Origin of the sequence: Rhodococcus sp. NCIMB 12038, from assembly GCF_002165735.1 — a bacterium.
Taxonomy (GTDB): Bacteria; Actinomycetota; Actinomycetes; order Mycobacteriales; family Mycobacteriaceae; genus Rhodococcus_F.
Genome location: NZ_NHML01000013.1, coordinates 1 through 57,671, shown reverse-complemented (window position 1 = coordinate 57,671; position 57,671 = coordinate 1). Strand labels below are relative to the sequence as shown.

Sequence of the window (57,671 nt, the reverse complement as noted above, 5' to 3'; positions counted from 1 at the left end):
CGACCGAGATGGCATCGTCGAGCAGCCCGGCGAACTTTCCCCCCGGATACTTCTTGATGAGGAATTCGATATGGCCGGGTGTCGACTGCGTCGTTGCCATCGAGAAGGACCGATGCTCCTCGGTCCCGGGGATCTTCAGGTCCGCATACTGGCCGGGCCTGAACTCGTAGGCGGCGGGTTCGACGGGCTGCAATCGCAGCGAGACGATGTCCTTGGTCATCGACTCGATCCCGGTCACCTGGGTGCGTACATCCTGGATGGGGACGCCGCCGAGAAGTTCGTCCTCGTCGAAGTTCAGCAGCTCGATCGTGCAATCGCTGTATGCGGTTGAGCGGCAGAGCAATACCATCCCTTCGTCGACCTCGGATTCGTTGCACGCAAACGTCGAGTAGTTCTCCATCTGGATATCGCCGTCCAGGACGAACGACTTGCAGGCCGAGCACCGCCCCTCACGGCAGCCGTGCATCAGGTGGATGCCTTGCCGGAATGCGGCGTCGAGGATGTACTCGTCTTCGCCGACTTCCATCTCGATGTCGACGGGCTCGAAGTTGATACGGTGCTTGTCGGCCACGGGGGATTCTCCTGGGCTTGTGAAGTGAATGGTGTAGCGGTGGGTGGCGCCGGAAGTGGCCGCGGCGCCACCCACCGAGCCTGGATCAGGCAGGAACGGTGCCGCCGGCACGGTATGCGGCGATGTGGGCGTCGCGTTCGGCGTCGGACATCTGGTTCAAGAGCACGTTCGGGCTCTGGAAGGTGTTGCCCCGCACGTCGTCGAGGGTCCACATCTTCTTCGGGTCGTCCAGATCGAGGTGCGGCTGACCGACCAGGGTCTTGCCGTCGTCGCGGACGTAACCGAGATCGGAGACGATGTCGGCGAGGTCCTTACCGTGGTGCAGGGTCTCCCATTCACGGAACCCGGTGAGCCGTCCCATGTTCGGAGTGGCCTTCCCCTGGTACTCCTCACGGAATGCGACGGCGTCGGTCCAGTAGCAGGTTTCCGAGCAGTAGGTCCGCCACTGGTTGTCCACCTTCTCGACGACCATGTCTTCGCGGATGAGGGCCGGCACCATGCAGGTCCAGCACCGGTGCGGGTACTGGTACCCGACCTCTTCGAACGCGATCGGCTTGTTGCGACCGGGGTAGGCGAGCCGGTTGTACTCCTCCCACCACTTGCCGTACTTCGAGTACCAGCCCGGGTACTTGTGCTCGAACCACTCGAAGTCCTTGTCGGTCATGGCATCGATACGCCAGTAGTTGACCGGCCAACCGGTGGCGAAGAACCGGGCCACCTCGTGGACGTAGCCCTTGTCGGTGATGCGCTTCCACGCCTCTTCGACCAGGTCGTGCGGAATCGTCAGGCCGTACTTCTCGAGCGGGATGAGGTAGCTGCGGTAGTAGTCGTCGTAGATCCAGCGACGCCACATCTCGGCGTAGCTCTCCCGGTCCTTGCGGCGGTCCTTGGTGCCGTATTCGATGAAGGTGCCGATTGCGGCGTCGACGACGCAGTGGTTGTTCCACCACGCGTACCGCAGGTCGCGTTCGAGCAGTGGGCGATTCCGCTCGTCGGCGAGGGCCATCAGCAGGATCGAGTAGCCGTTGGAGATGTGCCGCGACTCGTCGGACTGCACCGAGTGGAAGACGGTCGGCAGCAGGTAGTCGCCGTTGGCGGCGGCTTCGTCGGGCATGGCGACGAACAGGGTGTTCGTGAACGCGGTCTCGGCGACCACGGTCAGGTAGATGTTGGCCGAGGTGATCGCGTCACCGGTGATGAACCCTTCGCCGAACTGCCGGCCGATGGTACCCGCGTAGTTGTTCGCGAACGCCTTCTCCGTCATGTCGAACCCGGCGGGGTCGATGTAGTTGTTCATGTACAGCTTCTTGAGGTTCATCTGGATCGTCGAGTGACGAACCTCGTCGATCATCTGCACCGCGAGACCGTTGTGGATTTCCGGGTTGGGCACGGCGTCGATGGCCATCGGCATCGCCCGGGCGGCCGAGATCTCGGGGAACGGAATGATCGACAGGAACAGCTTCTGCCATTCGAGCCACCGCTGCTGCACCTGGCGGAACATGTTGCCGCGGATGGCACCGTCCATGGCGCCGTACACGCGGTTGTCCTTCTCCTCCTCCATCGGGAAGTAGGACCGCATGATCTGCTTGAGAGGATCCTTCTTCGGAGCCTTCTCGAAGGTGTAGTCGGTGCCGAACCGGGTGGCCGGGGTTGCGAATGTCGGATCCCAGGACAGTTCGGTGATCTTCGCGTGGGCCTTTGTCAGGCTTTGCCTACTCAATGTGCGCCTCCTGGATCAAGAGCCGGCCGGGTGCCGGCTGTGGGGGACGGTGTGCGATTGATTCAACCGTGTGACCCAGCTCTCGACCGTCTCAGTGTGAGACGACTGTCACATCCAGGCAGGCGCTCCGCGCCCGTGAGTACTTATTAACCGCCCGTGGTTGACAAGTACTCACGGGGGGCGGGGCCGGAACACGAGTTTGCGCCACCTGGTCGGACCGTCCGGAGAGATCCGGTGAACGTGACTTCTGACGGCCGCGGGATGTCAAATTGAGACACCATCGCGCGCTGTCCTGAGGGATGCTCTCGCCGAACCGCATTCACCCGACCAGCCCCGGGTGACAGACAGGAGAAATCGATGACCAACCCCAACGGACTCACCACCGTCGCCGGTGCACCGGTACCCGACAACCAGAACAGTCTCACCGCCGGCGCGCGCGGTCCGATGCTCTTGCAGGACGTCTGGTTTCTCGAGAAACTCGCGCACTTCGACCGCGAAGTCATCCCCGAACGTCGGATGCACGCCAAAGGGTCCGCCGCCTTCGGCACCTTCCGCGTCACCCACGACATCACCGCGCACACCAGCGCCGACGTCTTCTCCGCAGTCGGCAAACAGACCGAGATCTTCCTGCGATTCTCCACCGTCGCAGGCGAGCGGGGGGCCGCCGACGCCGAGCGCGACATCCGCGGCTTCGCCGTCCGCTTCTACACCGCACAGGGCAACTGGGACGTCGTGGGCAACAACACCCCCGTCTTCTTCTTCCGCGACCCTCTCAAGTTCCCCGATCTCAACCATGCGGTCAAACGCGACCCGAAGTCCAACCTTCGTTCGGCGCAGAACAACTGGGACTTCTGGACCAATCTCCCCGAGGCCCTGCACCAGATCACCATCGTGATGTCCGACCGCGGCATCCCCGACGGGTACCGCCACATGCACGGATTCGGCTCACACACCTACTCGTTCGTCAACGACGCCGGGGAACGCTCGTGGGTGAAATTTCATTTCCGCACCCAGCAGGGCATCAAGAACCTCACCGACGAGGAAGCCGCCGTCGTCGTCGCCGGCGACCGCGAGTCGGCGCAGCGCGACCTCTTCAACGCGATCGAGGAGGGCAACTACCCGAAGTGGACCCTCTCCGTCCAGATCATGCCCGAAGCCGACGCCCAGACCTACCGCTACCATCCCTTCGACCTCACCAAGGTGTGGTCGAAGAAGGATTACCCCCTCATCGAGGTCGGTGAACTCGAACTCAATCGCAACCCGGAGAACTACCACGCCGACGTCGAACAGGCGGCGTTCTCCCCGGCGAACATCGTTCCCGGCATCGGATTCTCCCCGGACCGCATGCTCCAGGGCAGACTGTTCTCGTACGGCGACGCCGCCCGCTACCGCCTCGGCGTCAACCATCACCAGATCCCGGTCAACTGCCCGAGAGGCGCGGCGCACGTCAATTCCTTCCACCGTGACGGCGCGATGCGAGTGGACGGCAATCAGGGCAGCATCCCGAGCATCGAACCCAACTCCCACGGCCGTTTCGCCGATCAGCCCAGCTACGCCGAACCGCCGCTCGGGGTGGGTGCCGTCGCCGACCGGTTCGACTATCGGGCCGACGACGACAACTACTTCGAACAGCCCGGCAACCTCTTCCGCAGCATGAACGCCGAGCAGCAGACTGTGCTGTTCGAGAACACCGCCCGCGCGATCACCGGGGCGTCGGTCGACGTCATCGAACGCCACATCGCCAACTGCACCCAGGCCGATCCCGCCTACGGCGAAGGTGTGCGGAAGGCCTGTGAGGCGCTCGGCGCCTTGTAGATCGAGTACCCAACAGCCCGGCGGCGCGCCTTGCACGACCCTGGACTGGGAACAGGGTCTGCGCGTCGCCTGCGGGCGTGCCGTTCACCACGCGGCGGAGGTGGTGGGCGGCACGCCGTGCGCTTCGCGCCCGTGAGTACTTATTAACCGCCCGTAGTTAACAAGTACTCACGGGTGCGAAGCACATCGAGGGCGATGTCGGTGATCATGTCTTCCTGTCCGCCGACGAGGCCGCGCCGGCCGACTTCCTGGAGGATGGTGCGGACGTCGATGCCGTAGTTCTTCGAAGCGGTTTCGGCGTGCCGGAGGAAGCTGGAGTAGACGCCGGCGTAGCCGAGGGTGAGGGTTTCCCGGTCGACGCGGACGGGCCGGTCCTGCAGGGGCCGGACGAGGTCGTCGGCGGCGTCCTGCAGTGCGAACAGGTCGGACCCGTGCTCCCAGTCGTGGAGGTTGGCGACGGCGATGAACGCCTCGATCGGGCAGTTGCCGGCGCCGGCGCCGTGCCCGGCGAGGGAGGCGTCGACGCGGGTGACGCCTTCTTCGACGGCGACGACACTGTTCGCGACGGACAGCGACAGGTTTTCGTGCGCGTGGATCCCGATCTGGGTGCCGGGGTCGAGGATGTCGCGGTAGGCGCGGACCCGGTCACGGACACCGTTCATGGTGAGCCGGCCACCGGAGTCGGTGACGTACACACAGTGCGCCCCATACGATTCCATCAACTTCGCCTGCTTCGCGAGGTTGTCGGCGGGGGTCATGTGGCTCATCATCAGGAACCCGGAGACGTCCATGCCGAGTTCGCGGGCCTTGGTGATGTGCTGGGCGGCGACGTCGGCCTCGGTGCAGTGGGTGGCGATCCGGATGGAGCGGACCCCGAGCTTGTGGGCCTGTTCGAGTTCGGCGATGGTGCCGATACCGGGCAGCAGCAGGGTCGTCAGGGTGGCGTGGGTGAGGTTGTCGGCGGCGGCCTCGATCCACTCCCAGTCGGTGTTGGAGCCGGGCCCGTAGTTGAGGGAGCCGCCGGCGAGACCGTCACCGTGCGCGACCTCGATGGCGTCGACACCGGCCGCGTCGAGGGCGGCGACGATCCGGCCGACGTCGGTGGGGGTGATGCGGTGCCGGACGGCGTGCATGCCGTCACGCAGGGTGACGTCCTGGATGTAGAGCTTGGTCATCGTGCGACCTCCGCGGGGATCGTGTTCTGGATGCGTCGGGCGATGGATTCCGCCGTGCGCAGGGCGGCGGAGGTCATGATGTCGAGGTTGCCGGCGTAGGCGGGCAGGTAGTGGGCGGCGCCCTCGACCTCGAGGAACACCGACACCTTGGTGGTGACCGGGCCGGCGCCACCGGGGAGCAGGGTGTGGACGGGTTCGCCGTCGGGGATCGGGGTGAACTGGACGTCCTGCTTGAGCCGGTACCCGGGGACGTACTCGGCGACGCGGGCGGCCATCTCGGTGATCGAGGCGCGGATGGCGTCGTGGTCGGCGTCGCCGATGAGGGCGAGGACGGTGTCGCGCATCAGCAGGGGTGGTTCGGCGGGGTTGAGGACGATGATCGCCTTGCCGCGGGCCGCGCCGCCGACCTGTTCGATGGCGTGCGAGGTGGTTTCCGTGAATTCGTCGATGTTCGCGCGGGTGCCGGGGCCGGCGGACTTCGACGCGATGGACGCGACGATCTCGGCGTAGGCGACCGGGGTGACGGCGGAGATGGCGGCGACCATGGGGATGGTGGCCTGCCCGCCGCACGTGACCATGTTGACGTTGTCGACGTCCCCGTCGAGGTGCTCCTCGAGGTTGACCGGCGGCACCACGTACGGGCCGATCGCGGCCGGGGTCAGGTCCACCAACTTCTTGCCGTACGGGGCGAGGGCGGCGGCGTTGGCCCGGTGGGCCCCGGCGGAGGTGGCGTCGAACACGATGTCGATGTCGGCGAAGTTGTCGAGACCGATCAGGCCCTGGACGCCGTCGGCGGTGGTCGGGACCTTCAGGCGGGCGGCGCGGGCGAGGCCGTCGGAGTTCGGGTCGATGCCGACCATGGCGCCCATCTCGAGGATGTCGGAGTTGCGCAGGACCTTGATCATCAGGTCGGTGCCGATGTTGCCGGAGCCGATGATCGCGACCTTGATCGTCTGGGTGTCGCTCATGAGTGGGTGTCCTTCGAGAAGGTGGCGGTGACGGTGCCGAGGCTGGACAGTTCGGCGCGGACGGTGGTGCCGGGTGGGGTGGGGACCATGGGGCCGAGGGCGCCGGAGAGGATGACCTGCCCGGCGCGGAGCGGTTGCCCGTAGTCGCGGGCGGTGCGGGCGAGCCAGCCCAGGGCTGTGAGCGGGTCGCCCAGGCAGGCGGCGCCGGTGCCCTCGGAGACCAGTTCGTCGCCCGAGTACAGCTGCATCACGACGTCGCGGGGTTCGAATTCGTCCAGGGTGAGCCAGTTCTCACCGAGGACGTACAACCCGGAGGAGCCGTTGTCGGCGACGGTGTCGGTGATGGTGATGTCCCAGTCGGCGATCCGGGAGTCGACGATCTCCAATGCGGCGGCGGCGCGGGCGACGGCGGCACGGATCTGGGCGTCGTCGAGGTCGCCGTCGATGAGGTCGGCGCCGAGCACGAACGCGATCTCGGCCTCGGCCTTCGGCTGCAGCAACCGGCCGCTGGGCACCTCGGGCAGGGCGGTGACGTCCATGTCGGCGAACAGCACCCCGAAGTCCGGTTGGTCCACCCCCAACTGCTGCTGCACGGCGGGCGAGGTCAACCCGATCTTGCGGCCGGTGACCGTCCCCCCGGCAGCGAGTCGCTGGTCGGTCAGCAGTTGCTGGACGGCATACGCCGCGCCGATGTCGGTGGTCCCGAGCAGGTCCCGCACGGGCGCACACGGTCGTGCGGTTGCGGCGGTGAGCCGCTCCGCGGCGGTCTGGATCGACGAATTCGGTTGGGAATCAACTACGGGGGCGGCCATCAGTTACCTCGCAATGTGGCTCTTCGGCACCGGGTTCGGGCCAGTCGGTCATGGGTTCGGAGTCTGTCGTTCTTGTGACGTGGTGTGCGTCGTTGCTTGTACTGTGCCGGGCGGAATGGGGATACTCAACGAATGAGTCCCGTAGAACGGAACACTTCTTCGGCGGGTGACGAGCCGACGTCGGTGGTCCGGCGGATATCGGATCTGCTCGCGGCGTTCGGACCCACCGACACGACGCTGGGTGTCAACGAGTTGACCCGGCGCACCGGGATCCCGAAGGCGACGGTGTCGCGGTTGGTGAAGGAGATGGAGGGCGTCGGGTTTCTCGAGCGCAGCGGCGCCAAGGTAGGGCTCGGACTGCGGCTGTTCGAACTCGGGGAACGGGCGTCGCGGCGACGTTCGGTCCGTGAGGTGGCGCTGCCGTTCCTCGCCGACCTGCGGGAAGCGACGCGGCAGACGGTGCACCTGGCGATCCTCGACGGCGCAGAGGTGGTGTACGTCGAGATCCTGCCGGGGCGGGATGCGCCGTGGCTGCCGTCCGGCGTGGGTGGGCGTCTCCCCGCACACGCGACGGGGGTGGGCAAGGCTCTGCTCGCGGGATCACCGCCCGCGGCGTTCGAGGCCGTGGTCGCGGCAGGGCTGCCGCGGGTGGGTCCGCGCACCATCACCGCACCCGGAGCGCTGGTGCGTCAGTTCCGGCGAATCGCGTCGACCGGCATCGCGTACGAGCACGAGGAGTCGGCGCCCGGCGTCGCGTGTGTCGCCAGCGCCGTCCGCGTCGACGACGGTCCACCGGTCGCCGCCGTCTCGGCGTCCGGGTGGATCGGCAAGGTCGACATCCGGCGCGTCGGGCCCGCCGTGCACACCACCGCACTGAGCATCACACGAGCACTCACCGAGGCCGGGGATCGAAGTATCGGACGGTGAGGTCCGCGCTGGAATCAGCCGGCCAGCCGCTCGAGGATCGCACCCATGGCCGCGTCGGCGTTTTCGCCGTCGAAGATGTTCTGTCCGTGGTCGGAGCCGGGCAGGAGGATCACGTCGTTGTTCTGGCCTGGTGAGTTGTCGGCGAGTTGCTGCGACACGTCGGCGACGGGTTCGTCCTCGCTCGCGATGAACAGCTTGGGCTCGTCGCCGAGGCCGTCGACGATCTTGTTGGGGGAGAGCAGCACCAACTGGTCGGGGAGTCCGGGCTGCTGCGACGCCAGTTGCAGGATCGCGTCGGCGCCCGCGCTTCCGCCCATCAGCGCGACGTCGGTGTGCCCGTCGTCGTGGAGTTTCGCGACGGCGGCCGCGATCGACTCCGGCGCGATGTTTTCCACCGCGATGACGGTGGCCCCCTGGTCGGCGATGGCCGTGGCCTGATTCTCCCAGCTGGCGGCGTCGAAGACGGCACCGTGCGCCAGCACCACCCCGTACTCGCCGTCGCCCCACTGCAGGGCGTCGCCGCCGCCGACCTCGATCTTGGTGCCGGTGGTGTCACCGTCCGTCGACGGTGAATCTTCACCGCCGGAGCAGCCCGCCACGACGACGGCGAGCAGCACCGAGAGCAGGACGAGTAGGGCCCTCATCTCTCAACCTTATCGAAGTGCGCCGCGTGTCACTTTCGCCAGAACAGGTGGTGGGTGACGCCGCTCGGGCTGGGCACGACGTCGCAGTGGAACCGGTCGAGCAGGTCGTCGGGAGATTCCCACAGTTGCGCCCCGGATCCGAGTTCGATCGGCGAGACCACCACATGCAGGGTATCGACGAGGTCGGCGTCGAGGAACTCCCGGATGGTGGTGGCCCCGCCGCCGAGCCGGACGTCCTTACCCTGCGCCGCCTCCCGCGCCTGCTCGAGGACCGTGGCCGGATCGGTGTCGACGAAGTGGAACGTGGTGTCGGAGAGCGTGAACGACGGATGGACGTGGTGGGTCAGCACGAATACCGGGGTATGGAACGGGGGTTCGTCGCCCCACCAGCCACGCCACTCGTGATCCTCCCAGGGCCCGCGGTGCGGACCGAACTTGTTACGGCCCATGATCTCGGCGCCGATATTGCGGTCGTAGTCGCGGTTGACTTCCTCTCGGCCGTGAACGACCGAGATTCCCCTCGGGTCTCACGTCCCGAGGTTCCTGTTTCACCGACAGTCGCCGCCCCGCACTTCATGTGCGGGGTGGTCTCACACCGTCTCCGCAGGCTGCCACCGCCAGTCCGACGGCCAAAATGTTCCTCGCCGCGTTCACGTCCCGGTCGTGGACGGCGCCGCATCGGCACGTCCACTCCCGCACCTCCAGCGGCATCGCCGAGGCGATCTCCCCGCACACCGAGCAGGTCTTCGACGACGGACAGAACCGATCGACCGCCACCACCCGCCGCCCGTACCAGCCGGCCTTGTACTCGAGCATCGACCGGAACTCGGACCAACCCGCATCCGAGATCGCCCGGGACAACGACCGATTCTTCACCATGTTCCGCACACTCAGATCCTCGATGGCGATCACTTGGTTTTCGCGCACCAGTCGAGTGGAGAGTTTGTGCAGATAATCGCGGCGCCGATCGGCGATCCGGCCATGGATCTTCGCGACCTTCAGTCGGGCCTTGGCTCGGTTACGCGATCCTTTCTGGTTCTTGGCCGCCGCCCGTTGCGCCTTCGCCAGCCGCGCACGGTCCGTGCGCTCGTGTCGGGGGTTGGTGATCTTCTCCCCCGTCGAGAGNGTGTACAGGCTGGTGATCCCGGCGTCGAGCCCGACCACNCGATCGGCCGGNTCGAGTTCGCTGATGGTGTCCTCGACGAGGATCGAGATGTGGTACTGATCGCGAGCATTGCGCGAGACCGTCACCTGCGACGGCACAGCCCCGTCCGGCAGCGGCCTCGACCACCGAATATCCAGGGGTTCGGACTGCTTGGCCAACCGGAGCTGCCCGCCGCGGTAGGTGAAGCAGTTCGAGTAGTAGGTCGCCGAATCCTTCGACCGGCCCTTCTTCTTGAATTGCGGGTAGCGGGACTGCTTGCGCCAGAACGTCTCGAACGCGCCCTGCAACTGTCGCAGCGATTCCTGCAACGGCCCCTTCGACGGCTCCGCCAACCACTCCGTCTCCGCGTCCCGTTTCCATCCGGTGAGCATCGTCGAGGTGTCGCTGTAGGTGATTCGCCGCTGCTCCTGCGACCANGCCCGCGTCCGCTCGGCCAACGCCCGGTTGTAGACATACCGGGTGCACCCGAACGTCCGNGCAAGCTGTTCCGCCTGCACCGCAGTCGGATAGAAACGAAACTTGAACGCCCGCTTCACCACCCTCCCCGCCATGACCCAGACACTAACCCCACGGTTCGACAAAACCAGATCGGCTATCCCGGCCCCGAAGGACCGAGTTTGCGCCGAAAGATTTACGGATCAAGTATTCGTCGAGGCCGCGGCTCCCGCCGGGGCCGGTGCGCATGTGCCAACTCGCCGTGGCACCCGCCCAGGCGAACAGGACACCGGGGTCGGCGTGACCGAACGGCCTCTCGAAGCTCTGGCCGTCACCGGCACCGAACCCGTCACGCGACACGTTGAAGTTCTGGACTCTCAGCAGCTGACTCACTCGGTTCCTCCTGCGCTCTCGACGATGGTAACGAGGAAGAGACTCCGAGGGCAGGACAAACTCATCGGCGCGGGGTCCTGGGCCCTGGTTCAGTGGACGTCGTCGGGGTGGGGCCCCGTTCTCTCGTTCCGGTCCAGCGCGGAAATCTGCGCGATCTCGGCGGCGTCGAGCGCGAAGTCGAACACGTCGATGTTCGCGCGCATCCGTTCCGGTGAAGACGATTTCGGCAGGGGTATGGTGCCGCGCTGCAGATGCCACCGCAGCACGAGCTGAGCGAGGGACACGTCGTGCCTGCGTGCGAGTTCGGTGAGTACCGGATTCTCCTGCAGCCGGCCACGGGCGAGCGGCGCCCACGCCTGGGTGTGGATGCCCAGACTCCGATGCAGTTCCACCATCGACTGCTGGGGAAGCAGTGGATGTATTTCGATCTGGTTCACCATCGGACGCCCGGCGGCGACCTCGAGCAACCGGTCCAGGTGATCGGCCTGGAAGTTCGAGACTCCGATCGCCCGGACCAGGCCGGCGGCGTGGAGTTGTTCGAGTGCCCGCCACGTGTCGAGGTACGCGCCACGAGCGGGGGCCGGCCAGTGGATCAGGCACAGGTCCACATGATCCAGACCGAGGCGGGCGACGCTCTTCTCGACGGCGTCCAGGGTCGACTGGTAACCCTGGTCTTCGTTGGAGACCTTGGTGGTCACGAACAGTTCCTCGCGGGGCACACCGGAATCGGTCAGGGCGCGGCCGAGGGAGCGCTCGTTGCCGTACATCGGAGCGGTGTCGAAGGCCCGGTACCCGGCCTCCAGTGCGTGCCGGACGGTCGCGTCCATGGCGTCGTCGGGAATCTGAAACACCCCGAATCCGATGGCGGGCATCACGACCCCGTTACTCAGGGTGACCGACGGAATCGTCGTTGCCTCGGTCATGTGATCGAGTACCCGCCGTCGACGGGCAGCACGACGCCGGTGACGTAGCGGGCGGCGTCGGAGACGAGGAAGAGTACGACGTCGGCGACGTCGTCGCCGTCGGCGAACCGCTGCAACGGAATCCGGCTCAGCTTCTGGGCACGGAACTCCTTCTGGCCGAGAACCTCCGCGGTCATCGGAGTCTCGATGTAGCCCGGCGCGATCGTGTTCACGCGCACGCCCTGCGGTCCGACTTCGACCGCCAGTCCCTTGCCGAGTTGGGTGAGCGCGGCCTTGGTCGCGCCGTAGGGCACGATGCCGGGCACCGCGCGGTCGGCGGACAGCGAAGCGATGTTGACGACACTGCCGCCCGACGCGATCAGCGATTTCATCGCCTGCCGGGTCAGCCGGTACACGGCCGACAGGTTCACGTCGACCAGCCGCTGCCAGCCGTCCTCCTCCACGTCGATCGCGGGCGTCCGCAGCTGGATGCCTGCCGCGTTGATCAGAATGTCGAGACTCCCGGCCACCTGCTGGGCGAGGTCGACGGCGGATGCACTGAAGGCTGGATCGGTGAGATCCCCACACAGCCCGTGCCCGCCGATCCCGTCCATGACCTCGGTGATCTTCGGGTCGGCGTCGACGCCCACCACCACGACGCCCTGCGCCGCGAGCGCCCTGGCGATTGCGGATCCGATTCCCCCGGCCGCGCCGGTGACGATGGCGGCCTTGCCGCACAGCGTCGTCACCCCGCTGCCCTGTGTTGTTGCGCCCACGTCGTGGCTCCCTTCCGATGCCGCGCGGCGAGGTGGCCATAGGGGCCCTGCAACGCGCTAGAAAATGCTTTCATTCCGAAATCTCATCCATATTCGGTCTGGACCTTGATATTCATCAGCGTATATGGTGAGTTTCACTTCAGCAAGAAAACGATTTCAGGAGTTTGCATGGCCTCGATCGCCCTTCCCACTTCCGACGGCTCCACCCACACACTCGCGTTCGGCGAGCCCGCCCGGCTGGACACCCGGTCCGCGGCGCCGACCAGCAGGGCGGTGTACGCGGCCTCGCACGTGGTCGCCGATCCACTGCGCGCGTCCGCCGAGAACGCCGCGGACCAGATCGACTGGGACGCCACCCTGCAACTGCGCCACGACCTGTGGTCGCTGGGACTCGGGGTGGCCGAGTCGATGGACACCGCGCAGCGCGGCATGGGGCTCGACTGGGCCGGCGCCCGCGAACTCGCGGTCCGCACCCTGACCGCCGCGAAGTCGGTCGGCGGCCGGGTCGTCGTCGGTGTTGCCACCGATCAGTTGAAGACGGATTCGCCCACGCTGGAGGAGATCCGCGACGCCTACCTCGAGCAGGTCGAGGCGATCGAGTCCGCCGGCGGCGAGGTGGTGCTGATGGCCAGCAGGCACCTCGCCCGGGCAGCGAGCGGCCCCGACGACTACCTCTCCGTCTACGACGCGGTGCTGTCGGCGGCCACCCGGCCGGTCGTATTACATTGGCTGGGTTCGGTGTTCGATCCCGCACTCGACGGCTACTGGGGATTCTCCGATCCCACCGCGGCGATGGACACCGTCCTGCAGATCATCGACAACCACCGCGAACGGGTGCGCGGCATCAAGGTGTCGCTGCTCGACCCGGCGCTCGAGATCGCCCTGCGGCGGCGGATGCCCGACGGTGTGCGGGTGTTCACCGGCGACGACTACAACTACGTCGACCTGATCGCCGGCGACGGCACCCACACCAGTGACGCGCTCCTCGGGGCGTTCGCCGCGCTCGGACCGTTCGCCTCCGCCGCGTTCGCCCGCCTCGACGACGGCGACGAGCAGGGCTTCCGGAACATCCTCGGCCCCACCGAAACCCTGAGCCGGCTGCTGTTCGCCGCACCGACGCAGTACTACAAGGTCGGCGTGGCCTGGCTGGCGTACCTGGGCGGCAAGCAGGACCATTTCCGGATGATCGGCGGCTTCGAAACCGGCCGCAGCCTGACGCATCTCGCCGAACTGGTCCGCGCCGCCGACGCGATCGGCCTGTTCACCGATCCCGATTTCACCGCCGCACGCGCCTCGGCGTACTTCGCGGTGCACGGGATCCGCTGACATGGACCTCTCGCGGTGCAGCCTCAACTCCGTCACGATCAAGGGATCGGGATTCACGGAAGTCGCCGACCTCGCCGAGAAGTGGGGGTTCGGCGGCGTCGGCCTGTGGCGGGACGTGCTCGAGAACCTGGACCTGACCGCGGCGGCCACCCGGCTGCGGCAGTCGGGGCTGCGGGTCAGCAGCATCTGCCGCGGCGGGATGTTCCCGCAACCGACCGCTTCGCTGCGGCGAAAAGCCATGGACGACAACCGGCTTGCCGTCGACCAGGCGCACGCCCTGGACGCGGACTGCCTGTACCTGGTGTGCGGCGCCGCGTACGGTGACCTCGCCGGCGCCCGCCTGCAGGTCCGGGACGGCATCGCCGAACTCGAGCCCTACGCGCGAGCGGCAGGCGTGCGGCTCGCTGTCGAACCGATGCACCCGATGATGGCGTCGAGCCGATCCGTCATCACGTCGCTGCAGGAGGCGAACGATCTGGTCGAGTCCATCGACTCCGACCTAGTCGGCATCGGGATCGACTCGTATCACGTGTGGTGGGACGCGGCGCTGGCGGAACAGATCGCCCGGGCCGGCGACAAGCTGTTCTCCGTCCAGCTCGCCGACTGGGTCACCCCCATCCACGGGGAGTTGAGCAGCCGAGGCATGCCCGGCGAGGGCTGCATCGACATGACCGGTTTCGTCGCCCAGTGCGAGCGCGCCGGCTATCGGGGACTCGTAGAGGTCGAAGTCCTCAGCGACCGGTGGTGGGCCGAGACCGCGCTGGTCGCCACCGAGGCCGCCGCCGAGGGCCTGGCCCGCATCTGAGTTCATCCACTCTGCCAAGCGGGTTGCCGTTCAGCCCTCCGCGTCGTCGCCCGGGGTGTTCGGCGTGCTCTCGAGGAGTCGTTCGAGGTAGTTGAGGTCCTGCCGGAGCAGCGCGATGGCCCGTGCGGGTCCTTCGAGCCCGGTCGGGGTGGACTCTTCGTGAACGACGGCGCGCAGAGCCATGTCCGCGAGTTGAGCGGCGACGGCGCGGTCGTCGTCCTCCTTCCCCGGCTGGTGCCACCAGGCGATCCAGTTGAGCATGCCGATGATGCCGAGTGCCGACGTCCGCGGATCGACCGGACGCATCTCGCCGGCTTTGATGCCGTCTTCGATCACGGTGATGAATTCCTTCAGCACGTGCCGTCGGCTCTGCTGGTACCTTCGCGCGATGTCTTCCGGAAGTTCCGCTTCGGACCGGATGATCAGCCTGAACCGGTCGGGGTTCTCCCCTTGGTGCATGGCGATGGCGACCGCCATTTCGCGCAGTTTCTCGGTGGGGCCGAGTTCGGTGCGCTCGTTGATCTCGTGCAGCAGGGCAGCGGGAGTTTCGGTGCTCTCGCTGACGAGCCGGGAGAGCAGTTCATCCTTGTTGGCCACGTAGTGATAGAGGGCGGGCCGGGTCAGACCGGTGGCGTCGGCGATGTCCTGCAGGGTGGTGCTGGCGAATCCCCGCTCGGCGAACAGGCGGGTGGCCTGCTCCATGATCTGCTTCTCGACCAGCTCGCGCCGGGGATTGCGACCGGCGGCGCTGTCCTCGGTGGGCTGCGCTGCCGGGCCGGCCGTTGCCTTGCCGCGGCCTCGCCGACCGGGCGTGGCCTGCTCACGTGTCATGTCCGAAGGATAGTGCGAGCCGGATGCGGTCCGCGCAGTCATGCCGGTGCCCGGGTGCCGGACATGACCGGCTCGGGTTCGGTGGATGCCGGTTCGGTGAAGAACGCGAGGTGCGCTCGTGCGCTCGCCAGGCCGGCCGCCACATCGGCCCGGTAAGTAGTGGGGGCCTCGACGACGATGGTCGCCGGAGTGGCCCGCAGCAGCCGTTCGGCGAGGTCGAGACGGTTCAGCACGGCGGCGCGGGAGTCCGGTCCGGTGAGCCAGAGGGCCTCCGCCTGCGGTGCGTTGTCGACGACGGCGTCGGCCTCCGCGTCCCAGGCGGAGGCGCACGCGACAGCGACAGCCGCCGTCGTGGATGCTCCGCGCAGGGCTGCCGGCGCGATCCGAGTGGCGAAGTTCGCGCCGTGGTGGGCCAGTGGTTGCGCGAGGATCCAGTCCGTGATGTCGGTGGGGGCGACGGTGTCGGCGGGCAGGCTCGCGTAGCTCGCGAGGCCCTGGGACACGACCGCCGGCGCGGATTCGGCGAACCGGTCCAGCCCGACCTTTCCCGCCCGGGTCATGTACGCGATCATCAGCTGGTCGACGGGCAGGTCCATGCGCTGCGGGAACGATTCCCACCAGAGTTCGCTGCGGTGGGCGATCTGCTGGAGGTGTTCGACGGCGGGGCGGCGGACCCGCTCGTATTCGGTCAGGGCATCGTCGAGCTTCGCCGCGCTCGTCAGGGCGCGGTCGAGCGCGATGGCGTCCTCCATCGCGAGTTTGGTGCCGGATCCGATCGAGTAGTGCGCGGTATGGGCGGCGTCGCCGAGGAGCACGACATTGCCGCTGTGCCAGCGCGTGCAGCCGACGGTGCGGAACCGCATCCACTTCGTGCGGTTTCCGATGAGCCGATGATGCTGCAGGGTCTCCGCGAACGCGTCCTGGAGGTACTGCAATGAGACCTCGTCGCTGTCCTGGGGTGCGGTGCGATCGGTGGAGACGTCGAATCCGGCTCGCCGCCAGGTGGCTTCATCGGTTTCGATGAGAAAGGTGCTGCGGTCCGGAGCGTACGGGTAGGCGTGGGCGACGAACGTGCCGTGTTCGGTGGTGACCGGGACGAAGATGGCACTGGGGAGAGCGAAGTCGGTTCCGCACCACAGATACAGTCCGGCGCCGGTGTCGATTCGGGGTTCGAACTCGTCGGTGAGCCGCGCGCGGGTGGCACTGTTGATCCCGTCCGCCGCGATGACGAGGTCCGCGTCGAGGTCCGCGGCTTCGCGCCGTTCGCCGAAGCGCAGGTGCACACCGGCGTCCTGGGCGTGCTGTTGCAGCACCGCGAGCAGCGTCGTGCGCGCGATCGCGAGGAGATCACCGTGGGCGAGCCGGGCGACCTCGCTCCCGACCTGCATCGACATCTCGTGCGGGTGAGCGGCAGCCACGATCGCGTCCAGCGAGTCGGCGTCGGCGTCGCGGAGGTTGCGCTGGGTTCGGGAGGCCAGACCGACACCGAATCCGAATGTCGTGTCCGGGGAACTCTGTTCGTAGACGGTCACTTCGGCGTCCGGGTGGCTGCGCTTGAGCAGTCTCGCGGCGTAGAGACCGCCGGGGCCGCCGCCGATCACTGCGACTCGCTCGAGGTTCATGGGCTGACTCCAGTCTGTGTGACGTTTGTGTTGATTATTCTACGCATATGTCGATTGGTCAATCCGGCAGCGGCGAAAGAGAGTGAACGACTTTCGGGGCACACCTGTGCAGGCATGCCCCGAAAGTGGTGATGCGCAGTCGATTTACGCTGCGCGCCCTACACGACTGCGCGGGGCGCGTCCGCCTCGGCGAGGAGTTTCGCCGCGATATCGGCACGCAACCGCTTCTTGTCGATCTTGTTCACGTTCGTGTGAGGCAGGGAGGGCACCCACTCCAGCCGTTCCGGCCACTTGAACTTGGCCACGCCGAGTTTCGCGAGGTGCTCCTGAATCTCGTTGAGCGGCAAATCTTCCCCGTCCCTCGCGATCAGATACGCACACGTCTTCTCGCCGAGGCGGGGATCGGGCATGGCGACGACCGCGACATCCGCGATGCCGGGGTGCTCGAGGAGGAGTAGTTCGACTTCCTCGGCGTTGACCTTCTCACCGCCCCGGTTGATGAGGTCCTTGATGCGGCCCTCGATCGACACGTACCGCTCGCCGTCGATGACGGTGATCGCAGCGAGATCTCCGGTGCGGTAGAAGCCGTCGGGGGTGAAGGCGGCCGCGTTGTGCTCGGTCGCGTCGAAATAGCCGGGAATGGTGTACGGCCCGCGGCAACACAATTCACCTACCTCACCGTCGGCGAGTTCGCTCTCGCCGCCGGGTTCGAGGATGCGAATTTCGTCGTCGGAGGCGATCGGTGTGCCCACCGTGGCCAGGCGGGCCCGCGCGGGGGAGTCGAGCGGGGTCACCGTGAACAGCCCCTCGGACATCCCGAACAACTGGCCCGCCCAATGCCCGGCCCCGTCGTCGACGCGGTCGAACAATTCGGCGGAGACCTTGGCGCCGGACAGGACGACGCGGCGCAGCGTTTCCCGTGCCTTGTCGAAGTCCGGGCCCAGCACCGCCTGGTAGTGGCCGTGTCCGATGAGGACTTCGGTCGCCTGCGCCTTCGCCATCAACTCGAAGGCCGTCGGCGCATCGGCGGTGGCGAGCACCAGGCAGGCCCCGACCGAGTGCGCCGCGTGCAGCCCGCACGAGATTCCGGCGTTGTGGATGATCGGGATCAGGTGCGCCACCCGGCTGTCCTGGTCCCACCCGAGCCGTTGCGCGTACATCCGGGCGTTGTTCCAGTACTCGGCGTGGATGCGTGGAATGACCTTGGGGACGCCGGTGGTGCCGCCGGACAGCTGGAACGCGGCGACGTCGAGCGGATCGATCTGCGCCTCGATCTCCTCGACGGCGGCCCGGGCGGCACCGGGATCGGTGCCGGCCCCGAGGTCCTCGAGTCGAACCACGTCCGGCTCGCCGGTGCCCGCCCCGCCTCCGACGGTGATGACGTGCCGGATGCTGGGATGGTCGTCGGCGTGCTCGCGGGCGAATTCGACGAGGTCGAACGTGGGCAGTCCGGCCTCGACGAGGTGGGCGACGGCGCCGACCGTGCGGCTGACGTGCCCGATCTCGTGCATGCGGTGCGCGGCCAGCGTCGCGACGGGGACGAGCCCGGCCTTGATGCACCCGTACCACGCGAGGACCGTCTCGAGCCGGTTGGTCAGCTGGAAGATCACCGGATCGAGTCGGCGGAGTCCGAGCCCGATCAGTCCGGCCGCGATCTCGTCGGTGCGCCTGTCCAACTCGGCGTAGCTCATCGAGCCTTCCGCGCTGATCACCGCAGGCCGATCCGGGAACCGGATGGCGACCTGGTGCAGCCGCCGCCCGGTCGGGTGCTCGCTCCACGCCCCGCTGTCGCGATAGCGGGAGGCCCGGTCGTCGGGGAACGTGACGAGGCGTCCGCCCCAATCCGAGAATGTCACCGCTGCCCTCCTTCCCTCCATTGTGCGATTACCCGGAAAAATGCGAGTGCCCGGACAGTCACCGCTCCGCCGCCGCGGGCAGGAGCCGGGCCACATCGAGGGCGTGATCGGGGTGATCGGCGGGCACGATGCCCGAATAGACGGCAGTCCAGCAACCGGGGCAGCACAACTGCCGGAAGACGACGGGGGTGTCCACGTACTCGGCCGGATCGGACGTGACCTGCGGTCCGGCCGTCGACGACGGGCCCTCGAACCGCGCCAGATCGAGGGAGGTGCTGTTCTTCTCGTCGGCGAGGAGGCGTCCGCACTGGGCGCACGCGATCACCCGGGTGTCTCCGACGGTGACCTCGGCGAGGTTGTCGTCGAGCCTGCGCGCCCCGGCGAGGTCGACCACGGGGGCATCCGACGGGGTTCCGCCGGAGCGATCCCGGCGCTCCGTGCGCATCTCGTCCCGCCGATGCGAGGTACGGACCTCATCGGCGTCACCGTCGGCGAGAACGACACCGTAGACGGTCTCGGCACCGTGCTCGGTGACCTTGCCCTCGCGGACGTCGGCGGCCACCGCGGCCGGATCGCGCAGCAGGGGATCACCGTATCCGCCGCCGCCCTGCCAGTGCATGTAGAGCACTTCGCCTGGGGCAACGTAGCTTTCGGCGTAGCAGGCGCCGAATTCGCGACCGCCGCCGAGGTCGTCCAGCGAGCCCGGGATGCGACCGGCGGCGAATTGCTCGACCACGCCGGTGTCACGGGCGAGGACTTCCACCCCGGTGTTGCCGGGGTAACCGCCTGCGAGTCCGTTGTTCTGGGCGACGGCCTTGCCCGCGGACGCCAGGACCAGGCCCATCGGCAGGCTGGTGCCGTACGGGGTGACGGCGATCGAGGCGCTGACACCGCCACGCTGGCGTCCCGGCCCGCCGGAGTCGGGTTCCTCCCGGCGCCACAGCGTCAGCAGCGGGTAGAGGAATTCGGTCATCTCGGTGTCCGGGATCCGGCCCATCGGGATGCAGAACAGGCCACCGGTGTCCATGCCGTCGGCGGTCGGGCGGGCGCCGTATCCACCGGACATGGGTTCCATCATGATGTTCAGGAACGGCACCGACTGCTCGGGCCGCTCGTCGAGACCGGCGATCACCGCGGTGTCCCACGTGCCGCAGCACGCGGCCTGCACGCTCTTGCCGAGATCGACGGAACGGTCGAGCATCTGGGACAGGCATTCGGCGATCAGCGTCCCGGTCAGCCAGGCCGGGCCGATCGGTCCGCGGCTGACCGCGGCGGGGAACGTGGCGTTGTTGATCGTGCCCTCCTCGGAGACCAGATCGAAGCAGCGCATCAGCCCGCCGGCAGACCAGGGGATGTCGCCGGCAAGGATCGGCAGGAGGGCCAGCATCACGCCGCCGCGCATCCCGGCGTACGTGCAGTTGATGACGCCGGTCTGCGGATCGGTGCCGGTGAAGTCGAACGTGAGATGGTCCGCGGTCTTCGTCATCGCCACGGTGATCTTGTGGATTCCGCGGTCACCGGTGTGGGACTGGTCCTGGTAGCCGGTGGCCTTCCAGGTGCCGTCCGGCAGCGACTCGAGTTTGCCGCGCAGGCGCCCCTCGGCGTCCGCCATCATCCGCTTCATCACGGCCTTGACGGTGTCGGCACCGTACTGCTCGATCACCGCGAGCAGACGGTTGCGGCCGACGGTGTTGGCGCCGATCTTCGCGCGCAGGTCGAGCCCGACGAGCATCGGTACCCGCGACCGCCGCACCCAGGCGTCGGCGACGTCGCGCTGCAATTCGTAGTCCCGGACCACCTTGATCGGCGGGGTGGGCAACGACTCGGAGAAGACGTCCTTCGCCGACGGGTCGAACGAGCCGAGCCCGGACCCGCCGAGGTCGGGTTCGTGGCAGATGGCGCTGGTCCACCCGAACAGCTTGCCGTCGTAGAAGACCGGCTGGTAGACGATCACGTCGCTCTGGTGCAGGCCGCCTCCGACCCACGGGTCGTTGCACAGGAACATGTCGCCCTCGGTGATGCCCGGGTTGGTGGCCCGGTGCCGGAGGGTCCAGTAGATCGCGAGATCGACGGCGCCGACGAGCATCGTGTTGTACAGACCGACCTGAACTTCCTGGCCGATCTCGTCGCTGATCGCGAAGTCGAAGTCGTTCGCGTCGGTGACGATCGGGGAGCCGGACATCCGCTTGAGGGCCTCGCCCATCTCGTCGGTGACCGACCACAGCCGGTGCCGGATGACCTCGTAGGTCAGCGGGTCGAGTTCGTCGATCTGCTCCTGGGTGACGCTGTGGACGGGCAGCGACGGCGGCAGCGAGCGCGAGAGTTCGTCGGGGTCGATCGGTCGGCTCGAGAAAATTTCGGCGCCGGGGATTTGCATGGTCATCTTCGGGTGCTCCTACTGGGCGACGATGTTGAGGTTGCCGAGGCGGTCGACGGTGCCGGTGGTCTCGTGCGGGACGACGACCGTCGTGGTGGGGACCTCGACGATCGCGGGGCCCTGGAGGACGTGTCCGGCAAGCAGTTTGCTGTAGTCGTAGACGTCGGTGTCGGTGTAGCCGATCCGCCCGTCCAGGCACACCTTGCGGGTGCCGATCTTCGCGGCGGACGCGTCGGCCGAGTCCGCGGATTTCAGTTCGGGCAGGGTGGGGGAGAACGGCAGGACGCCGGTGACGCGCACACGGTAGGTGATCGCCTGAATCCCGGCCTCCCGGAATCCGCTGTCCTGTCCGTAGAGTTCGGCGTAGCGCTGCTCGAAGAGGTCCGATGCCCGGGCGACGCCCACGGCGTCGAGGCTTCCGGCCGGGACCGGGGTCGCCACCTCCGCCAGCTGCATGGTGTAGCGCATGTCGATCTCCCGCTCGACCTCCACCGCGGTGAACTTCAGCCCCTGCCGGTCGAGTGCTTCCCGCACCTGTCGCTCGAGCTGGTCGAAGTTGCGTTCGGCCCGGACGGGATCGAGCGGCATCGCGGCCGGGTCGGACAGCTCGGCGGCCAGCACGATGTTCGACGACGCCAGACCGTACGCGGAGAACGCGGAGGCCACCTGGCCGAGCGGGACGACGACCTCGCGGACCCCGACCTCGCGGGCGTAGGCGGCGCAGTGCGCGGGGCCGGCACCGCCGAACGCGTAGAGCACGAAGTCGCGCGGGTCGTGTCCGGCCTCGACCACGGTCTTGCGGAGCAGGTCACCGGTCTGCGCGTTCTGCACCGCATAGATCGCGGCGGCGGCGTCCTCGATCGACAGGCCAAGGGGTTCGGCGATCCTGGTGCGGATCGCCTCCCGCGCGAGTTCCTTGTCCAGTGGTTTGCGGCCACCGAGCAGGCCGCGTTCCGGCAGGATCCCGAGCACCAGGTTCGCGTCGGCGTTGGTCGGTTCGGTGCCGCCCTGCCCGTAGCAGGCGGGCCCGGGCACGGCCTGCGCGCTGTGCGGGCCGATCTGCAAATTGCCGCCCTGGTCGACCCAGGCGATCGCGCCGCCGCCGGATCCGATGGCGTGCACCTCGAGGGTGGGGACGTTGATCGGGTGATGGTTGATGATCGTGCTGGACGCGCGCACGGGCTCACCGTCGACGACGAGTCCGACGAGGAAGGTGGTGCCGCCGACGTCGGTGGCGATGATGTTGCGGTGCCCGAGCTGGGTGCCGAGCGACACCGCTCCGACGACGCCGCCGGTGAGCACCGATCCGACGGTGCTGATCGCGTTCTTCGGCGCCTCGGCGGCGGCGACGGCGCCGCCGTTACTCTGCATCACCAGCAGCGGTCCGGCGAGTTTCCGGTCACGCAGCTTCGACTCCAGTTCACCGAGGTAGTCCCGCAACCCGGGACCGATCTGGGTGCTCATGATGGTCGTGGCGTTGCGGGCGAACTCACGGATACGCGGGCTCACCTCACTCGACAGGGATACGAACATCGTCGGGTCGATCTCGTGGACGAGTTCGCGGATCCGCTGCTCGTGCGCCGGGTTGCGGAACGACCAGAGCAGTGAGACGGCGATGCCCGACACCCCGTCGTCGACGAGGGCGTGAATCGCCTCGCGGGCGGAATCCTCGTCCAGCGCCACGACGACGTTGCCGTCGCGGTCCAGCCGCTCGGTCACCTCGAGGGCATGCTTCTTCGGTACCAGTCCGTGAGACTTGCTCTGCCCCATCACGTTCTGCAGCTGCTCCGGTGAGCTACCCAGGTACCGGCCCTCGACGTTCATGATGTAGATCGAGTCGCGATGCCCCTTGGTGGTGAGGAACCCGACCGGCGGCACGTTTCCCATGACCAGAGCGTTCAGCGAGGACGTGGTGCCGTGCGCGATGTGGTGCGTGTTCGCCAGCATCTCCTCGACCGGACACCCCAGTTGCTCGGCGAGCACGTCGAGGACGTCGATCACGCCCTGCGAATAGTCCGGCGGGGTCGAGGGAGCCTTCGCGGCGAGAACAGTGCCGGCATTGTCGTCCAATACCGCATCCGTGAACGTGCCACCGACGTCCACTCCGATCACATATGCCATTACCTCTGCGCTCCTTCGAAATGAGGTGGAAGTTCTCGACCGGTGCGAGGTCGTCCTCCAACACCGTCTTACGTCAATGTCGAGTATTCGACGTGTCTGATGACATGTCAAGAGTGGACTGTGAAGACAGTCACGTACCGGGCGCCGCTTACCGGCCTGGACGTGGGGGCTTGACGAATTGTCGTGAACGTCGAATACTCGGCATGAGCGTAAATTAACGCATGCCGGGGTGCTCACTCCCCCGCTTCGCGACAATTCGACATCAGAAGGGCACACCATGGGCATTCATCGCATCGGACTCGTCGTCCCGAGTTCCAATGTGACCGTCGAGACGGAGATGCCGGCGCTGCTCGGTCAGCACGCCGACGCACAGTTCTCGTTCCACTCCAGCCGGATGCGCATGCAGGCCGTCTCACCCGAACAACTGCGGGCGATGAACGCCCAGCGTGAGCGCTGCATCCTCGAACTCGGCGACGCCGGGGTCGACGCCATCCTCTACGCCTGCCTGGTCGCCCTGATGTCGGTCGGTCCGGGTGAGCATCAACGCGTCGAAGGGCTGGTCGCCGAACAACTGGCCACCGGCGGCTCCGAGGCGGCGGTCCGGTCGAGTGCCGGCGCGCTGATCGAAGCGCTCCGGGCGATCGGGGCGCGGCGCATCGCCCTCGTCACCCCGTACCTGCGCCCCCTCGCGGAGCAGGTCGTCGCGTACATCGAGGCCGAGGGCATCCAGGTCCACGATTGGCGCGCGCTCGAGGTCGCCGACAACGCCGAGGTCGGATGCATCCCTGGGGACCGGGTGATGGACGCCGCCCGATCCCTCGACCTGCAGGGCGTGGACGCACTCGTGATCTCCGCCTGCGTGCAGATGCCGTCGCTTCCCCTGGTGCAGGCCGCCGAGGACGAGTTCGGGTTGCCCGTCCTCTCCGCCGCCACCGCCGGCGCCTACAGCCTGCTGCGCGCCCTCGACCTCCCCGTCGACATCCCCGGGGCCGGCAGCCTGCTCCGCGCCGACGCACCGGCCGCCGCCCGTCAGTAACCCCGAACCCCTTGGAGTTCACCATGTCCGAACTGCAGCACACCGTCAAAGGCGTCGATCACGTCGCCTACCCGACCTTCGATCCGGCCGGCACCGTCAAGTTCTACCGCGACGTGCTCGGGTTCCCGGTCGTGCATTCGATCTGCGCGGCCGGGTGGGGGCCGGAGAAACACCCCGACTTCATCCACTTCTTCTTCGACATCGGCAACGACGACCGGCTGGCCTTCTTCTACTACTTCGGTCTCGAACCCTTCGACGGCGGACCGCAGGGCGACTCGTACTCCCGCTTCGCCGAGGACGTGCCGATCTTCTTCATCCGCTCCCGGCACCTCGCCATCCACGTCGACAACGAGGACGACCTGATGGAATACCGCCGCCGCCTCGACGGCAGCGCGTGGCCGGTGGAGATGCAGATCCAGCACGAGACGATCGAGTCGATCTACACCCACGACCCCAACGGCTACATGATCGAGATCACCCGGGCGCTGCGCCCGGTCACCCCGCAGGAAGACCTCGACGCCAACCTCACCATCGACGCCCTCGTCGACGTGGTGACCGGGCCCGACCCCAGCATGGACGCCCTGCTGACCCGCAAGGCCGAACTGATCACCGAACGTGCCGCCGCCTGGCAGCAGCAACAGGAATCGAAGGAGATGGCGACCCGATGACCACCGTGTTCGTCCTCGACGTCCCCGAGAACACCGCGGTCGCGGAGGTCGCCGGCCGTGATCCGGCGGTCACCGTCGACCACGTCGGACCCTACTTCCGGATCGTGTCCGACTCCGACATCGTCATCGACCGGCGGGCCACCGACTGCCGTCACGCCGTCTGGTACAGCAGCGTCGCCGGACTCGCGCAGTCCCGGATCACCCAGTGGGACAAGGACGCCATGCGGATCGAGCCGCGATGAGCACGGACACCCGGCGGCTCGGCGCCGGCCGGTACATCGACGCCGCGCAGGCACCGGACAGCACCGTCACGTCGGTGCACGAACTCGCGACCGCGGACGGGGCGAAGGTCACCGGTGTGCTGCGGGTCGTCCCCGGCGCCCGCACCGTCGTCGCGCTCATGCACCCCCGCCAGGACCTGACGCACCACGTACTGGTGCCCGAACTGCTCGCCCGCGGCCACGCGGTGTGGACGCAGGGCACCCGCTCGGTCAACAACGACGTCGCCCTGGTGCACGAGCAGGCCCTGCTCGATGCCGCGGCCGGCCAGGTCTTCCTGCGCGAGAGGGGTTTCGAGCACGTCGTCACCCTGGGGCACTCGGGCGGCGGCATCCTGTTCGCGTTCTATCACCAGCAGGCCGGTCTGCCCGCGGCGGAGCGGTTGACCCACACCCCCGCCGGACGACCGATCGATCTGGCCGGGGCGCAGATGCCGCTGCCCGACGGCGCGGTGTTCATGGCCCCGCACCCCGGGCAGGGCGCCCTGCTGCTCCGGTTGATCGACCCGTCCGTCGTCGACGAATCCGATCCGTTGACGGCCGATCCCGAGCTGAATCCGTTCGATCCGGCCAACGGATTCGCCGAACCCCCGCACAGTTCGGCGTATGCACCCGAGTTCGTCACCCGCTACCGGGCAGCGCAACACGACCGCGTCGCCCGCCTCGACGAGATCGCCCGGCAACGCGTCGCAGAGGCCGCCGCCGCGCGTCGCCGGTACAAGCGCACCGGCGAACCCGCCGACCGCCGCGCCGCCCTCGTGCCCCGCGTCCTCACGGTCTACCGCACCGACGCGGACCTGCGGTTCACCGATCTGTCGCTGAGCCCCAACGAGCGCCCGTACGGGTCGCTGTTCGGCAGGCGGCCGGATCTGACCAACTACGGACTCGTCGGCTTCGGCCGCTTCGCCACCCCCGATGCCTGGCTGTCGACGTGGTCCGGGCTGAGCACCAACGCCGACTTCCTGCGCTGCGCGCCCGCCGTGACCGCCCCGGCCCTGTTCGTCGAACTCACCGGCGACCAGGCCTGCTTCCCCGAAGACGCCAAGACCATGTGCGATGCCCTCGGGTCGACGGACAAGACCCACGTCCGCGTCGCCGGCACCCACTTCGGCGGACCCATCGCCGAGGGCGCACCCACCGGGGCCGCCCTCGCCGCGGCCGACATCGGTGCCTGGCTGTCCGACCGATTCTCCTGACCCCCTTTACCTCCGGGCACCCGATACCGCGTCGCGGTCGTCGGGTGTCCGGTCGAGCGGAGTACACATGACTGCCCGCCCCACCACTGCCCCCGTCATCGGTCTCTGCCTGATGGCCCTCGTTCTCGAGGGATACGACCTGCTGATGTACGGCACCGTCGTTCCCTCCCTCCTTTCCTACGCGCCCTGGCAACTCGACGCCACCGACGTCGGCATGCTCGGCTCGCTCACCGGCGTGGGCATGCTGATCGGCGCGCTGGTGGCCGCCGGCGTCGCCGACCGATGGGGCCGCCGCCGCACCCTCGTCGCCGCGGTCCTGGTGTTCTCGGCCGCGATGGGTGTGTGCGCACTCGCGCCCACCCCGGCGGTGTTCGGGGTCGGCCGGATGGCGGTGGGAATCGGCGCCGGCGTCCTCATGCCGACCGCAGCCGCCACCCTGATCGAGTTCTCCCACAGTCGAACCCGGGCACGCTCGGTCGCGATGGGATTCGTCGGCACCAGCATCGGCGGAATTCTGGCGGGTGTGCCGTCGCTGTGGCTCGTGCCCACGTTCGGTTTCCGGGCGATGTTCGTGGCCGGGCTGGTTCCGGCGCTGCTGTTCCTGCCGCTGATGCTCCGGTACCTCCCCGAATCACCCGCATACCTGACCTCCCGTGGCCGCACCACCGAGGCCACGGCGATCGCCGCACGGTACGGGCTCGAAGCCGAGCCCACCACCGCGACCGCCCCGCACCCCGAGCGCGGACTGCGTGCCCTGTTCGGCAGCGGGCGGACGACCGCGACAGTGCTGTTCTGGGGCATGACCCTGGTGTGCCTGCTGGTGCTGTTCGGTGTCGCGACGTGGCTGCCCGCCCTGATGAAGTCGGCCGGATATCCACTCGGGGCCGCGCTGTCCTTCCTGCTGACACTGAACGTCGGCGGCGCAGTCGGAGCCCTCGGCGGCGGCGCACTCGCCGACCGGTACGGGATCAAACCCGTCACCGCACTCGGATTCCTCTGTGCCGCGGTCTCACTGATCCTGATCGCCACCGGCCCGCCCACCGCCGTCGTCTACCTGCTGGTGCTGCTCGCCGGCGTCGGCACCACCGGAACGCAGATCCTGCTCAACACGTTCATCGGCGGTCACTACCCCGCGGCATGCCGGACCACCGGCATCGGAATGGCCCTCGGAGTCGGACGCATCGGGGCCATCATCGGACCGACATACGGCGGCTTCTTCGTCACCATCGGCGCGGGCAGCACCTGGCAGTTGCTGGCCTTCGCCGCCCCGGCCGTGGTCGGCGCGGTACTGACCGCTCTCGTACCGCGGCGAAAGGCTGTAGCCGTCCGTCATTCCACGAGCGCGACCGCTGTCGGGGCAGTATCGAGGCCTGGCGTGTCCTCGGTTCCGGCGGAATCCGAGACCGACGGGAAAGGCGACATGTCGACCGTGTGCTGAATGCGCGGTGTCGGTTGCGGATTGAACAGCAGGCGGAAGACGTCCGGGCGGGAGTAGTGCCCGACCGGGTCGTACGCGGATTTGGCGATGTCGAGTAGGTCGAAATCCAGGTCGGCGAAAACGAGACCCTCGTCGGTCTCCGGGAGGGGCTCGGCCAGGCTGCTTCCCTCGGGTCCGTAGATCTGGGTGAAGCCGCCGCCGACGAGGAGAAGCTGCCTCTTCGCGTCGGAGTCGCAGAAAAGGTCCTGGCCCGCGGTTCCGACTGTGGCACAGGGTGCGACGACGAACGTCTGTCCCTCCACTGCATAGGTGAGGGTCACCGCGTTGTTGACCTCGGCGCTGAGGGCGCGGGCGGCACCGCGGTAGATGGAGAAACTCGGCCAGCTGGCCACGTGGATCTGCTCGCCCATGCTGAACATCGCGTATTTGGTGAGGGGCTGGATGTGCTCGGCGCAGTTGAGCGCACCCAGCCGTCCGAGCGCGGTGTCGTGTACCCGGATGTCGCTGCCGTCGCCTTCACCGAAGACACTGCGCTCGACGTGGGTGGGCTTGAGTTTGCGGCGGACCGAGACGATATGGCCGCCATCGTCGATGATCGCCTGCGCCATGTACAGGCTGCCCCCGGACCGCTCGCTGAAGCCGAACACGACGTGCACCTGGTGTTCCGCCGCTGCCGCGGCGATCGTCGTGATGTGTTCACCGTCGCGCGTCATCGAGTTCTGCGCGTACCGCGGCACGAACTGCATTCCCCATGCGGGGGAGTCGAGCCAGATCCACCACGGATAACCGGGAATGAACACTTCCGGGAAGGCGACCAGCTGGGCGCCTCCTGCCGCGGCCTGACCGATGAAGTCGACCACCTGCGCGACGCCTTCGTCGAGGTTCAGCCACTTCGGTTCGGCTTGTACCGCGGCCACACGCACTACTGAAGCCATGTCTATTCTCCCTGGTCTACGGAGGTACGAGAAAGGTTCTCGGGTGGGGGATGGTGGAAATCCGGGTCAGAATCCGCGACCGGGATTGAGCAGCAGGCCCGGGTCGAGAGCGCGTTTGATGCGGGCCTGCACGTCGAGTGAGATGTCGTCGAGTTGGTGAGTGAGCCATTCACGTTTCAGTTCCCCGACTCCGTGCTCACCGGTGATGGTTCCGCCCAGTGCAATGGCTGCGGCGCAGATGCGGTCAGCGGTCTCCATCGCCCGCCGGCGGGCGTCCTCACCGAGGTCGGGCAACAGCAGCATCGGGTGCACGTTGCCGTCGCCGGCATGGCCGACCGTCGCGATGCGGACTCCGGTGTCGCGGGAGATCTCCGCGATGGTCGTGAGGAGTTCGGCGAGCCGGGTGCGTGGCACACCGACATCCTCGACGACGGTGGGGAACTGCTCCATGGTGGCCCACCCGGCGAGCCGGCGCGCTTGGAGGAACATGTCGGACTCGGTGGGATCGGCGGTGGCGACGGACAGGTCGGCACCCGCTTCGTCGCAACACGCAGCCATCCGTTCGACCTGGGCGAGGGCGTCGGTTCCGTCGGCCTGGCCGATCAGGAGCAGCGCCGCCTCGCGGTCGAGGTCCATCCGCTGGTAGTCCTCGACCGCGTTGATCGTGGCGTTGTCCATCAGTTCGAGCATGCTCGGGGTGACACCACGGGCGAAGATCGCGTTCAACGCCCGACCCCCGCTCTCGAGGGTGGGGAACGTCGCCACGAACGTCGCTGTGGCCGCGGGAGTGGGGCGGAGCCGCAACGTCGCGGACGTGATGATGCCCAGCGCACCTTCGGATCCGATGAACAGTTGAGTCAGGTCGAGGCCCGCGACGTTCTTGACCGTCTGGCCGCCGGTGTGCAGTACGCGGCCGTCGGCGAGGACGACTTCGAGTCCGAGCACGGAGTTGCGGGTGACCCCGTACTTGACGCACCGCATACCCCCGGCGTTGGTGGCGAGGTTGCCGCCGATGGTCGACACCTCGAAGCTGCCCGGGTCGGGTGGGTAGAACAACCCGGCCTCCGCGACTGCCCGGCCGACGTCCGCATTGACGACCCCGGCTTCGACCACCACGGTGTGATTCGCCGTGTCGAAGTCTCGGATGGCGGTCATGTGCTCCATGCTCACCACGACGCAGCCGTCCAGTGCGGTGGCGCCGCCGGACAATCCGGTGCCCGCGCCGCGCGGCACGACGACCGTGCCCGTCCGGGTCGCCCACGACATGATCGCGGAGACGTGTGCGGTGCACCGGGGCCGCAGGACCGCTACCGGCTTGCCTGCGGGCACCAGATCCGCGCTGTCGCGGCGGTAACCCTCCATCAGATCGGGGTCGGTGACGACAATGTCGGCGGGGACGGAATCTGTCAGTTGCTCGAGGTGGTTCATGTTCGCTCCGTGGTCGATCGTCACGACTGACCGAAGGTCGTCCGGACCTCGATCAGGGTGGGCTCTGCCGCCGCGAGGGCGGCTTTGAAGGCGGTGGTGAAGTCTTCGGCCGTGTCGACCGCGCTGCCACGCACCCCGTATCCCTCGGCGATCTGGACGAAGTCGATGCCGGGAACATCCAATCCGGGGGTTTCCCCGGTGTTCAGGATCTTCGAAAAGCCGCGCAGCGCACCATAGGTCCCGTTCTTCAGGATGATGATGATCACCGGAATCTTGTACTGTGCGGCGGTCCACAACGCGGTGATCCCGTAATTCGCGGACCCGTCTCCGATGAGTCCGATCACCTGGCGGTGCGGGTCGGCGAGTTGCGCACCGACCGCGGCGGGAAGCCCGAAACCGAGGCCGCCGGACGCGGGAAAGTAGTAGCTACCCTGCTGAGAGAGGTCCATCTCTGTCCAGAACGCGTCTCCGGTCGAGGTGGACTCGTTGACATAGACGGCGTCGTGCGGAGCGGCGCCCCGCAGCAGGGCGAACAGGTGTGCCGGATCGAGCCCGGACCCCGTCGAGCCCGCCTCGGGGACGTCGGCCCGCGGAGCGAGCGGCGTGCGGTCGCCCGCGGTGACCATCGTGGCGAGGACGTCGAGGGTGCCGGCGATCGGGGCGACGTAGGCGTCCCCGAACGGGGCGCGGGCCGCCTCTCCGGGATCGTCGGTGATGTGGATCAGGCGCGCGCCGTCCGGCAGGTACTGACCCGGAACGTATTGGTGGTAGCGGAATACCGGTGCCCCGACGACGACGATCAGGTCGTGCCCGGCCAACGTCTGCGACAGGTCCGCGACGCCGGCGGGCAGGACGCCCCGGAAGCTCGGGTGGCGGGTCGGGAACGGGCACCGCGACGGTGACGGCGCGATCCACACCGGGGCGCGCAACTTCTCGGCGAGCTGAACGGCGTGCGCGTTGGCGTGATCGGCGTCGACAGCGGGTCCGAGGACCAGTGCCGGGTTCGTCGCACCCTCGAGCAGGTCGATCAGGTCTCCGATCTGCTCGCCCGACAGTGCGGCCGCGCCGTGCACTTCGCGATCGAGGAGGCGAGCGGTTTCCGCGGGCGCCTCCGCTGCCCAGTCGTCGTAGGGCACCGACACGTAGACCGGGCCTCGGCCGGGCTGCAGTGCGGTGTGGATGGCCTGGCTCATCGTGCGCGGCACGTCTTCGGCGCAGGTCGGTTCGCTGCTCCACTTGACCAGTGGCCTCATCAGTGTGCCGGCGTCGACGTTGGACAGCATGACTTCCTGACCGATCGTCGACCGCACCTGCTGTCCGGCGGTGACGATGAGAGGGCTGTGCGAGTACACCGAGTTGGTCAACGCGCCCATGGCATTACCGGATCCGGACGCGGCGTGCAGGTTGACGAATGTCGCCTCACCCGTGACGAGAGAGTAGCCGTCGGCCATCGACAGGACGGCGCCCTCGTGCAGGCCGAGGATGTACCGGAAGTCGTCGGGCATCCCGGACAGGAACGGAAGTTCGTTCGATCCCGGATTGCCGAACACGGTGGTGAGGCCGCGGGCACGCAACAGGTCATACGTCACTTCACTCACCGTTGCCATGCTTCTCCTTGTGATCGGCGACACCGATCGGTGTCTGTCTCAACGCTAGGTCCGGACGTTCGATAATTCCAATGAATGTTTCTTATGGCGACATAGATGTCGTCGATGTCAGGTTCTATCTGCCTCGGAGGACGCGAGCGATCGGCGACCGACGTCACCGGCGAAGCGGACGTGTTCCGGGGTCAGTTCGGCGACGGTGCGGACGCCCATCAGCTGCATCGTGCGGACGACTTCGGCGGACAGGATCTCGATGGCGCGGTCGACCCCCCGCCGCCCGCCGGCCATCAATCCGTACAGGTATGCGCGTCCGATGAAGGTGAAATCGGCCCCGAGCGCGAGCGCGGCGACGATGTCGCCGCCGGTGAGGATTCCGGTGTCGAGGTACACCTCGGCGCCGGTGCCCGCGAGGGCTTCCCGCACCCGGGGGAGCAGGCGCAGCGGTACCGGGGCACGGTCGAGTTGGCGGCCACCGTGGTTCGACAGCACGATCGCATCCGCGCCGTGTTCGACACACGTGCAGGCATCGTCGACCGTCTGGACGCCCTTGACAACGAGGCGGCCGCGCCATTCCCGTCGAAGCCAGTCCAGGTCGCTGAATGTCAGTGAGGGGTCGAACATTTCGTTGATCAGCTGGGCAACCGAGCCCGGATACGAATCCAGTGACGCGAAGCTGAGCGGCTCCGTGGTCACGACGTCGACCCACCACCGAGGGTGACGGACGATGTCGGCGAACGTGCGCGCACCGAGAGTCGGGGGAACGGTCATTCCGTTCCGGACGTCGCGAAGACGGGCGCCGCCCACCGGAGTGTCGACCGTGACCACAAGGGTCCCGAAGCCGGCGTTGCGCGCGCGGTCGACGAGGGCCATCGATTTGTCCCGTTCACGCCACAGGTAGAGCTGAAACCAGCGGTCCGCGTCCGGGGCTGCCGCGGCGACGTCCTCGAGTGCCACCGTGCCCATCGTGGAGAGCGTGAAGGGGATCCCGTGCGCGTGTGCCGCGCGCACCCCGGCGATTTCGCCCTCGGTGTGCATCAGCCGGGTGAAACCGGTCGGCGCGATTCCGAACGGCAGTTCGCTGACGTGGCCGCCGACAGTGGTCGAGGTATTGGTGACGGAGACGTCACGCAGGACGCCCGGTTGGAATTCGACGTCCTGAAAGGTGCTGCGCACACGCCCGATTCCGATCTCCTGCTCCGCCGCCCCGTCGACGTAGTCGAACACCATCTTCGGCACCCGCTTGCGAGCGATCGACCGCAGGTCCGAGATAGTGCAGGCCCTCTCGAGCGCGGCCTGCACCCGGTTCGGGTTCGGCCGGTCGAATCGGAGGAAGGGCTTCACACCCGACCAGCTGGGGAATTGCCGCGAAGTCACCATCGCCGTGTCACCCTTCTCTTGGACCAACCGGCCGGCTACGAGAGGGCCGATTGCTGGTGCTTTCCTGCCGCCGTCGTCGGTGCGGCAGGCGTGGTGACGCGCTGACGTGGCACCAGCAGGGCGGCAATCGCGCCGATGACGGCGATCACGGCGAAGAGGTAGAAGGCCGGAGCGACGCTCGCACCGTTCGCGATCACCAGGCCGGTCAGCGTCGGTCCGGTCACGCCACCGATTCTGCCCACGGACGCCACCCACGCCGTTCCTGCCGCGCGACACGATGCGGGAAAGTACGAGGCGGCGAAACCGTAGATGAGGACTTGTGCACCGATCGTTCCGGCGCCGGCCACGAAGGCGAGGACGAACAGGAGCCAGGAGGAGACGTCGGTGCTCAGCACGAGGATGGCGACGGCGGCACCGGCGAGCGAGGCCGCCGTGACGGCCTGCGGTCCGACCCGGTCGGACAGCCGCGACGCGAACAGCGGCACGATGATCGCGCCGGCGTTGAGTACCAGCAGGAACGTCAACGCCGAGTTGCTGCCGAAGCCGGACGACTGCATCAATTTCGGCAGCCAGGTGTTGAGCGCATAGGTCAACAGCAGTCCACAGGCGCTCAGCAGCCCGAACAGCAACGTCGCGCGACGGAGCTCGCGGGTGAACAGTGCGCGCGGCCCGATCTTCTCGCCGACCCGCGGGGGCTCGGGGTGGTCGATGCCTGCGCAGTCGGCGACGTGGTTCGCGTCGGCGACGCGACCACGGGCGAGTAGGAAGCTCGGCGATTCGGGCAGGCATTTCAGCATGACGGGAACGAAAACCAGCAGTGGCAGAAGTCCGATCCAGAACATCGCCCGGACCCCGAAGGCGTCGACGACGACAAGTCCGAGCAGGGCGGCGAGAACACCACCGCCGGGGAAGCCCGCCCAAACGATTGCACTGTAGGTGTGGCTCTTGCCTTTCGGAGCGAATTCGACGGCCATGGCAGCCGCGAGCGGGATGAGGGCACCGACACCGATACCGACGAAGAACCGTGCGATACCGAACAGGGTGGCGTCAGGCGCGATGGCGCACACGCCCATCCACGCGGAGAACCACCCGGTCGCGGAGATCATCAGGACCCGGCGGCCGAGTCGGTCGGCGATGGCGCCGACCAGAATCGATCCGGCCAGCATGCCGACGAGGGCATAACTTCCGATCACCCCGGCCTGCGCGGGTGTGAGATTCCAGGCGGGATCGGCGAGCATCGCGGGCAGGGTCGTTCCGTACGCCACCATGTCGTAGCCTTCGAAGACGACCGCCAGTAGGCACAGCAACAGCACGACGCGTGCCGACGTGCCGGTTTTGTCGCGGGTGCCTGAACTTGGGTGAGCACTCATGGTGACTTCTCTCTCGATGAAGACTGAGCGCGAGGCGCCGGTCGACTGTGAGTGGCTCGCAATTCTCGAGCCGTGTCGAACGTGGATTTCTCTCGGTCGTTCGGTCTCACGGAATCCGGGTGCGGCCTTCGCTGTGGTCGTCGTCACGCTATCGCTCCCGAATGAATGTATCCAATGAATGTTTGACATACCCCCATCGATGGCATCTATTAGTGGTTGTGGCCGACTACGACTTGAACCTTGTCCGGACGTTTCTGCTGCTCTACGAGACCCGGAGCGTCACGCGTACCGCCGAGTGCCTTTCGCTCACCCAGCCGTCGGTCAGTCACGCGCTCGGCCGGATGCGAAAACAGTTCAACGACAGCCTTTTCAGCCGATCCACCGGGGGCCTCCAACCCACCGAACTCGCTACGGCGATGTATCCGACGCTCCGCCAGGCGATCGAAGTCATCGACAGCACGGTCAGCGGCGTCGGGCAATTCGATCCGGCGACGTCGCATCGGACGTTTCGCCTGCACGCGACCGACCTCGGGGAGGTGAATCTGCTACCGCCGGTGCTCGCACGCATCGCGGAGGCGGCACCGGGCGTCGATCTGCACATCACGCCGCTCGACTTCTCCGTCGTCGAGACCGAACTTCGTCAGGGCCAGACCGATGCCGTCATCTGCACCCCACGGATCGCTGCCGACGACGTCGAACGCGACGTGCTCTTCGAGGACCACTACTGCGGGATCTGCAGCGACGCACATCCCCGGATCGGCCCCACACCCACGCTCGAGGAATTTCTGGGCGAACGCCACATCGCCGTCGACGTTTCCGCCGGCCACACCGACGTCGACCGGTCGTTGTCGCTGCTCGGCCACTCCCGGGACGTGGCACTGCGAATCAGCCACTTCGCCGCTCTTCCTCCACTGCTCGAGACGACCCCCTACCTCTCGATCATCCCGGCATCCGTCTCGGAGCAGTTCTGTCGCATGGCCGGCGTGAAGACCTTCGAACTCCCCTTCCCGGTGCCTGCGGTGGAAATCTCGCTGTACACCTACAAACGGGTGCTCCCGGACCCCGGAACGGAATGGTTCCGCAGCACCATGAAAACGGCCCTGACCCGGGCAGGAGGTGAACCAGGGCGCTGACTCCTCATCGAGCACACCGCTCGGGTCACGCTCCACGTGTGTCCAGAAATGGAACACGACTGCCCCTTGCCGAGCTGTCATGATCGTCACAACGCGCTTGCGTCAGAGCCGCAATCTCGGCGCCGACAGCACCGTCTGATCATTTTCGACGACACTCCCAGGGGATTTCTCATGGATCTGCACTACGACTCTCTGTTCATCGGCGGCGACTGGGTTCGGCCCACGTCCAATGAGCGGATCACAGTCGTCTCGGCCAGCACCGAACAGCCGATCGGCTCCGTACCCGAGGCGCAGGAAGCCGACGTCGACGCGGCAGTGGCGGCCGCCCGCCGCGCATTCGACGATCCGGCCGGGTGGGCGCACTGGGCACCGGCCGACCGCGCCGCCGCCATGGAACGCCTCGCCGACGGCCTCGAACGCCGCGCGGAGGACGTCGTCCAGCGCGTCAGCGCGCAGAACGGCATGCCCGTCGCCGTGGCCCGCCAGCTCGAGGGCGCGTTTCCGGTGGTACTGCTGCGCTACTACGCCGGCCTGGCCCGGGAGAGTGCCACCGAAGAGACCCGCCCGGGCTTGTTCGGCGGCAACACCCTGGTGCGCCGCGAACCCCTCGGCGTGGTGGGCGCGATCGTGCCGTGGAACTTCCCGCAGACTCTGGCCGCGTTCAAGTACGCCCCCGCGCTGGCGGCGGGCTGCACCCTGGTGATCAAGCCGTCCCCGGAAACGGTGCTCGATACCTACACCTTCGCGGAGGCTGTCGCCGAGTCCGGCATCCCGGCGGGCGTGGTCAACGTCGTCCCCGGTGGCCGCGAGGTCGGTGCCCACCTGGTCGCGCATCCGGGCGTCGACAAGATCAGCTTCACCGGCTCCACCGCCGCGGGCCGGTCCATCGGCGAGACGTGCGGCAGGCTGCTGCGCCCGGTGACGCTGGAACTGGGCGGCAAGTCCGCCGCGATCATCCTCGACGACGCCAGCCTCGACCTGCAGAACGTCGCGGAGAAGCTTTTCACCGCAACACTTCTCAACAACGGGCAGACGTGCTTCCTCGGCACCCGCGTCCTCGCACCGCGAGCGCGGTACACCGAAATCGTGGACCTGTTAACCGATTTCGCCGGCGCACTGAAGGTGGGCGACGCACTCGACGACACCACCCAGATCGGTCCTATGGCCACGGCGGCGCAACGGGAACGCGTCGAACGGTACATCGCCAAGGGCCGCGGTGACGGTGCCCGCGTCACGATCGGTGGCGGACGGCCCGCCGACCGGGACCGTGGGTGGTTCGTCGAACCGACCATCTTCGCCGACGTCGACAACAATCACACCATCGCCCAGGAGGAGATCTTCGGTCCGGTGCTGTCGCTGATCCCCTACGCCGACGAGGACGACGCGGTCCGCCTCGCCAACGACTCGGACTACGGGCTCGGCGGCACCGTGTGGACGAACGACCCCGACCGCGGGCTCGCGGTGGCCAAGAGGGTCCAGACCGGCACCATCGGCGTCAACACCTACCTGCCCGAACCGACCGCACCGTTCGGCGGCGTCAAGGCCAGCGGCATCGGCCGGGAACTCGGGCCCGAGGCACTCGCCAACTACCAGCAACTCAAGTCCGTCTACCTGAGCTGACATGCGATCCGGGTCGGTGGTCCGTATCCGCCGGCCCGGATCCTCCAGGCTCGCCCGGACGTAGACTCGACAAACGGGCATCAGCCGTGGAAGGGAATGTCGGGACATGACCGAACTCGACAATTCGTCGCGACCACTCATCGCGCAGTCCTGGCAGCGCGTGGAGATGAGCGGGCTGTACCCCGGAGCGTCCGTCGACGACGCGGCGATCGAGGACGTCGACCGCCGCAGCCGGCTCATGGTCGCCGCCGCGCCGGTGCTCGACGAGATGGCCGGTGAACTGGACGGAACCGGGTTCGCCGTCATCCTCGCCGACCGCAATGCACGACTGGTCGACCTCCGCTACGGCGAGCGGCATCTGCAGCCGAAGCTGGAGAGGGTCGGCACCGTGGAGGGCCGCCGATTCCTCGAGGAGACCACGGGCACGAACTCCATCGCCACGGCGTTCGAGTTGCGCCGGGGCCTGGCGGTCCGCGGCGAGGAACACTACATCGAGGCGCTGAAGAAGTTCAGCTGCTACGGCCAGCCCGTCGTCAACCCGGTGACCCGGCGGATCGAGGGTGTTCTCGACATCACCTGTTTGAGCGAGGACGACAGCCCCCTGTTGGCGCCGTTCGTGATTCGGTCGGCACGTCAGATCGGGGAGAGGCTGCTCGAGGAGTCGCGTCAGGCGGAGCAGCGGATTTTCCGCAGCTTCCAGGACGCGACGGCCCGTGCCCGCACCCGTCCGGTGATCGCCATCGGCGACGACATCCTGCTCGCGAACACCGCGGCGGTGCAGATCCTCGAACCGGCGGATCATGCGCTGCTACGCGCTTTGGCGGTCGAGGCACCGATGGATCGTGAGTCGACCCGCGACATCCGCCTGTCGACGGGACAGTGCCTGTCGGCGTCGGTGCTCCGGATCCCCGGCAGCGGCGCCGCCCTGTTCAGCTTCCACGAGGAACTCACCAGGCGAGCGATGGTGCTGCCGCCCGGTCCCGCCGCGGCGACCGGTTCCGTCCTCGTCACCGGCGAGCCGGGCACCGGCCGCACGACGGCGGCCCGCGCCGCGGCCGGCGAGCCGAGCACCTGGTTCGACGCCGCCGAGGTCGTCGACATGGGCGAGCGGACGTGGGCGGAACAGATACGGCGCAAGCTCGCCGAACCGGGCTGTGTCGTGATCGAAGCGGTGGATCTTCTCCCCGCCGCCCTGGCCCGTCGCACAGCCGACGACCTCCGCACGGCGCGCGCCCGGGTCATCGTGACCAGTGCACCGGTCGAGGATCTGCGACCAGAGCACGCGACGCTGATCTCGCATTGCACCGAGCGAATCGAACTCGCGGCGCTGCGGCACCGTCGCCCCGACATCCCGGCGTTGGTGAACGAGATGCTCGACGACCTCGGCGCGGCCTCCCAGGTGCGGTTCACACCGGCCGCACTCGAAGCGCTCGCCGGTCAGCAATGGCCCGGAAACCTCCGCGAACTGCACACCGCGGTGAAGACTGCGAGCGACACCCGCAGCGCGGGCGACATCACCGTCGGCGACCTCCCCGAGCAGTGGCGCGGCCGGATGACCCGACAGCTGACCGCACTCGAGCAGGCCGAGCGCGACACCATCGTCAAGGCGCTCAAAGACTCCGGCGGAAACAAGAAGGCCGCCGCCCAGCAGCTGGAAATCAGCCGCACCACCCTCTACCGCGCCATCCGAACCTACGGAATCGCAGTGGCACCAACCCCTTGACGGTCTCGAGCATCTGCCCCGACTCGATCGGGCAGGTGTGGCCGCAAACGAATCGTTCACACCTGCGTGGTGCATCTCCTTTTTCTGCCTCCGCGTGGGCCGCGTGGTCTCCTGACATTGCACGGTGCACCAAGAGGTGACGTTCTCGAGCGCTCCACGACACGGGTTGCGCTGACAGCGGTAGTAGCCGCGTCGCCGACCATCGCGTGATCGCTGCTCGGAACACCTGAATCCCCGTGGCGATGCTACGCCCGTGTTACGCGTATCGGGCGTCCGTGAGGGGTACGTAACAGTGCATTATTCCAGCGGCAACCAATGCGAAATGGGCAGTGCGTGTACTGGTTTCAGGCAAAGGGACGGGAATTCACCCGTAGCCGAGCCCATTCGACAGCCACCATGCCGAGGAGCAGCACGTGTCCGATATCGACCAGACGATCGCAGCCAACATCGAGAAGTCCCTCGCCGAGATCCCGCATCCGTCGCTGCCCAAGGGCAGCAACATCTACGGTTCGACGAAGATCTTCCCAGACTACAAGGCGGAAGACGGCGAGAGCTACTTCACCCTCGTTCACGGCATCGCCCACGAATCGTCGGTGAGCTTCGTCGCCGTGCTGCAGGCGACCCGCGCACTGCGCAAGGGTTTCGAATCCGCCATCTACTTCTACGGCACCGGTGCGATGAACGCCGTCGCCACTCGCGGATTCCCCACCACCGGAGACAATGGTTTCCCGGGGGAGCAGAACATCAACGATGCATTGGCGACCTTCATCAAGGAGGGCGGCAAGGTCTTCGTGTGCCGCTTCGGGCTCGCCCTGCACGGGCATCGCGAGGAAGACCTCATCGAGGGCGCGATTCCGGCGCATCCCCTCGACGTGCAGGACGCGATCATCCACTACGCACGCAAGGGCGCCATCATCAACTCCACCTACATGGTCTGAGGTGTAACCACATGAGTGGCCTGTCAACTCGAGTCGACCTTGCCGTCCGCGGAATCCGCGGCCTCGACGCACCGGTCTCCCGGCGGTCCGGGGCCGGACCCAGCGACGACGGACACGTCCTCATCGGCGGTATCGGCGGCGCCATCCCCGTCCGGTCCGACAGCCCGTACGAGGTGAGCGGCAATCGGCTGCTGATGAACGGGACCGACATGGGCGTCGAGATCGAGTCCGTCGAACGCCCCCGGTTCTACGACCTGCACACCGACGACGGGATCTCGTACGAGAAGATCGCCCGGCTGCACGGCTCGAACGTATTGGCCACCACCGTAGTCCAGACCTGCATCCGCTACGACGCCGATCAGCGCTGTCGATTCTGCTCCATCGAGGCGTCACTGGACGCCGGGTCCACCATCGCGGTGAAGCGGCCGGAGCAACTCGCCGAGGTCGCCGAGGCGGCCGTCCGACTCGACGGCGTCAGCCAGATGATCATGACCACCGGGACGTCGGCAGCGAAGGATCGCGGGGCGCGGCACCTGGCCCGCTGCGTGGCGGCCGTGAAGGCCGTCGTCCCGGACCTGTCGATCCAGGTCCAGTGCGAACCGCCCGGCGACCTGGCCACGATCACGGACCTCTACGAGGCCGGTGCCGCGTCCATCGGTATCCACGTCGAATCGCTCGACGACGACGTCCGGCGGCGGTGGATGCCGGGCAAATCGACGGTGTCGCTCGACGAGTACCGGGCGGCGTGGCGCGAGGCGGTCCGCGTCTTCGGCCGCAACCAGGTCTCCACCTATCTTCTCGTCGGACTCGGTGAGAACCCCGACGAACTGGTGGCCGGCGCAGCGGAACTGATCGAGATGGGGGTCTACCCGTTCGTCGTCCCGTTCCGTCCCCTCGCGGGAACTCTCGCAGTGGACGAGGACGGTGCGCAGGCGCCGACGGCAGCGACGCTCGAGGACATCACATCGCGGGTGGCGAAGGAACTGCAGGCGGCCGGGATGCGCGGATCGGACCAGAAGGCCGGTTGCGCCGCGTGCGGTGCGTGCAGCGTGTTGCAGAACGCGGGAGGCTGACATGCTGGATCTGAGTTCGCTGTACGGGCTCGATACCGCCGAGCCTGCAAACCTCGAGGTTCTGACCGGGCCGGCGCCGATACCGACCCGCCCGCCATTCCTTGTCCAGGTAGCCGATACCGGCGCGGCGCGCGCCACCTATCACGGTCTACGCCGAGAGACGTTCGTGGCAGAACAACGGCTGTTCGCGGGTCACGACAGGGACGACGTGGACGACGATCCGCGCACCGTCGTCCTGGTCGCGACAGGCGACGACGGGACTGTGCTCGGCGGAGTACGCCTGGCCCCGGTCGGCTACGGTCACGACATCGGCTGGTGGACGGGCAGCCGGCTTGTGGTCGACCGCCGCGCCCGCGCCGGATTCGGAATCGGGAAGGCCCTCGTCCGCGCGGCGTGCGCCTACGCCGAAACCCACGGCGTGCTGCGCTTCGACGCCACCGTGCAGGCCCGGCACGAACCGATGTTCATCCGGCTCGGCTGGGAACGGATCGCCGAGGTCACCGCAGCCGGCCAACCCCACGTCTCGATGCGCTGGCCGATCGACCGGATCGAGCGCCTGGCCCAGGCGACGAAGTCCGTTCTGGCCGAGGCCCTGTCACCGCTCGACGGCACCCCGTTCGCCCTCGGGGGTGCGGGTTTCCGCGGCGACGACGGCGCACCCGTGCCGGGGACCGACATGATCGCGGCCTGTGATGCGATCGTGCCGTCCATGGTCGAGCGCGACCCGGAATGGGCGGGGTGGTGCGCGGCCCTGGTGAACCTCAACGACCTGTCCGCGATGGGTGCGGAACCGGTCGGCCTCCTCGACGCGGTCGGTGCGCCCAACCGGTCGATCCTGACCCGCGTCATCCGGGGGCTGAGCCGGGCGAGCGCGCAGTGGGGCGTCCCCGTGCTGGGTGGGCACACCCAGCTGGGCGTTCCGGCGGCACTCTCGGTGACCGCCCTCGGACGCACGGCCGACCCCGTGCCCGCGGGTGGCGGCCGCGCGGGCGACGAACTGCGTCTCACCGCGGACATCTCCGGCGCCTGGCGCCCCGGTTATGCATCTCGGCAATGGGATTCGAGCTCGCACCGCACGCCCGGTGAGCTGGTCGAACTCGGCTCCTACGTGCGGCGGGCACGACCTGCCGCCGCCAAGGACGTCAGCATGGCCGGCCTCGCCGGAACCACCGGCATGCTGGCCGAGGCCGGCGGAGTGGGGGCCGTGCTCGACGTCGCGGCGATCCCGAAACCATCCGGCGTCACCATGGGCGACTGGATGACGTGCTTCCCGGGGTTCGCGATGATTACTGCGGACCGGCCGGGACGCTCACACACGACACCGACCGGACCTGCCACGTCGGCAGTGTGCGGCGAATTGACGACGAACCCGGGGGTCGGCCTGCGCTGGCCCGACGGCGTGATCACACGTGCGGTGCACTCCACCGTCACGGGATTGGGAACAGCATGAGCGAGATCGGAATTTCCGTCGCGGCAGCAGAGTTCGGACGCGACATGGAACAGGCCTACCGCACGATCGGGGCGCTGATCGAGCAGGCACGTGCCCGCGGCAGTGCGTTGCTCGTCCTCCCGGAGGCGTGCCTCGGCGGTTACCTGCCGAGCCTGGGCGGCGGCGACGAATCCGAGGAGGACCGCGAGCGACGCCTCCGGAAGCTGCCGCCGGCGCTCGAACTGGACGGGCCGGAACTGCGCCGCGTGGTCGACATGGCCGGTGACCTCGTGATCACCCTGGGATTCTGCGAGGCGGACGGGTCCACCCGTTACAACGCGGCAGTGACACTGCACGGCGACGGCATCCTCGGCTCCTACCGCAAGGTGCATCAGCCGCTGGGCGAAAACCTCTGCTACGCAGCCGGTGACACCTACTCCGCGTTCGACACCCCGGTCGGGAGGATGGGCATGCAGATCTGCTACGACAAGGCGTTCCCCGAGGCGGCCCGGACCCTCGCGCTCGACGGTGCCGAGATCATCACCTCGCTGTCCGCGTGGCCGACCGCCCGCACCGCGCCGGCCGAGAGCATGGCGAACGACCGGTGGAAGCAGCGGATGGATATCTACGACCGTGCCCGGGCCACCGAGAACCAGGTGGTGTGGGTGGCGTCCAACCAGGCGGGCACCTTCGGATCGCTCCGGTTCGTCTGCAGCGCGAAGATCGTCGGTCCCGGTGGAGAGGTGCTCGCCGACACCGGGATTCAGCCCGGACTGGCCTCCGCGACGATCGACGTGCAAGCCGAGCTGTCGGCCATCCGCAGCGGGGGCATGTACAACCTCCGGGACCGCCGCCCCGAGGTCTACGGCGACGTCGTCGCGTCGAACAACGTCACGGGCACACTGCTCACCCCCGAGCAGCGGCCCTCCCACCTACGGAAGGAACCCGCTCATGCCTGAGATGACCTTCACCGTCCAGTGGCCGGACGGACGTGAGCAGTCCTGCTATTCCCCATCCCTCGTCATGCACGATCACCTGGCGGTGGGTGAACAGTACAGCGTCGCAGACTTTCTCGACCGCAGTCGCATCGCCCTCACCGAGGCGAGCGAGCGGGTGAAGGCGAAGTTCGGAATGTACTGCACGTCCGCCGCCGAACAACTCCACGAACTGGAGAAGGCCGCATTCGCCCACTCGCCCACGTCCATGGTCCGGGTGGTCGGTATGACCCCGGACGCCGCTGCAGGAGGAACACGATGACGACACATCACGACGTGGTGGTGATCGGCGGCGGTCAGGCCGGACTGTCGATCAGCTGGCATCTCGTCCAGCGCGGAATCGACCACGTGGTCCTCGAGCGGGACTCGATCGCCCACGAATGGCGCGACAGCCGATGGGACAACTTCACCCTGGTGACTCCCAACTGGCAATGCAACCTCCCCGGATACCGGTACGCGGGGGACGACCCGGACGGGTTCATGACCCGCGAGCAGACGTACGCGTTCGTCCGCGGCTACGCCGACACCTTCCCGGCACCAGTCCGCGAAGGGGTGTCCGTCACCTCCCTCCACCAGTCCGCCGGCGGTGGCTTCGACGTCGACACCACCGCGGGCCCCCTCCACGCCGGACAGGTGGTGGTCGCGACCGGCGGCTACCACATCCCGGTGATCCCACGGTTCGCCGAACGCCTGCCCGCCACGATCGAGCAGATCCACTCGTCGCAGTACATGTCGGCGGAGGCGCTGCCCCCGGGGGAGGTGCTGGTGGTCGGGAACGGGCAGTCCGGGGCGCAGATCGCCGAGGACCTCATGCTGTCCGGCCGCACCGTCCACCTCGTGACGGGTGGGGCGCCGCGCGTGTCCCGCTTCTACCGTGGCCGCGACTGCGTGGCGTGGCTGCACGACATGGGGACCTACGACGTCTCGATCGCCGATCACCCCGGGGGCCTGGCCAAACGTGAGAACACGAATCATTACGTCACCGGACGCGACGGCGGGCGGGACATCGACCTGCGCGCATTCGCCCTGCAGGGCATGAAGTTGTACGGGCGCCTCCTCGAGGTGGTCGACGGCACGCTGCAGTTCGCGCCGACGCTGGAGTCGTCGCTCGACGCCGCGGACGCGGTGGCCGAGAGCATCAAGAACTCCATCGACGCCTACATAGCCCGAGAGGGGATCGACGCCCCCGACGAGGACCGGTACCTCCCGGTGTGGCGACCGGAGCGTGAGACGACCTCGCTCGACCTGGAAACGTCCGGGATCCGGTCGGTGGTGTGGTCCATCGGCTTCCGCACCGACTACCGGTGGCTGCACGCGGGGGTATTCGACGGCGAGGGGCACCCGTGCCACAACCGCGGAGTCACCGCCGTGCCGGGGTTGTTCTTCCTCGGCCTGCCGTGGCAGCACACGTGGGGTTCCGGTCGGTTCGCCGGAGTCGCCCGCGACGCCGAGTACCTGGCGAGCCGGATCGAGGCCGACGCGACTGTGCGGTCGCCCGCGTCGTCACTAGCCTGAGCACATGGGAACGACGAGACTGGCCGCACTCGCCGGCCACTTCGGCCGCGACGTCGACCGCGCGCTGCTGAAGCTCGAGGCGCTCATCGAGAAGGCGGCGGACGACGAGATCGACCTCCTCGTTCTGCCCGACGCCTGTCTCGGCGGGTACATTTCGGATCTCCGCAGCCCGGACATCGACGAGCTTCCACCTGCCCTCGAGGCAGACGGACCCGAGTTGAAAGCCGTGGCACGGATGGCCGGTGCCATGACCGTGTGCATCGGCTACACCGAACTGGCCGACGGTGTCCGCTACAACACCGCGGCCTGCGTCACCGGTGACGGGATCCTCGGCAGCCACCGCAAGGTGCATCAGCCCGCCGGGGAGTCACTGGCCTACGCGGCGGGCGACGCGTTCACGGCGTTCGACACCCCGGTCGGCCGGATGGGCATGCTCATCGACTACGACAAGACGTTCCCCGAGGCCGCCCGGACCCTCGCGCTGGGCGGCGCCCGGATCATCTCCGCCCTCTCCGCCTGGCCGGCGAGCGTCACCGACCGCGCCGAACGGCTCGCACATGACCGCCAGTCGCGCCTGTTCGACCTGTACGACTCCGCCCGCGCCGCCGAGAACCAGGTGGTGCTGGTCTCGTCGAACCAGACGGGCATCCAGGGTGGGTTGCGCTTCCTGGGGCAGGCAAAGGTGGTGGGCCCGGGCGGGGACGTGCTCGCCCGCACCGGCGTGAAGGGCGGTCTCGCTGTCGCCGAACTCGACGTGGACCACGAGGTCGACCGTGCGCGGAAGGTGTTGCGGCACCTCGAGGAACGCCGCGTGGACACGTACCGACATCTACTGGAGAACGGATACTCCTGACGTGCGCATCGCCTTGCTGACGTATTCGACCAAGCCGCGCGGCGGTGTCGTCCACACCCTCGCCCTGGCCGAGGCGCTGGCCCGGCAGGGCGCCGACGTCACCGTGTGGTCCCTGGGCAGGGGCGGAGACGACGCGTTCTTCCGAAAGGTCGATCCCGCGGTGACGGTGCGTATCGTGCCGTTCGCGGCCCGGGACGGTGAGGACGTGGGAGACCGGATCCTTCGCTCGATCACCGTTCTGGGCGACGCGTTCCGTCACGGCGACTACGACATCGTCCACGCCCAGGACTGCATCAGCGCCAACGCCGTCGGCACCTGCATCCGCACCATCCACCATCTCGATCAGTTCACGACGCCTGCCCTCGCGGCCTGCCACGAACGGGCCGTGGTCGAGCCGACCGCGCGGATCTGCGTATCCGCGGCGGTGGCCGCCGAAGTCCGCGACGGCTGGGGCCTCGAGCCCACCGTCATTCCCAACGGGGTCGACTCGGCGCGCTTCGAGCAGGCCGCGACCGATGTCGCTGCCCGCCGCAGGTGGGCCGAGGAACTCGGGGAATACGTGCTCGCGGTCGGCGGCATCGAACCACGAAAGGGCAGCCTCGACCTCGTCGAGGCCCACGCCCGGCTCGCGGTGCGCCGCCCCGATTTGAGGCTGGTCTTCGCCGGCGGCGAGACCCTGTTCGACTACCGTGACTATCGGGCGGAATTCGACCGGCGCTGCGACGAATTGGGGGTTCGGCCGCTGATACTGGGCACCGTCGCCGACGACGAACTACCCTCGCTCGTCGCACAGGCAACGGTCTTCGCGTTCCTGTCGACGAAAGAGGGCTTCGGTCTCGCTGCCATGGAAGCTCTCGCCGCGGGAGTGCCCGTCGTCGCCCGCGATCTGCCGGTGCTGCGCGAAGTCTTCGGCAACGCCGTGACGTTCGCGTCGACCCATACCGAGATGGCCGACGCACTCGGTGCCCCAACCGACGCGGAACGCAGGGAACGCGGACACGCGCTCGCCCGCGCACACAGCTGGGACGATGCGGCGTGCGCTCACCTCGACTTCTACGCCGAGCACGCTCGAGCCTCATAGCGTCGAATGCCCGTGACGAAATTCCGTGGGGCGTTGTGAACTTCGATGCGGTCGGTAAACACGCACGACCCCTTGCTCGCTGTGAAGCTTCTCGGGAACGCGGACGAAGGTGATGTCCGCTACACGAGAGGAGATTTTGGTGAAGACTCAGGCGGCGATTTTGTGGGAGCGCGGGGGACCGTGGTCAGTCGAAGAGATCGAGCTGGATCCGCCCAGGCACGGCGAGGTACTCGTCGAGATGGGTGGGAGCGGACTGTGCCACTCGGACGAGCACGTCCTGACCGGCGACCTGCCCTGGCCGATGCCGATGGTCGGCGGGCACGAGGGTGCCGGCACCGTCCTCGACGTCGGCCCCGGAGTCGAAGGGCTCACCCCGGGAGATCGGGTGATCTTCGGGTTCATCCCCGCGTGCGGGCGGTGCGCGGCGTGCTCGGCAGGCATGCAGAACCTGTGCGAACTCGGCCAGTACCTCGGCGACGGAACCCAGATCTCCGACCACACCGCCCGCCATCACGCCCGTGGACAGGACCTGGGCCTGATGTGCCTGCTGGGCACGTTCGCCCAGCACACCGTGGTGAGTGAAGCGAACTGCATCAAGATCGACGACGACATCGCGCTGGACAAGGCGTGCCTGCTCGGCTGCGGTGTGGTCACCGGCTGGGGCTCGGCGGTCTTCGCCGGCGGAGTGCAGCCCGGCGACACCTCCGTGGTCGTCGGTGTCGGCGGCATCGGCATCAACGCCGTCCAGGGCGCGGCACTGAGCGGATCGCAGTACGTCGTCGCCGTCGATCCGGTGGAATTCAAACGAGACAAGGCGCTCGAATTCGGCGCCACCCACGCGGTGGCCACCAGTGAGGAGGCGCAGGCCCTGGCTTCCGACCTCACGTACGGACGCGGAGCGAACGTGGTGGTCAACACGACCGGGGTCGGCGACGGCTCGCAAATCGGTGCGAGCCTGGCGATGACCGCGAAGCGCGGCACCGTGGTGGTGACCAACCTGCACCGCGCCACCGAGGAGACCGTGACGATGAGCGCGCTCGACCTCGTGCTGATGGAGAAGCGCGTCGTCGGGTCGTTGTTCGGCACCGCGAACCCCCGCCTGCACATCCCCAAGCTACTGGGCTTGTACCGCAGCGGCCACCTGAAGCTCGACGAACTGGCCACCCAGACCTACAAGCTCGACGACATCAACGCCGGGTATCAGGACATGCGCGACGGCCGTAATCTCCGCGGCGTCATCACGTTCTGATCATTCTCGACGACACTCGAAGACTCCGGCGGAACGATTCTCCCTCCTGACCACCGGACGATTGTCAACGCCCAAGAATGCGGCTGAGGACCTCACCGGCAGAGAGGAGATACTGGTCCTCGAAGAAGCGGCCCTCGAGGGAGAGCCCGACGGACAAACCTTCCCGAGTGGATCGACCGGGGATGGACAGCATCGGAACCCCGGCGACCGAGCCCGGCGCCGAGTTGCGCGTAACCGTCGGGAAGATCGGCTGCAACCGGCCGTTGACGTCGATGGTGTCATCCTGGCCGATGAGCGGCGGAAGAACATGCACAGTGGGAGAAATCAGCGCGTGTACACCGCTGGCCGAGAAGGCCTTCTCATACAGGCGCCGAAGCTGCCACCGACGTCGGCGCGCCTGCTCATATGCCGACGCGGTGACCCGGTTAGCTGCGATCGACTCGAAAATCTCTCGCACGTCCGGCGAGGCAATCTCACCGGTCAAATCCGCGATATCGCGGGCGCTCGTCTGCCCGTGGCCGTTGTTCACTCGCGCGGCAAGCAACCGTTCCGCTTCGTAGAACACCATTTCGATGCCGGGCCCGGCGGCCGGCGTCAGATCGCCGGGCATCGACAGCTCCACGATCTTCACGCCGCTCCTGCGCAGGTCGTCGAGCGCGAGATGCATTGCCTCGGCGACAGCGGACTCCATGTCGTCGAACCGGCCTGCAATGGTTCCCAGAACGAGATCGGATGGATCCAACACCGGGAGCTGCGGAGCGGTTCTCGTGATTACACGGTCGACGAGGCGCACATCCTCGACCGTCCGGGCGTGGATACCGATCGTGTCACGCGACGACGACAGGTTGACAACACCGTCGCCCGGGTAGCGGCCGGTGGTGGGACGGAATCCGACGATTCCACAGAAGGCCGACGGTATGGTGACCGACCCGCCGGTATCGGTGCCGAGGCTGAACGGCACCGTGCCCAATGCCACCGCTGCCGCGCTACCTCCGCTCGACCCGCCGGCCACGCGAGAGACATCGAGCGGGTTCCGGACCGGACCGTAAGTGGCGTTGTTGTTGGTGATCCCGAAGGCGAGTTCATGCAAGTTGGTCTTGCCGACAACCACGGCCCCGGCCTCACGCAACGCACTGACCACCGCTGCATCGACTTCGGGGATGTCGTGTGCGAGCAGTGGACTGCCACCCGTGGTCGGCAACCGGCGACATCGATGTTGTCCTTCACCGCAAACGGCACACCCACCAGCTCACCGTCCGTCTCGAGTGGAAGGGGCTCATCGATCACCGAAATATAGACGTTGTGAGAGCTTTTCGAGTTCTCCACGGCGCAGCGACAGTCGCCGAGAATTGCACGGCGCTTGTCCGGGTCGAATCCAAGCCAGTCGCTGAGCGTGAAAGTCATCGTGAATCCTTCAGGTGGTGAGGCAAATCGCTCAGGCAATCACGAAGACGTGACGCCTCACTGTGTCCAACGGGCCTCCCGCGGCGCATGCCACGTTATCGCCCTCGACGATCGAGAACCAATGAATGTTCGACATGCCCCTATCGACGGCGTCGATACCGCGTTACCCGTTCACGGACGCGATCAGGTGGTCTCGTAGTTCTCCACCGCACTCCCTCCGGACGCGAATATCTGCTTTATCGTCGACCAATCAGGCACGTTCTGTTGTACTGCAGAACCGTAATACCTACTTGGTTGCCCGGGTTGGGACACTGCGACGACCGCAAGGAGAACCACGATGAATCTGGCCGACTACGACGCCCTGAGCTTCGACTGCTACGGCACCCTGATCGACTGGGAAGCCGGCATCGCCGCTGTTCTCGCGCCCTGGGCGAAGGAAGCCGGGCTGGCGTCGACCGACGAGGAACTGCTCCTTGCGTACGCGGACAACGAGGCCAGGGCCGAACGCGACACCCCCGGCGCGCTGTACCCGGCGATCCTCGCCGACGCCTTCCGCCGCACGGGGAAGACGCTAGGCAGGGACGTCAGCGACGAATGGGCAGCCAGGCTCGGCGCATCGGTCCCCGACTGGCCGGCGTTCCCCGACTCCGCCGAAGCGCTTGCCTCCCTGGCGAAGGACTACAAGCTGATCATCCTGTCCAACGTCCACCGTGCGGGCTTCGCCGGCAGCAACGCACGTCTGGGAGTCGAGTTCGACAAGATCATCACCGCCGAGGACGTCCAGGCGTACAAACCCGCGCCGAACCACTTCGAAGCTCTCGACGGCGCACTGGAGGAACTCGCGGTTCCCCGTGAACGGCTGCTGCATGTGGCGCAGAGCCTCTTTCACGATCACGTGCCCGCCAAACGCCACGGTCTGCCCTCGGTGTGGATCAACCGCCGCCACGACCGCCCGGGCTGGGGAGCCACCCCCGAACCCTCCGACGAGTACGCCTACGCCCTCGAATTCCCCACCATGGCAGGGTTCGCTGCCGCCGCACGCGCCGCGAAGGAGGCCGGGCGGACCGAATGACTCCGCAGTCCGCGTCAGAGGACGATGTTAACCATCTTCCCGGGCACGACGATGACCTTGCGCGGATCCTTGCCGTCGAGCAGTGCGACGATCTTGTCGTCGGCGAGCGCGATCTTCTCGATCTCCTCACGCGGGGCGTCGGCGGCGACGGTCACGCGGCTGCGGACCTTGCCGTTGACCTGGATCGGGTACTCGACGGTGTCTTCGACGAGCCACTTCTCCTCGGCGACCGGGAACGGTCCGTGCGCCAGCGACTTCTCGTGGCCGAGCCGCGACCACAGTTCCTCCGCGAGGTGCGGGGCCAGCGGCGCGAGCATGAGCACCAGCGGTTCCACCGCAGAGCGGGGGGCACCGGCCGGGTACGCCTTGGTGAGGTGGTTGGTGTACTCGATCAGCTTGGCCGCGGCCGTGTTGTCGCGCAGTGCGGTGTAGTCCTCGCTCACACCGGCGATCGCCTTGTTCAGCGCGCGCAGCGTGTCCTCCGTCGGGGCGTCGTCGGTGACGCGCACGGCACCGGACTCCTCGTCGACCACCACACGCCAGGCGCGCTGCAGGAAGCGCTGCGCACCGACGACGTCCTTGGTCGCCCACGGGCGGGACGTGTCCAGCGGTCCCATCGACATCTCGTACACGCGGAGCGTGTCGGCGCCGTACTCCTCGCAGATGTCGTCCGGCGACACGGAGTTCTTGAGGCTCTTGCCCATCTTCCCGTACTCGCGGTTGACCTCGGCGCCCTGGTAGAAGAACTTGCCGTCCTTCTCCTCCACCTCGTCGGCGGGCACGTACACGCCGCGCGCGTCGGTGTATGCGTAGGCCTGGATGTAGCCCTGGTTGTACAGGCGGCGGTACGGCTCGCTCGAGCTGACGTACCCGAGGTCGAACAGCACCTTGTGCCAGAACCGCGAGTACAGCAGGTGCAGCACCGCGTGCTCGACACCGCCGACGTACAGGTCGACGCCGCCGGGATCGTTCGGCCCGTGGATCTCCGGCCGCGGACCCGTCCAGTACCGCTCGTTCTCCTTGTCGCAGAACACGTCCGGGTTGGTGGGGTCGATGTAGCGCAGCTGGTACCACGAGCTGCCCGCCCACTGCGGCATCACGTTGGTGTCGCGGCGGTACGTCTGCAGTCCGTCGCCGAGGTCGAGTTCGACGTTGACCCAGTCGACGGCCTTCGCCAGCGGGGGAGAGGGCTCCGAGGACGCGTCGTCGGGATCGAACGACACGGGCGCGTAGTCCTCGACCTCCGGGAGTTCCACGGGCAGAGCGGATTCCGGCAGGGCGTGCGCGTTGCCTTCGGCGTCGTACACGATCGGGAACGGCTCGCCCCAGTACCGCTGCCGCGCGAACAGCCAGTCGCGCAGCTTGTACTGGATGGTGCCCTGGCCGGTGCCGTCCGCCTCGAGCCGCTCGGTGATGGCCTTCTTCGCGTCGGCGACGGACATGCCGTTCAGGAAGTCGGAGTTCACGATCGTGCCGTCGCCGGTGTACGCGTCCTTGGAGAGGTCGCCGCCGGAGATCACCTCGACGATGTCGAGACCGAACTCGGTGGCGAACTCGTAGTCGCGGTGGTCGTGACCCGGGACGGCCATGATGGCGCCCGTGCCGTAGCCGGTGAGGACGTAGTCGGCGATGAACACCGGCAACTCGTGCCCGTTGACGGGGTTCACCGCGTACGTGCCGAGGAAGACGCCCGTCTTCTCCTTGTATTCCTGCCGCTCCAGGTCCGACTTGGCCGCGATCGACTTCCGGTACGCCGCAACCGCTTCGGCGGGCGTTGCCGCACCGCCGGTCCAGCGCGAATCCACACCCTCGGGCCACGCGGCCGCGACGATCTCGTCGACCAGTTCGTGCTCCGGCGCCAGCGTCACGTACGTCGCACCGAACAGCGTGTCGGGGCGGGTCGTGAACACCTCGACGTCGTGGGCAGTGGATCCACCCTCGCTCCGCTCGACCGTCACGGCGAACTTCACCTGCGCACCGTGCGAGCGCCCGATCCAGTTGCGCTGCATGGTCTTGACCTTCTCCGGCCAGTCCAGGTACTCCAGGTCGTCGACCAGGCGGTCGGAGTACGCGGTGATGCGCATCATCCACTGCTGCAGGTGCTTGCGGAACACGGGGAAGTTGCCGCGGTCGCTGCGGCCGTCGGCGGTGACCTCCTCGTTGGCCAGCACGGTGCCCAGACCGGGGCACCAATTGACCATCGAATCGGAGTGATACACGAGGCGGTAGGAGTCGAGGACGGCTTCCCTCTCGGTCACCGACAGCGACGCCCAGTCCCGTCCGTCCTCCAGGGCGCGCGCACCCGACGCGAACTCGGCCTCGAGCTCGGAGATGCGGCGGGCCTTGCCGGCCTCCTTGTCGAACCACGCGTCGTGGATCTGCAGGAAGATCCACTGCGTCCAGTGGTAGAAGTCCACGTCGGTGGTCGCGAACGTGCGGCGCTCGTCGTGGCCGAGCCCGAGGCGGCGCAGCTGCCGCTTCATGTTGCCGATGTTGGCCTCGGTGGTGGTCCGCGGGTGCGTGCCCGTCTGCACCGCGTACTGCTCGGCAGGCAGACCGAACGCGTCGTAGCCGAGGGTGTGCAGCACGTTGTGGCCCTGCATGCGGTGATAGCGGGCGAACACGTCGGTGGCGATGTAGCCGAGCGGGTGGCCCACGTGCAGACCCGTCCCCGACGGGTACGGGAACATGTCCTGCACGAACAACTTGTCCGCGGGCACGTCGCCGGCGAGGGGGCCGACCGGGTTGGGCGCGTCGAACGTGCCCTCCTCGCTCCACCGGTCCTGCCAGCGCTGCTCGATCTGGCCGGCGAGCTCCGCGGTGTAGCGGTGCTGCGGGGTCGCGTCGGACGGGTTGGCGGGCTGCACGTGCTCGGTCACTGTGGTCGCTATCTACTTGGCTGACATTCTGAATTAGGGGGATACCGACAACCAGGGTAGAGCCTCACCCCACCCGGGCTCACCTGCGCATCCGGGTCCGCCGTATCCTGGTCTCGTGTTGATTGCCTCCGTCGTGCTGTTCGTGCTCGCCGTCGCCGTCTCCGGTGTCGCCGTTGCAGGCCTCGCCGAGCGCCTCCCGCGCAACCGGTGGGCGGGTGTCCGCACCCCCGAGACGATGCGCGACGATCAGACGTTTGCGCTGGCCAACAAGGTCGCGGGGCCCACCCTGCTCGCCGCGGCCGGGCTCCTCGTCATCGGCGGAATCGCCGGAATCCTGATCGGCGGAGTCTTCGGAATCGGCGCCGTCCTCGTCAGCGTCGTGGCCGCCGCGCTCACCGCGGCGACGGGCGGATCGCTCGGTGCCCGTGCCGCCGCGTCGGTGCCCGCCGCCGACACCGGTGGATGCGGCAGTTCCTGCGGCGCGTGCTCCCTGAAGGGCGCCTGCCAGCCGTCCTGACCGGCAGGCGACGACCCGTCCGGTGAACTCCTCGCGCGTCGTCGACCCCGCAGGCGCAGTCTTCGGTCTGCTGCTCCCGGTGATCGCCGCGCTGTCCGGGGTGATCCTCACGAAGGTCTGGGAACCGCGGCTCCCGGCGCAGATCGCGACGCACTGGACCACCACCTCGCCGAACGGCTTCTCCACCCCGATGTCCAGCGCCTGGACTTTCGCCCTGGTGACGGTTCTATTCGGTGGCGGATGTGCCGCGATCGCCGCCCTCGCCCAGGCGATGCTGATGATGCGCCGCACGATGCTCGTCGTCGGACTGTCCGTGGTCGGCCTGATCCTCACGGTGCAGGTGGTGCTGCTCTACGTCCAACTCGACGTCACCGACCCCGCGGACACGGAACTCCCGCTGTGGTCGCTCGGCCTCGGTGTCGTGATCGGCGCTGTCGTCGGTCTGACCGGCGCCGCCCTGCTCCGTGACTACCGGCCCCGGGTTGCCGCGACCGACCCTCCCGACCCGCGGTTGCCGCGCGCCGACCACCCGTCGGCCGTCGCGGACACGGTCGGGTTCGGCACCCTCGGATCGCTGATACTGCTCCTGATTCTCGGGGTCGCGCCTGCGCTCGCGGTCTGCCTGCTCGTCAACGGATGGTGGCCCCTCGCGGTGTTCGTTCCGGTGGGCCTGCTGATCGTGAGCCTGCTCCGGTTCCGGGTGGTCGTCGACCGGGCCGGCATCCGGGTGGTGAACATGGGCATGACCGCGCTGCGGTACGGGATCGAGGAGATCGAGGGCGCCCGCGTCGACGTGATCAAGCCGTTCGACGACTTCGGCGGCTGGGGACTCAAGGTGAAGGGCAGGCGCAACTACGGCGTCGTGACGAGGACCGGCCCCGCCGTCATCGTCACGACCGCGTGCGGCGACCGCCTGACCGTCACCAGCGCACGGGCCGAGGAGATGGCCGGTGCACTCAACGCGTTCGCCGACGAGCACGCGCGTACCACTCCGATGTAGGCCTGAAAAAACAAGTACCAACCGGTCGTGACTTTTCTGTCGCGACGGACGATGCTGGGTTGAGCGAGCACTGCACCGGATACATGAGGTCGGGCGGGGACTCGGGACCAGTTGTGCGCGCACCCTTGTCCTGCCCTGCCACGAGGTCGAGTGACGGGACATCCCATGGCTTTACACACGTCGGCGCTGTCGGATGCAGCAGGGGAGCGATTTCCCCTGTCGGCCGCGCAGCGCGGAATATGGTTCGCCCAAAAGGTTTCGAAAAGCGTACCGATCAACATCGCACAGTTCGTCGAGATCGACGGCGAACTGGACGCCGATGTGTTCGCCGAGGCCGTGCAAGCCACAGCACGAGAACTTCACTCGCCCTACCTCAGACTGGTCGAGGTCGACGGCCGACCTATGCAGTTGGTGGACACCGGAGCCGGCTACGACGGGTCGGTCGTCGACTTCTGTTCCGAGCCCGACCCCGCTGCGGCCGCCCTGGAGTGGATGCGGGCCGACTACAGTGCACCCATCGATCTCGTCGAGGACGTCCTTGCGGATACGAAACTCCTTCGCCTCTCCCGAAATCACTACTACTGGTACTCGCGGATGCACCACATCGCAATCGACGGGTACGCCGGACTCGCTGCGACCGCCCGCGCGGCGGAACGGTACAACGCGATCATCGACGGACGCGAACCCGCACCGCTGTCGGCGCTCGGGCTGGAGGACATCTACGAGGGGGAACTCGCATACCGCAACAGCGAGCGATTCGCGTCGGACCGTGCGTATTGGCTGGACCACGCGAAAGGGCTTCCCGCTCCACTGAGTCTGACCGGGCGGACGGCGTCCGCCGCACCCTACGACCTGGTGGCGGCCTGTGTGCTGCCGGTCCACCTTGCCTCACAACTCGACTCCGCCGCTGACGCCTACCGCGTCAGCACAGCCCAGATCGTGGTCGCCGCGCTGGGGAGCTTCCTCGCCAGGATGACGAACTCCGGAGAGACGGTGCTGAGCCTTCCGGTCACCGCTCGCACGACCGCCGCCCTGAAGCGTTCCGCCGGCATGGTTGCCAATGTGCTGCCCATCCGGCTCGCAGCGGGACCGGCCACCACGATCGGTGAACTCGTGGACCTCGCACGTCGTGAGTTGACGGGCGCGCTGCGCCACCAGCGTTATCGGTACGAGGACATCCGGCGGGATACCGGGTTGGGCGGGGACACGTCGTCGACCTTCGGGCCCGTCGTCAACATGATGTTCTTCGACTCGGAGATCCGGCTCGGTGACGCCGTGGGGCGCTACCACATTCTCCGGTCGGGGCTTCTCGCGGATCTGCAGGTCAATCTGGTTCGAAGTGGCAGCAATTCGCCGCTGACCATCGAATTTCACGGGAATCCCCACCTCTTCTCGCAGCGCGATCTGGCGCACCATCATCGCCGGTTTCTGGCCTACCTCGAACGGTTCGTCACCGCCGCACCCCACAGCCCGGTGGGCGAGATCGACCTCCTCGACGACGCGGACCGTGCGCTGGTTCCCGGTCGCGGTCCGCACGCGGAGCCACCGGTGCTTCTTCCGGACCTGCTGTCCACCGCAGCGGCGATCGAGCCCGGGGCAACTGCTCTGGTCTTCGGGAAATCGGACATGTCGTATCGGGAACTCGACGAACGCTCGAACCGGCTGGCGCGGCACCTGATCGGGCTCGGAGTGGGACCCGAGTCGCGGGTCGCCCTCGCACTCGGCCGCTCGATCGACCTGTGGGTCGCGGTGTGGGCGGTAGCGAAATCGGGCGCCGCCTTCGTTCCTCTCGACTCGGGTGCACCCCCCGAACGGATGGCCCACATCCTCGACGACATCGGGGCCGAGGTCGGCCTCACCGAACGCGATGTGCATCAATCGCTTCCGCAACACGTGAACTGGCTGTGCCTCGGCGACCCCGCACTCGAATCGGAGACCGCCCCGCTGTCGCTCACACCGATTCTCGACCTCGAGCGGGTCGCTCCACTGAGGATCGACAACCCCGCGTACGTCATCTACACATCCGGGTCGACCGGCACGCCGAAGGGCGTCGTCGTCAGCCATCAAGGACTGGCGAACCTCGCCACCGAGGAACGGGAGCGCTACGCCGTCACGCCCGCCGCACGGGTACTTCAAGTGGCATCCCCGACGTTCGATGCTTCTGTACTCGAACTGCTACTCGCCCATGCGTCCGGGGCGGCGCTCGTCGTCTCACCGCCACTGGTATTCGCCGCCGATCAACTCACCGATCTCCTTCGCGAGCAGCGGATCACACATGCCTTCGTCACGCCCGGTGTGCTGAAGTCGATGGACCCTACTTCCCTCGACGACCTGCGCGTCCTGATCACCGGAGGCGACCGGTGCCCGCCCGAGCTGATCGAGGGGTGGTCCGCCGGCCGAACGTTCCACAATGGTTACGGTCCCACCGAGGCAACTGTTCTGGCAACGGCAGCGACGCTCGACAGCAACCATGCGGTCACCATCGGGGGTCCGAGCCGGGGCATGGACGCCGTCATACTCGACACCCGACTCCACCCCGTCCCCATCGGCGTCGAAGGCGAACTCTACCTCGCCGGAATACAACTCGCCCGCGGATACCACAACCGCACCCCACTGACC

General features: G+C 67.6%; 46 protein-coding genes and 2 pseudogenes (1 of these 48 running past the window's edge). 25 read left to right on the top strand and 23 right to left on the bottom strand.

Annotation, left to right across the window (positions count from 1 at the left end; translation table 11 throughout):
* Positions 1–571: the 5' portion of an FAD-binding oxidoreductase gene (locus CA951_RS20675; protein ID WP_087558599.1), read on the bottom strand. 473 nt of this gene lie to the left of the window's left edge; the window shows 571 of its 1,044 coding nt (coding positions 1–571); it begins with the start codon at positions 569–571; the stop codon falls past the left edge of the window.
* A gap of 85 nt (positions 572–656) precedes the next feature.
* Positions 657–2,291, bottom strand: a complete 1,635-nt coding sequence (locus CA951_RS20670; protein WP_087558598.1) for a methane monooxygenase — start codon at positions 2,289–2,291, stop codon at positions 657–659.
* Between the two features lie 357 nt (positions 2,292–2,648).
* On the opposite strand from CA951_RS20670, the gene CA951_RS20665 reads away from it, so the two are divergent.
* Positions 2,649–4,106 (top strand): catalase, encoded by a 1,458-nt coding sequence (locus CA951_RS20665; RefSeq protein ID WP_087558597.1) that lies wholly within the window; start codon positions 2,649–2,651, stop codon positions 4,104–4,106.
* A 143-nt stretch (positions 4,107–4,249) separates the two neighbouring features.
* Here the strand turns inward: CA951_RS20665 and dmpG are convergent, their stop codons facing one another.
* From dmpG to CA951_RS20650, 3 genes are read right to left on the bottom strand one after another with little or no spacing between them, the layout of a single operon-like run.
* Positions 4,250–5,281 carry a 4-hydroxy-2-oxovalerate aldolase gene (gene dmpG, locus CA951_RS20660; RefSeq protein WP_087558596.1) on the bottom strand — a complete coding sequence of 344 codons (1,032 nt, stop codon included), beginning with the start codon at positions 5,279–5,281 and terminating at the stop codon, positions 4,250–4,252.
* A complete protein-coding gene (locus CA951_RS20655; protein WP_087558595.1) occupies positions 5,278–6,249 on the bottom strand; it encodes an acetaldehyde dehydrogenase (acetylating) in 972 nt (323 codons plus the stop codon). The genes dmpG and CA951_RS20655 overlap by 4 nt, the downstream gene beginning before the upstream one ends.
* Positions 6,246–7,061, bottom strand: a complete 816-nt coding sequence (locus tag CA951_RS20650; protein WP_087558594.1) for a 2-keto-4-pentenoate hydratase — start codon at positions 7,059–7,061, stop codon at positions 6,246–6,248. The genes CA951_RS20655 and CA951_RS20650 overlap by 4 nt, the downstream gene beginning before the upstream one ends.
* Before the next feature lie 132 nt (positions 7,062–7,193).
* Between CA951_RS20650 and CA951_RS20645 the strand changes: the two genes are divergently transcribed.
* Positions 7,194–7,988: an IclR family transcriptional regulator gene (locus CA951_RS20645; protein WP_087558593.1), complete on the top strand. Its 795-nt coding sequence runs from the start codon at positions 7,194–7,196 to the stop codon at positions 7,986–7,988.
* Positions 7,989–8,002: 14 nt separating this feature from the next.
* On the opposite strand, the gene CA951_RS43475 is transcribed toward CA951_RS20645, so the two are convergent.
* The 6 genes and pseudogenes from CA951_RS43475 to CA951_RS20615 all read right to left on the bottom strand — a co-directional run bounded on the left by CA951_RS43475 (position 8,003) and on the right by CA951_RS20615 (position 12,303).
* Positions 8,003–8,632, bottom strand: a complete 630-nt coding sequence (locus tag CA951_RS43475) for an alpha/beta hydrolase (protein ID WP_179220254.1) — start codon at positions 8,630–8,632, stop codon at positions 8,003–8,005.
* A gap of 29 nt (positions 8,633–8,661) precedes the next feature.
* Positions 8,662–9,114: pseudogene (locus CA951_RS20635) on the bottom strand (dihydrofolate reductase family protein); the annotation flags it as partial.
* A 91-nt stretch (positions 9,115–9,205) separates the two neighbouring features.
* Positions 9,206–10,348 carry an RNA-guided endonuclease TnpB family protein gene (locus CA951_RS20630; RefSeq protein ID WP_087558592.1) on the bottom strand — a complete coding sequence of 381 codons (1,143 nt, stop codon included), beginning with the start codon at positions 10,346–10,348 and terminating at the stop codon, positions 9,206–9,208.
* Between the two features lie 87 nt (positions 10,349–10,435).
* Positions 10,436–10,625, bottom strand: a pseudogene (locus CA951_RS44370) (deaminase); the annotation flags it as partial.
* Between the two features lie 89 nt (positions 10,626–10,714).
* Positions 10,715–11,548 carry an aldo/keto reductase gene (locus tag CA951_RS20620; protein WP_087558591.1) on the bottom strand — a complete coding sequence of 278 codons (834 nt, stop codon included), beginning with the start codon at positions 11,546–11,548 and terminating at the stop codon, positions 10,715–10,717.
* The gene (locus CA951_RS20615) at positions 11,545–12,303 is read right to left on the bottom strand and encodes an SDR family NAD(P)-dependent oxidoreductase (protein ID WP_087558590.1); all 759 of its coding nucleotides are present in this window, start codon (positions 12,301–12,303) and stop codon (positions 11,545–11,547) included. Before CA951_RS20615 ends, CA951_RS20620 begins: the two co-directional genes overlap by 4 nt.
* 168 nt (positions 12,304–12,471) lie before the next feature.
* Here CA951_RS20615 and CA951_RS20610 point away from each other — a divergent pair, with 168 nt between their 5' ends.
* Both CA951_RS20610 and CA951_RS20605 read left to right on the top strand, forming a co-directional pair.
* Positions 12,472–13,629, top strand: coding sequence for a dihydrodipicolinate synthase family protein (locus CA951_RS20610; RefSeq protein WP_087558589.1), 1,158 nt, complete (start codon positions 12,472–12,474; stop codon positions 13,627–13,629).
* Between the two features lies 1 nt (position 13,630).
* Positions 13,631–14,434, top strand: a complete 804-nt coding sequence (locus tag CA951_RS20605; RefSeq protein WP_087558588.1) for a sugar phosphate isomerase/epimerase — start codon at positions 13,631–13,633, stop codon at positions 14,432–14,434.
* Between the two features lie 30 nt (positions 14,435–14,464).
* Here CA951_RS20605 and CA951_RS20600 read toward each other — a convergent pair whose 3' ends face one another.
* The 5 genes from CA951_RS20600 to CA951_RS20580 form a co-directional block, all read right to left on the bottom strand.
* The gene (locus CA951_RS20600; RefSeq protein WP_179220253.1) at positions 14,465–15,265 is read right to left on the bottom strand and encodes a TetR/AcrR family transcriptional regulator; all 801 of its coding nucleotides are present in this window, start codon (positions 15,263–15,265) and stop codon (positions 14,465–14,467) included.
* Positions 15,266–15,303: 38 nt separating this feature from the next.
* A complete protein-coding gene (locus tag CA951_RS20595; RefSeq protein WP_087558586.1) occupies positions 15,304–16,887 on the bottom strand; it encodes an FAD-dependent monooxygenase in 1,584 nt (527 codons plus the stop codon).
* A 158-nt stretch (positions 16,888–17,045) separates the two neighbouring features.
* A complete protein-coding gene (locus CA951_RS20590; protein WP_087558585.1) occupies positions 17,046–18,743 on the bottom strand; it encodes a (2,3-dihydroxybenzoyl)adenylate synthase in 1,698 nt (565 codons plus the stop codon).
* 58 nt (positions 18,744–18,801) lie between these two features.
* Positions 18,802–21,126 carry a hydantoinase B/oxoprolinase family protein gene (locus CA951_RS20585; protein WP_087558584.1) on the bottom strand — a complete coding sequence of 775 codons (2,325 nt, stop codon included), beginning with the start codon at positions 21,124–21,126 and terminating at the stop codon, positions 18,802–18,804.
* A 12-nt stretch (positions 21,127–21,138) separates the two neighbouring features.
* Positions 21,139–23,241 (bottom strand): hydantoinase/oxoprolinase family protein, encoded by a 2,103-nt coding sequence (locus CA951_RS20580; protein WP_087558583.1) that lies wholly within the window; start codon positions 23,239–23,241, stop codon positions 21,139–21,141.
* Positions 23,242–23,518: 277 nt separating this feature from the next.
* Between CA951_RS20580 and CA951_RS20575 the strand changes: the two genes are divergently transcribed.
* The 5 genes from CA951_RS20575 (at position 23,519) to CA951_RS20555 (ending at position 27,857) form a co-directional block, all read left to right on the top strand.
* Entirely contained in the window at positions 23,519–24,277 is a 759-nt protein-coding gene (locus CA951_RS20575) for a maleate cis-trans isomerase (protein WP_087558582.1), read from the top strand.
* 23 nt (positions 24,278–24,300) lie between these two features.
* Positions 24,301–24,945: a VOC family protein gene (locus CA951_RS20570; RefSeq protein WP_087558581.1), complete on the top strand. Its 645-nt coding sequence runs from the start codon at positions 24,301–24,303 to the stop codon at positions 24,943–24,945.
* Positions 24,942–25,187 (top strand): hypothetical protein, encoded by a 246-nt coding sequence (locus CA951_RS20565; RefSeq protein WP_087558580.1) that lies wholly within the window; start codon positions 24,942–24,944, stop codon positions 25,185–25,187. Before CA951_RS20570 ends, CA951_RS20565 begins: the two co-directional genes overlap by 4 nt.
* Positions 25,184–26,419: an alpha/beta hydrolase gene (locus tag CA951_RS20560; RefSeq protein WP_087558579.1), complete on the top strand. Its 1,236-nt coding sequence runs from the start codon at positions 25,184–25,186 to the stop codon at positions 26,417–26,419. Before CA951_RS20565 ends, CA951_RS20560 begins: the two co-directional genes overlap by 4 nt.
* 67 nt (positions 26,420–26,486) lie before the next feature.
* Positions 26,487–27,857 (top strand): MFS transporter, encoded by a 1,371-nt coding sequence (locus tag CA951_RS20555; RefSeq protein ID WP_179220252.1) that lies wholly within the window; start codon positions 26,487–26,489, stop codon positions 27,855–27,857.
* Here the strand turns inward: CA951_RS20555 and CA951_RS20550 are convergent.
* The 5 genes from CA951_RS20550 to CA951_RS20530 form a co-directional block, all read right to left on the bottom strand.
* On the bottom strand, positions 27,749–28,792 hold the full coding sequence (locus tag CA951_RS20550; RefSeq protein WP_087558578.1) for a carbon-nitrogen hydrolase family protein: 1,044 nt from the start codon (positions 28,790–28,792) through the stop codon (positions 27,749–27,751). The two genes, CA951_RS20555 and CA951_RS20550, sit on opposite strands and share 109 nt — an antisense overlap.
* A 66-nt stretch (positions 28,793–28,858) precedes the next feature.
* On the bottom strand, positions 28,859–30,220 hold the full coding sequence (locus CA951_RS20545; protein ID WP_087558740.1) for an FAD-binding oxidoreductase: 1,362 nt from the start codon (positions 30,218–30,220) through the stop codon (positions 28,859–28,861).
* 20 nt (positions 30,221–30,240) lie between these two features.
* Positions 30,241–31,827 carry a benzoylformate decarboxylase gene (gene mdlC, locus CA951_RS20540; RefSeq protein ID WP_087558577.1) on the bottom strand — a complete coding sequence of 529 codons (1,587 nt, stop codon included), beginning with the start codon at positions 31,825–31,827 and terminating at the stop codon, positions 30,241–30,243.
* A 108-nt stretch (positions 31,828–31,935) separates the two neighbouring features.
* Positions 31,936–33,201 carry an alpha-hydroxy acid oxidase gene (locus CA951_RS20535; RefSeq protein WP_087558739.1) on the bottom strand — a complete coding sequence of 422 codons (1,266 nt, stop codon included), beginning with the start codon at positions 33,199–33,201 and terminating at the stop codon, positions 31,936–31,938.
* A gap of 35 nt (positions 33,202–33,236) precedes the next feature.
* Positions 33,237–34,571 (bottom strand): aromatic acid/H+ symport family MFS transporter, encoded by a 1,335-nt coding sequence (locus CA951_RS20530; RefSeq protein WP_256974008.1) that lies wholly within the window; start codon positions 34,569–34,571, stop codon positions 33,237–33,239.
* A 218-nt stretch (positions 34,572–34,789) separates the two neighbouring features.
* Between CA951_RS20530 and CA951_RS20525 the strand changes: the two genes are divergently transcribed.
* The 12 genes from CA951_RS20525 (at position 34,790) to CA951_RS20470 (ending at position 48,180) form a co-directional block, all read left to right on the top strand.
* A complete protein-coding gene (locus CA951_RS20525) occupies positions 34,790–35,704 on the top strand; it encodes a LysR family transcriptional regulator (protein WP_087558576.1) in 915 nt (304 codons plus the stop codon).
* Positions 35,705–35,875: 171 nt separating this feature from the next.
* Positions 35,876–37,324 carry an aldehyde dehydrogenase gene (locus CA951_RS20520; RefSeq protein WP_087558575.1) on the top strand — a complete coding sequence of 483 codons (1,449 nt, stop codon included), beginning with the start codon at positions 35,876–35,878 and terminating at the stop codon, positions 37,322–37,324.
* Between the two features lie 106 nt (positions 37,325–37,430).
* Entirely contained in the window at positions 37,431–39,047 is a 1,617-nt protein-coding gene (locus CA951_RS20515) for a sigma-54-dependent Fis family transcriptional regulator (RefSeq protein WP_087558574.1), read from the top strand.
* 413 nt (positions 39,048–39,460) lie between these two features.
* Positions 39,461–39,985: an MSMEG_0572/Sll0783 family nitrogen starvation response protein gene (locus CA951_RS20510; protein ID WP_087558573.1), complete on the top strand. Its 525-nt coding sequence runs from the start codon at positions 39,461–39,463 to the stop codon at positions 39,983–39,985.
* A gap of 11 nt (positions 39,986–39,996) precedes the next feature.
* Positions 39,997–41,058: an MSMEG_0568 family radical SAM protein gene (locus CA951_RS20505; protein ID WP_087558572.1), complete on the top strand. Its 1,062-nt coding sequence runs from the start codon at positions 39,997–39,999 to the stop codon at positions 41,056–41,058.
* A gap of 19 nt (positions 41,059–41,077) precedes the next feature.
* Complete coding sequence (locus CA951_RS20500; protein ID WP_087558737.1) at positions 41,078–42,508, top strand: MSMEG_0567/sll0787 family protein; 1,431 nt, start codon at positions 41,078–41,080, stop codon at positions 42,506–42,508.
* On the top strand, positions 42,505–43,446 hold the full coding sequence (locus CA951_RS20495; RefSeq protein WP_087558571.1) for a carbon-nitrogen hydrolase family protein: 942 nt from the start codon (positions 42,505–42,507) through the stop codon (positions 43,444–43,446). The genes CA951_RS20500 and CA951_RS20495 overlap by 4 nt, the downstream gene beginning before the upstream one ends.
* A complete protein-coding gene (locus CA951_RS20490) occupies positions 43,439–43,744 on the top strand; it encodes an MSMEG_0570 family nitrogen starvation response protein (protein ID WP_087558570.1) in 306 nt (101 codons plus the stop codon). Before CA951_RS20495 ends, CA951_RS20490 begins: the two co-directional genes overlap by 8 nt.
* A complete protein-coding gene (locus CA951_RS20485; protein ID WP_087558569.1) occupies positions 43,741–44,997 on the top strand; it encodes an MSMEG_0569 family flavin-dependent oxidoreductase in 1,257 nt (418 codons plus the stop codon). Before CA951_RS20490 ends, CA951_RS20485 begins: the two co-directional genes overlap by 4 nt.
* A 4-nt stretch (positions 44,998–45,001) precedes the next feature.
* Positions 45,002–45,850 carry a carbon-nitrogen hydrolase family protein gene (locus CA951_RS20480; RefSeq protein ID WP_087558568.1) on the top strand — a complete coding sequence of 283 codons (849 nt, stop codon included), beginning with the start codon at positions 45,002–45,004 and terminating at the stop codon, positions 45,848–45,850.
* A 1-nt stretch (position 45,851) separates the two neighbouring features.
* A complete protein-coding gene (locus CA951_RS20475) occupies positions 45,852–46,931 on the top strand; it encodes an MSMEG_0565 family glycosyltransferase (protein ID WP_087558567.1) in 1,080 nt (359 codons plus the stop codon).
* A 139-nt stretch (positions 46,932–47,070) separates the two neighbouring features.
* Positions 47,071–48,180, top strand: coding sequence for an NDMA-dependent alcohol dehydrogenase (locus tag CA951_RS20470; protein WP_087558566.1), 1,110 nt, complete (start codon positions 47,071–47,073; stop codon positions 48,178–48,180).
* 64 nt (positions 48,181–48,244) lie between these two features.
* Here CA951_RS20470 and CA951_RS20465 read toward each other — a convergent pair whose 3' ends face one another.
* Positions 48,245–49,381 carry an amidase family protein gene (locus tag CA951_RS20465; RefSeq protein ID WP_256974007.1) on the bottom strand — a complete coding sequence of 379 codons (1,137 nt, stop codon included), beginning with the start codon at positions 49,379–49,381 and terminating at the stop codon, positions 48,245–48,247.
* 540 nt (positions 49,382–49,921) lie between these two features.
* Here CA951_RS20465 and CA951_RS20460 point away from each other — a divergent pair.
* Positions 49,922–50,656 (top strand): haloacid dehalogenase type II, encoded by a 735-nt coding sequence (locus CA951_RS20460; protein ID WP_087558565.1) that lies wholly within the window; start codon positions 49,922–49,924, stop codon positions 50,654–50,656.
* Positions 50,657–50,670: 14 nt separating this feature from the next.
* Here the strand turns inward: CA951_RS20460 and leuS are convergent, their stop codons facing one another.
* A complete protein-coding gene (gene leuS / locus CA951_RS20455) occupies positions 50,671–53,535 on the bottom strand; it encodes a leucine--tRNA ligase (protein ID WP_087558564.1) in 2,865 nt (954 codons plus the stop codon).
* A 115-nt stretch (positions 53,536–53,650) separates the two neighbouring features.
* Here leuS and CA951_RS20450 point away from each other — a divergent pair, with 115 nt between their 5' ends.
* The 3 genes from CA951_RS20450 to CA951_RS20440 all read left to right on the top strand — a co-directional run.
* The gene (locus CA951_RS20450) at positions 53,651–54,052 is read left to right on the top strand and encodes an SdpI family protein (RefSeq protein WP_072942681.1); all 402 of its coding nucleotides are present in this window, start codon (positions 53,651–53,653) and stop codon (positions 54,050–54,052) included.
* Positions 54,053–54,074: 22 nt separating this feature from the next.
* The gene (locus CA951_RS20445; RefSeq protein ID WP_087558563.1) at positions 54,075–55,052 is read left to right on the top strand and encodes a DUF1648 domain-containing protein; all 978 of its coding nucleotides are present in this window, start codon (positions 54,075–54,077) and stop codon (positions 55,050–55,052) included.
* 165 nt (positions 55,053–55,217) lie between these two features.
* On the top strand, positions 55,218–57,671 hold a 2,454-nt coding region (locus tag CA951_RS20440), incomplete at its 3' end, for an AMP-binding protein (RefSeq protein ID WP_143543074.1).

Excerpts from the sequence above, each read along its gene's own strand:
- CA951_RS20665 (WP_087558597.1), top strand. The coding sequence starts at position 2,649 with ATGACCAACCCCAACGGACTCACCACCGTCGCCGGTGCACCGGTACCC.
- dmpG (WP_087558596.1), bottom strand. The coding sequence starts at position 5,281 with ATGACCAAGCTCTACATCCAGGACGTCACCCTGCGTGACGGCATGCAC.
- CA951_RS20655 (WP_087558595.1), bottom strand. The coding sequence starts at position 6,249 with ATGAGCGACACCCAGACGATCAAGGTCGCGATCATCGGCTCCGGCAAC.
- CA951_RS20650 (WP_087558594.1), bottom strand. The coding sequence starts at position 7,061 with ATGGCCGCCCCCGTAGTTGATTCCCAACCGAATTCGTCGATCCAGACC.
- CA951_RS20645 (WP_087558593.1), top strand. The coding sequence starts at position 7,194 with ATGAGTCCCGTAGAACGGAACACTTCTTCGGCGGGTGACGAGCCGACG.
- CA951_RS43475 (WP_179220254.1), bottom strand. The coding sequence starts at position 8,632 with ATGAGGGCCCTACTCGTCCTGCTCTCGGTGCTGCTCGCCGTCGTCGTG.
- CA951_RS20620 (WP_087558591.1), bottom strand. The coding sequence starts at position 11,548 with ATGACCGAGGCAACGACGATTCCGTCGGTCACCCTGAGTAACGGGGTC.
- CA951_RS20610 (WP_087558589.1), top strand. The coding sequence starts at position 12,472 with ATGGCCTCGATCGCCCTTCCCACTTCCGACGGCTCCACCCACACACTC.
- CA951_RS20605 (WP_087558588.1), top strand. The coding sequence starts at position 13,631 with ATGGACCTCTCGCGGTGCAGCCTCAACTCCGTCACGATCAAGGGATCG.
- CA951_RS20600 (WP_179220253.1), bottom strand. The coding sequence starts at position 15,265 with ATGACACGTGAGCAGGCCACGCCCGGTCGGCGAGGCCGCGGCAAGGCA.
- CA951_RS20595 (WP_087558586.1), bottom strand. The coding sequence starts at position 16,887 with ATGAACCTCGAGCGAGTCGCAGTGATCGGCGGCGGCCCCGGCGGTCTC.
- CA951_RS20585 (WP_087558584.1), bottom strand. The coding sequence starts at position 21,126 with ATGACCATGCAAATCCCCGGCGCCGAAATTTTCTCGAGCCGACCGATC.
- CA951_RS20580 (WP_087558583.1), bottom strand. The coding sequence starts at position 23,241 with ATGGCATATGTGATCGGAGTGGACGTCGGTGGCACGTTCACGGATGCG.
- CA951_RS20575 (WP_087558582.1), top strand. The coding sequence starts at position 23,519 with ATGGGCATTCATCGCATCGGACTCGTCGTCCCGAGTTCCAATGTGACC.
- CA951_RS20570 (WP_087558581.1), top strand. The coding sequence starts at position 24,301 with ATGTCCGAACTGCAGCACACCGTCAAAGGCGTCGATCACGTCGCCTAC.
- CA951_RS20565 (WP_087558580.1), top strand. The coding sequence starts at position 24,942 with ATGACCACCGTGTTCGTCCTCGACGTCCCCGAGAACACCGCGGTCGCG.
- CA951_RS20560 (WP_087558579.1), top strand. The coding sequence starts at position 25,184 with ATGAGCACGGACACCCGGCGGCTCGGCGCCGGCCGGTACATCGACGCC.
- CA951_RS20555 (WP_179220252.1), top strand. The coding sequence starts at position 26,487 with ATGACTGCCCGCCCCACCACTGCCCCCGTCATCGGTCTCTGCCTGATG.
- CA951_RS20550 (WP_087558578.1), bottom strand. The coding sequence starts at position 28,792 with ATGGCTTCAGTAGTGCGTGTGGCCGCGGTACAAGCCGAACCGAAGTGG.
- CA951_RS20545 (WP_087558740.1), bottom strand. The coding sequence starts at position 30,220 with ATGAACCACCTCGAGCAACTGACAGATTCCGTCCCCGCCGACATTGTC.
- mdlC (WP_087558577.1), bottom strand. The coding sequence starts at position 31,827 with ATGGCAACGGTGAGTGAAGTGACGTATGACCTGTTGCGTGCCCGCGGC.
- CA951_RS20535 (WP_087558739.1), bottom strand. The coding sequence starts at position 33,201 with ATGGTGACTTCGCGGCAATTCCCCAGCTGGTCGGGTGTGAAGCCCTTC.
- CA951_RS20530 (WP_256974008.1), bottom strand. The coding sequence starts at position 34,571 with ATGAGTGCTCACCCAAGTTCAGGCACCCGCGACAAAACCGGCACGTCG.
- CA951_RS20520 (WP_087558575.1), top strand. The coding sequence starts at position 35,876 with ATGGATCTGCACTACGACTCTCTGTTCATCGGCGGCGACTGGGTTCGG.
- CA951_RS20515 (WP_087558574.1), top strand. The coding sequence starts at position 37,431 with ATGACCGAACTCGACAATTCGTCGCGACCACTCATCGCGCAGTCCTGG.
- CA951_RS20505 (WP_087558572.1), top strand. The coding sequence starts at position 39,997 with ATGAGTGGCCTGTCAACTCGAGTCGACCTTGCCGTCCGCGGAATCCGC.
- CA951_RS20495 (WP_087558571.1), top strand. The coding sequence starts at position 42,505 with ATGAGCGAGATCGGAATTTCCGTCGCGGCAGCAGAGTTCGGACGCGAC.
- CA951_RS20490 (WP_087558570.1), top strand. The coding sequence starts at position 43,439 with ATGCCTGAGATGACCTTCACCGTCCAGTGGCCGGACGGACGTGAGCAG.
- CA951_RS20485 (WP_087558569.1), top strand. The coding sequence starts at position 43,741 with ATGACGACACATCACGACGTGGTGGTGATCGGCGGCGGTCAGGCCGGA.
- CA951_RS20480 (WP_087558568.1), top strand. The coding sequence starts at position 45,002 with ATGGGAACGACGAGACTGGCCGCACTCGCCGGCCACTTCGGCCGCGAC.
- CA951_RS20460 (WP_087558565.1), top strand. The coding sequence starts at position 49,922 with ATGAATCTGGCCGACTACGACGCCCTGAGCTTCGACTGCTACGGCACC.